Here is a 57,671-nt window from a genome sequence, read left to right as displayed (position 1 = left end):
GTCGGCGCTACGGGGCAGCCGGTCAGTGAGCGTCATGGCCGATCAATCGTGCCACGACGACGCCCAAATCCGCGATCTTGGACACCTGGCGGCATCCCGCGACCGGCACGACGCGCGCAATCACGACGCGCGCAATCACCGCGCGCGCAATCACCGCGCGCGCAATGTTGCACACATTGTTGCCTCCACGGCTCGGATAGCAGCAATATGTGACGCCTTGCGCGGATCTTGCGGATCTTGCGGATCTTTCAGCGGCGGGTGAAGATCAGGTCGAAGACGTCCCGACCGGCGTCCACCCCGCGCTGCTCGAACTTCGTCAGCGGCCGGTACCCCGGTCGGGGCGCATAGTCGTCGTAGGCGTTCCCCAGCTCCGGATCACCGCTCAGCGTCTCCAGCATCGCCGCCGCGTAGTCGGCCGAGTCGGTCGCGCAGTGCAGCGTGCCGCCCGGTACCAGCCGCGAACGCAGCAGCGCGACGTGCCGCGGCTGGATCAGCCGCCGCTTGTGGTGGCGCGCCTTCGGCCACGGGTCGGGGAAGAAGACGTGGATGGCGTCGACGGTCCGCGGCGCAAGCTGGTGGTCCACGACCTCCAGGGCATCACCGAGGGCGATCCGGACGTTGGTGAGCCCGCGCTCCTCGACGAGGGCGAGCAGGTTGGCGACGCCGGGGGTGTGTACGTCGACGGCGAGGTACCCACGCTCCGGGTCGGCGGCCGCCATGTCGGCGGTCGCCTCACCCATCCCCGACCCGATCTCCAGTACGACCGGCAGGCGGCGCCCGAAGAGGGCGTCGAGGTCGAGGGGCTGCCGAGTGACGGGCACCCCGTACACCGGCAGGAGCCGGTCCAGCGCGTCGCGGTGCCGGTCACCCATCCGACCGCGGCGGGGGTGGAAGGTGCGGATGTGCGGCAAGCGTTCACTGGTAGTCACAATGACAAGAGGGTACGTCGCGACTGACATCCGCCACGGCGCTGCCCGATTGCGCAGGCGGGCGGCGTGACCGTCGACCGCGCCGCGGACGCGCCGGTACCGTCGGGTTTCCGCCGGTGTTCGGAGGTGCCCCATGGCCCTGCCAAACGAAGCAGCCCTACCGCACGAGCCGATCCCGTATCCCTTCCCCTCGCCGCCGTCGCTGTACGACCCGGCGCCGGAGTACCTGCGCCTACTCGACAGCCAGCCGGTCGCGCCGGTGACGCTGCCCGACGGCGCTTCCGCGTGGCTGGTCACGCGGCACGCCGACGTCCGTCGGGTGCTCCGCGACCCCCGTTTCAGCCGCTCCGCCGCGGGCGGCCCCGATGCGCCGCGGGTCGGCCTCATGATCGCCGACGACTCGATCATCGGCATGGATCCGCCCGCCCACACCCGGCTGCGCAGGCTGGTGGCGAGCGCGTTCACCGTCCGGCGCGTCGAGGAGCTACGCCCCCGCGCGGCCGGGATCGTGGCCGCGCTGCTCGACCGGATGCAGGCCCTGCCACACCCGGTCGACCTGGTCGAGCACTTCTCGCTGCCGCTGCCGGTGCAGGTCATCTGCGAACTGCTCGGCGTGCCGGCCGACGATCGGCACCGGTTCCACTCCTGGTCGGACACGCTGATGGGCGACTGGCAGCAGGACCCGGTGGTGATGCAGGACGCGTTCGACGCCCTGTCGCGCTACATCGAGGACCTGATCACCGCCAAGCGCGCCGAGCCGGGCGACGACCTGATGACCGCGCTCATCGCGGCCCGGGACGACGAGGACCGGCTCTCCGAACGTGAGCTGGTCAACCTGTGCCTGGGCCTGCTGATCGCCGGCCACGAGACGACCGCCAATCAGATCAACATGTTCCTGCTCACCCTGCTGCGGGATCGCGTGGAGTGGGACCAGCTCCGCGCCGACCCCGACGCGATCCCGCGGGCGGTCGAGGAGCTGATGCGGTACGTCCAGCTCGGGGACGGCGGCGCGAGCCTTCCCCGCATCACCACCGAGGAGGTGGAGCTGGGCGGCGTACGGCTGCCGGCCGGCTCGGCGGTGCTGCCCGTCCTCGCGGCCGCCAACCGCGACCCGTCCGCGTTCGCCGACCCGAACCGGCTCGACCTGTCGCGTGCCGACAACCCACACCTCGGCTTCGGCGCGGGCGTGCACCACTGCCTGGGCGCCCAGCTGGCCCGGATGGAACTGCAGGAGGCGCTGCGGGGCCTGCTGCGCCGGCTACCCGACCTGCGCCTGGCGGTGCCCGAATCCGCGCTGCGGTTCAAGCCCGGCATGGTCGTGCGCAGCCTCGAGGCGCTGCCCGTCACCTGGTGAGACGTGCACCGCCGGCGCCGGGACGATCACGAGAAGGCGTGGATGTTCACGAGAAGGCGTGGATGTTCACCGGCCCGTACGTGGTGTACGTGCGGTTGCGGCCGGCCCGCTTCGCCACGTAGAGCGCCTGGTCGGCGGAGCGCATCAGCGCCTGGGGCGTGTCGCCGTCACGCGAGAGCATGGCCACGCCGACGGAGACGGTCACCCGTACCGACCCACCCTCACCGACCTCGACCCGGTCGTCGCTGATCACCGACCGCAACCGCTCGGCGACCAGCAGCGCCTCCCGGCCGTCGATCGCCGGCATGAGCACCATGAACCGGTCCGCGCTCTCCCGGGCCATCACGTCGCCGGGGCGCAGTACGCGGTGCAGCCGGGCCGCCACCTCGGCGAGCAGGATGTCGCCGGCCACGTTGCCGTACATCTCGTTGACGAGCAGGAAGTTGTCCACGTCGACGAGCAGGAAGGCCAGGTCGTTGCGGGCGTTGCGGGCCCGCATGAACTCTGTGCGGAACGTCTCGTCCAGGAACTGCCGGCTGTACGCGCCGGTCAGGCCGTCGTGGATCGCCAGCCGCTCGCGGACGTCGCCGAGACGACTCATCCGGACGACCATGAGCACGAAGAGCGCGCCGGTCACGAGGGAGACCTCGGGTATCCCGAGGCCGGACCCGCCACCCACGACGTAGCGGACCACGAGCAGCAGTAGCGGAAACAGGCCGGCCAGGGTGAGCACCACGAGCCGGGAGCGGCTGGCGCCCCGTACCACCACGGCGGCCCGCCGGTCCAGCGACGACATCGACGGGTGCAGCGCGGCGGCCCCGACCAGCACGTACGCCACCAGGAACGTCCAGTCCACCCAGGACGCGTAGCGGTCGTAGAGGTTCCGGGCCGTCAGCATGCCGTAGACCATGTCGCCCAGCAGCACCGTGACGAGGTTGCCGACCAGCAACCAGAAGGCCCTGGTCCGCGCTCCCACCCCGACAGCCAGCCGCAGCGCGACGGCGAGCAGGAGAATGTCCATGATCGGATAGGCCACCGAAACCGCCCGCTCAGCAACGCTGCCGTCACCCTGGGTCATCGGGCGAATCACGTACAGCCACCACACCAGCCCCAGGGGCAGCGCCAGCATGCTGGCGTCGACGAGCGCCGGAGAGTTCGAGTCGGGCGTACGCCGCCGGACGAACATCACCAACGACATCATTTGGAGCGGGTACGCGACCAGGTACGCGACGTCCCCGATACTCGGGTACGGGTCGGTATGGAACACGTTGCGGTAGATGGTGCCGATGAGGTCGCCGACGAGGTTCATGCCCTGCCCGGCGGCCAGCAGGTACCAGGGGGTCCGACCGGCCGGTCGGTGCATCCGGACGCCCACGACGATGGCGGCGGTCGCCGCGACCGGGAACAGCATGGATACCAGGTCCTGGACCAGTGACGACGCGCCGAAGGTCAGGAGCACGTAGTACCCGAGCAGGGCGCACGCCCCGCCGAGGAGGAACTGGGACCACCACTTCGGATGCTCGACGGACCGGGATGCCTCGATTGCCACCCGATCATCCTGCAACCCGTAACTTTTTGGCCTAACAATCGTTTGGGTCGAACTTCCATCCAAATAGGCGAAGCGATATGGACAGCCGCGCGACCTGACGGCGCGCGGCTGTTCATCGATCTCGTTGCCTGTCCGCCCGCGGGACCCCCTAGTGCTGGGCCGCGCTGCCCTTGACCCAGTCCGGCCAGCTGAAGGTCCAGTCCAGCAGGCCGTCGGTGGGCTGGAGCGGAAGCCCCGTGTTGCGCACGTCCACGACGTCGCCGGGACCGAAGTTCTGCACGAACCAGATCGCGTTGTCGGTGTTGACGTTGAGGCAGCCGTGCGAGGCGTCGCTGTTGCCCTGCTGGGCCTCGCTCCACGGCGCGGCGTGGATGTACTCACCCTCGTAGGAGATGTGGGTGGTCCACTCCACCATCGCGTCGTAGCCCATCGCTCCGGTCAGCCCGAAGCTCGCCGAGGTCATGCGGGTCTCCCGCTCGGTGCCGAGCACGACGTGCGGGCCGCTGCGGGTACGCAGGTCGATGTCGCCGATCTGCTCGTGCAGGCCCATCGCGGTCGGAACTTCCTTGACCAGCTTGCCGTCGATGAACACCTGGATCTGGTACGTCTTGTCGTCAGCGATGGCGATCTTGGACTGTCCGATGGTGAACGCGTAGGAGGTGTCCTTGTCCCCGTACACGCCACCGCCGAGGTTCTTGCCGTGGACGTTGGTGCTGACGGTCACTTTGGTGCCCGGCTTCCAGTACTCCGGCGGCCGCCAGTGCACCTCCTGGTCGTTGAACCAGTGCCAGGCGCCGTCGACGTGGGGCTCCGTGACGACCTGGAGTGCCTTCTCGGCCGCCGCCTTGTCGGTAACCGGCTCGCTGAAGTCGACGATGACCGGCTGACCCACCCCGTACGTCTGCTGCCCGCTCAGGTCCATGAACCTGTTGGCCTTCAGAGTCGGTGTGGCCAGCTTGCCCGGGTTCACCGTGGTGAACGTGCTGCTCTGCGTCAGGCGCCGCTTGTGCGGACCGACACCGGTGGCGGTGAGCTTGTACTGGCTGCCGTAATCGAGCGGAGCGGTGCTGTGCCAGGAGCGCTTGCCGGCGTCGAACGCTCCGGCCACCGCATTGTTCTGCGCGTCGGTCAGCGTGACCGTGTCCAGGACCGCGGACACGGTCGTCACGGTGACGACGTCGGCGGGAGCCGACGCGGCGTTGGCCGCCGTCGAGAGCACGATGGCGGGCGCCTGCTTCGCCTGCTGGCCGGCCTTGCCCTTAGCCGCCGCGTCCGTACTCACCGAAGACGCATCGGTGCAGGCGGCGGTCACCGCGAGGCTCAGTGTGACCGCCGCGAGACCGATGGTCCGCGCAGCCCGTGAGCCTCGGGCCGCGCCTCCGGAATGACACGGCTCACGACCCGGTGATCCTGTCATCCTGCTCCTTCCCCCATCTGTCGTCCCCCATTCGGCGGGGGTCGTATGCCTCCCCAGACTCGGTGGGGGTATGCGTCCGGTGCGCCATATGTCGGGGGAAGTCGGGCCGTTTTAGCGGTCGGGGGGAAACCCTCCACTGTGCGGGTTCGAACTGGTCGAATCCGGCAAGGTTGCGACCGGCGAGACCCGCGCGTACGAGATCCGGCCTGGGAGACGAGGGAGTTGGTGAGACATGTGGAGCTTCGGCGCGGTCGCCCTGGCCGAGCTAATCGGGCTGCTGGTGGGCTGGTTGATCTTCAAGATCACATCCCGCTGGTTCCCGCCGCTCCACCTTGTCGTCAAGTACATCGACCAGATGAGTCAGCACCACGCGGCCGTGGCAGGGCGGCGCTGATCCCTCACCGTGGGTGATGCGCGCCGGCCTCGTCCAGGATCTTGTCGAGCGCACGGAAGATCCCGGTCCGCCAGCCGTTGCCCATCCCCTGGAAGGCGAACGTCTGCGCCGCGTCATCGAGGTCGAAGCCCGCGTGCTCGACGAACAGCCGGGTGCCGCGACCTTCGGGTACGAGCGTCCAGGTGACCGTCGTGTCGAGGTTGCCGCCGACCCAGCTGATGCGCAGCATCCGCTCCGGTTCGACGGCGAGGACCTCACAGTGGACGATCCCGTCGAAGCCCACCTTCGGCATCGGCGTGGTGTGGAACGTGAACCGGTGGCCCACGTCCGGCTTGAAGTCGTTGGGCATGAGCCAGCTGGCCATCAGCTGCGGGTCGGTGAGCGCCCGCCAGACGCGCGCCGGGGAATGGGCCAGGTACTGGTCGGCCCGGATCGACTGCCGGTCGGTCACGACGGCTCCTCCTCATCGAGCAGGTCGCGCAGGTTGGCGAGCTTCTCCCGCCAGAAGCGCTCGTACGGTGTGAGCCAGTCCCGCACCCGGCGCAGCGGCGCCGCCTCGAGCCGGTAGTGCCGCTCGCGCCCGCTCCTGTGCTCGCTGATCAGACCGGCGTCCCGCAGCACCTTGAGATGCTCGGACACGCTCGGCCGGGCCATGTCGAAATGGGACGCGAGCCGCTGCACCGGCTGCGGCCCCTCCTCGAGCAGCAGCCGTAGCAGCTCGCGGCGGGTCGGGTTGGCCAGTGCGGCGAACACGTCGGTCGCGGCGCTGCCGGCCGCAGCGTTCCTGGTCACACCAGCAGAATAGGTAGGAGATTTCCTACCAGTCAAGTCCGTGCGGCGCGCCGCGCACACGGGTACGCCCCGCCTGACCGGACCGCAGGCGGACCGGAGAGGCGGGGCGTACCCGTTGGACGCGTCAGAAGCGACGGGCGTCGGCGACGAGACCGTCGCGCAGCACGCTCATCGCGTGCGCGAGCAGTCGCGACACGTGCATCTGGGAGATCCCCATCTCCGCGGCGATCTGCGACTGCGTCATGTTGCCGAAGAACCGCATCACGATGATGCGCTGCTCGCGCTGCGGGAGCTTGGCGATCAGCGGACGCAGCGCCTCGCGGTTCTCCACGTTCTCCATGTCGGGGTCGACGTCGCCGAGCATGTCGGCCAGCTCGGTGCCGGACTCGTCGCCGGCCACCGGCGCGTGCAGGGACAGCGCCCGGTAGGCGTGACCCGACTCCATCGCCTCGATGATGTCGTCCTCACCGACGCTGAGGTGCTCGGCGAGCTCCGCGACGGTCGGCGAGTGGCCCAGCCGCTGGGCCAGGTCCCCGCTCGCCTTGCCGATGTCGAGGCGCAGCTCCTGGAGCCGACGCGGCACCCGGACATTCCAGCCCTTGTCACGGAAGTGGCGCTTGAGCTCACCGAGGATCATCGGGATCGCGTAGCTGGTGAACGCGGCGCCCCGGGAGTGGTCGTAGCCGTCCACGGACTTCACCAGCGCCAGGCACGCCACCTGCACCAGGTCGTCGAGCGGCTCGCCACGGTTGCGGAAACGGCGGGCGAGGTGCTCGGCGAGCGGGAGGTACGCCTCGATCAACCGCTGCCGGACGCGCGGACGGTCGGGGCTGTCAGCGGGAAGGTCGGCGAGAGCCGCGATGAGGGCCTTGGCGGCGACGTCGGCTTGCTTGGCCGCCCGGGTCGGCGTGGCGGCGGGCTCGGACTCGGTGGTGACGGTCACCGGGGTGTCGACCTCGGCGGTGGCGAGATCGTCGTCAAGACGGGTGCTGTGGTCCAGGGAGGTAGTCATCAGCGTCATCCTTCTCATGTCAGGTCGCGGCCGGCGCTGCGCACGAAGACACGTGCGGGCAGCACCCGACCAGGGAGCTAACGTCGCTCGACACCCGTTGCTTGAGTGCCGGGCGCAAGATGGTTTCGCTGGTGACGACCGCCGCTTCTTGACGACGTACACCGAACATCTCGGCCCGTATCCACCGTTCGGTGGATGCGTTGTCGTCAGGTTAGCCGACTCTGCGGCGAAGTCAAAGTCCCCCTTCCCCGTGATCCGGGTAACGCGGCGGAGTCCGCCCGGTACCGCCGGGCGGACTCCGGCACTGCCCGGGCGGACTCCGCCGCCACTACTCGACGCCGAGCGCCTCGACCACCGGGCGTCGTACCGCGCGCCTGGCCGGCAGCACCGACGCGGCGAGCGCCGCCACGGCCGCGACACCGAGGATGAGGCCCAGCCGCCCCCAGGGCACGGCGACGGTGAACTCGCCGCCCATGCCGTTGAGGAAGTTCATCGCCGCGGCGCTCACCGCGGTACCGAGGCCGACCCCGAGCACCGCGCCGACCAGCGCCATCAACACCGCCTCGACGGCGAGCATCGCGCGCATCCGCCCGGCGGTCATACCGACCGCCCGCAGCACCCCGTTCTCCCGGGTGCGCTCCACCACCGACAGCGTCAGGGTGTTGGCCACCCCGACCAGGGCGATGACCACCGCGAGGCCCAGCAGCGCCGTGACGAAGGCGAGCAGCATGTCCACCGTTCCGGTCAGCATCTTCTTGTAGGCGGCGCGGTCCATCACGTTCGCGGTCGGGTACTTCGCGACGATCGAGTCGAGGGCGTCCTGGGCCCGCTGCCGGGACACCCCGGCCGCCGGGTTCACCGCCGCGGTCACGGCCGGCACGTCCGGGAACGCCGCCGAGAAATCGGCGTCCGACAGCGCGATCCGGTACCCGGGCGGCACGTTCTCGATCGGGTCGGTCGGCCCGGTCGTGCCCTCCACGACGGCGACGACGCGGAACGCCCGGCCGGCCACCGTCGCCGTCGAGCCGACGTGCAGCCCCCTGGCGCGCGCCAGCGGCCCGTACACCAGCGCCGTGCCGGCGCCCAGCGCGCGCACGTCACCCTCGACCACCCGCTTGAGGTCGCCGCCGACCAGCGCCGGGTGCGCCGAGGTGACCTCGACACCGTCGGTGACCGTCTGCCGCGGCAGGTACACCAGGCCGAACTCGCGGCGGTGCCGCAGGTCGTCCACCAGCGGCGCGGGCAACGCCGTACCGACCCCGACCACCAGGTAGTCCGCGCCGACCTTCCGGTCGACGCTGCGCTCGATGCCGGCCTTCGCGCTCTGCGCGCTGACCACGAACGACGACACCAGACCGATCCCGATGACCAGCGCGGTGGCGGTGGCCGCGATCCGCCGCGGGTTGCGCACGGCGTTGGAGACGGCGATGGCCGCCGTCGCGCCGAGTACCCGCCGCAGCGGCCAGCCGAGCACCCGTACCAGCGCCGGGACCAGCACCGGTCCGAACAGCACGACGCCGGTGAACGTGAACACCGCACCCGCGCCGACGACCGCGATGCTGGTGGCCTTGCCGGCGTACCCGATCGCCGCCGCACCCGCCGCCAGGCTCACCGCGCCGGCGCCCAGTCGCACCCGAGCAGGAGGCCGGGCCATCTCCACGGCCGCGTCGGACAGCGCGGCAACGGGCGGCACGCGGGTGCCGCGCCAGGCGGGAACGACCGCGGCGCCGACCGTGACGACCGTGCCGATTCCGACCGACAGCACCACGGTGGAAAGGGTGAGCACGGGCCCGCCCTCCATCGGCTGCCCCATCGTGCGCAGCAGCGCCTGCATGCCCATCGCGGTGGCCGCGCCCACCGCCACGCCGGCGAGCGAGGCGAACAGCCCCACCGCGACCGACTCCAGCAGCACCGACCGGAACGCCTGCCCGCGCGTCGCGCCGACCAGACGCAGCAGCGCGGTCTCGCGGGCCCGCTGGGCCAGCACGATGGTGAAGGTGTTCGCGATGACGAACGCGGCGACGAGGACCGAGATCGCGGCGAACATGAGCAGCACCGTGTTGAACTGTGCGACGTTGCGTACCGCGTCCTTGAGGTTGGCGTCGAGCACCTGCTGGTGGGTCTTGACGGTCAGGCCCGCTCCGACCGCCACCGCGACCCGCTTCGCGAGGGCGTCCCGGGAGACGCCGGGGCTGCCGGCGACGACGATCCGGTCGTACCCCTTCGCACCGGTCACGCCGAGCGCGTCGGCGGCGACGAGGCCGATGAACGGGCCACCGACGTCCTTTGACGTCCCTGCCACGTCGACCACGCCGACCAGCGTGTACCCGGCGGCCGGGCGGTCACCGCCGCCGATCCGGACGGCCGATCCGAGCGTGAAATGCTGCTTGTCGACGGTACGGGTGTCGAGCACCGCCTCGCCGGCCCGCATCGGCAGCCGGCCCCGGGCCACCCGGTACGACTGGAGGGCCGGGTCGACCGGGATGCTCTCGACCACGGCGTAGCCGAGAACCGGCCGGCCGTTGCTGCCGAGTACGCCACCGGAGCCGCTGACCTCACCCTCGGCGGCCCGTACCCCATTGGTGGCGCGTACGCGGGAGAGCGTCGCCTCGTCCATGACCGATTGGCCGGCGGGGTAGACGGCGGCGTCGGTGTGGCGGTCGAACGTGCCGGCCTTGGCGTACGAGGCGGCCCGCATGCCGTCGGTCACCATGAGGGTGCCGGCGATGAACGCGACGCCGAGCACGATGGCCAGCGACGACAGCACCAGGCGCAGCGCGTGCGCCCGCAGCGACGCGAGCGTCAGCTTCAGCATCCGAAGTCACCGACCCGAGACCGCGGCAGCGGGAACGTCGAGGCCGGCCATGACGTCGAGCACCGTCTCGGCGGTCGGCTCGAAGAGGTCGCGGACCACCCGGCCGTCGGCGAGGAACACCACCCGGTCGGCCCGGGCCGCGGCCACCGGATCGTGCGTCACCATGATCACCGTTTGGCCGAGGCCGTCGACCGCGTCGCGCAACAGCCGCAGCACCTCCGTGCTGGAGCGCGAGTCGAGGTTGCCGGTCGGCTCGTCGGCGAACACCACCCACGGCCGGGTCACCAGCGCCCGCGCGAGCGCCACCCGCTGCTGCTGGCCGCCGGAGAGCTGGCTCGGCTTGTGGGACAGCCGGTCGCGCAGGCCGACGGCCGTGACGATCTGCTGGTACCACGCCGGGTCCGGCTTTCGCCCGGCGATCGCCAGCGGCAGCAGGATGTTCTCAGCCGCCGACAGCGCCGGCAGCAGGTTGAACCGCTGGAACACGAAGCCGACGTGATCGCGGCGCAGCAGCGCCAGGCGCTTGTCGTCGAGCCTGGTGACGTCGGCGTCACCGATGTGTACCGAGCCGGCGTCCGCCCGGTCCAGGCCGGCCAGGCAGTGCATCAACGTGGACTTGCCGGAGCCCGACGGGCCCATGATCGCGGTGAACCGACCGGCGGCGAAGTCGGCGTCCACCGCGTCCAGCGCGGTCACGGCGGCATCCCCGTGACCGTAGACCTTGGTGAGGCCGCGGGCGGCGACGGCGGTGCTGGTGCGGACGTGCGGCGGCGAGACGGCGGACACGGGTACTCCCTGCTCAATAGCGGTTGCTGACAGGTACCGACGCTACGGCGCAGTCGTGCCTGTCGATCTCCACCGCAGCTCTCGACCTGTCTCGCCCGCAGGTCGCACGCCTAGGGAGCTACCCCTACGACCCAGGTCGTAGAAGGTCGGCGGTGCCCGGGGTCACCAGGCCCGTCTCGTACGCGAGGACCACCGCCTGTACCCGGTCACGCAGCCCCAGCTTCCCCAGGATCTTGCCGATGTGGGTCTTGACGGTCGCCTCGGCGACGTGGAGCCGGGCACCGATCTCCGCGTTGGACAGTCCCTGCGCGACAAGCAGCAGCACGTCCCGCTCCCGCTCGGTGAGCTGGTCGAGCCGGGGGTCGGTACGGGGCCCGCCCGACAGCTGGCCGGCGAACCGGTCGAGCAGCCGGCGGGTGATGCCCGGCGCGACCACGGCGTCGCCGCTGGCGACCACCCGGATGGCGGCCAGCAGCTCCTCGGGCGGCACGTTCTTGAGCAGAAACCCGCTGGCCCCCGCCTGGAGCGCGGCGAACGCGTCGGCCTCGGTGTCGAACGTGGTCAGCACGAGTACCCGCGGGCACCGGCCACCGGCCGCCTGACACAGCCGCCGGGTCGCCTCCACGCCGTCCATCGTGGGCATCCGGATGTCCATGACGACGACGTCGGCCTCGGTACGGGCGAGCACGCGCAGCGCGTCCGCGCCGTCGATCGCCTCGCCGACGACCTCCATGTCGTCCTGCGAGCCGAGCACCATCTTGAACCCGGCCCGCACCAACGCCTGGTCGTCCACGATCACCACGCGGATCGTCATGCCGTCACCTCCTGGGGCGCCGGCCGCCTCGACGGCAGCGGCAGCCGCACCGCCACCTCCCACCCCCCGGCCAACCGCGGGCCGGCGTGGAAGCAGCCACCGTACACGGCCACGCGCTCACGCATGCCGACCAGCCCGTGCCCGCCGGAGGGCGGCGGGGTGCCGGCGGCCCCGTCGCCGCCGTCGTCGACGATCCGCACCCCGATCTCGCCGTCCCTGGAGTAGTCGAGGACGAGGTCCACCCGGGCGCCGGGTCCGGCGTACTTGAGCGCGTTGGTCAGCGACTCCTGCACGATCCGGTACACCGTCAGGTCCAGGCCGGCCGGCAGCTCGGTCGGCCGGCCGTGCACCGCGTCCCGGACCACCAGGCCGGCGACCCGGGACCGGTCGAGCAGCGCGTTCAGCTCACCCAGCGCGGGGCGCCGCAGCTGGGCGTCCGTGCCGATGCCGTCCGCGACACCCGGGCCGACGTCGATGATCGTGGCTCCGTTGACGCCGTCCGGGGCCGTGGGCGGCGCGGCCTCCCGCAGGATGCCGACGAGCCGGCGCATCTCCTGGAGGGCCTCGCGGCCGGTGCCTGCGACGACCTCGATCGCCCCGCGGGCCGCCGTCGGGTCCCGGTCGATGGTGTACGCCGCGCCGTCGGCCTGGGCGATCATCACCGCAAGGCTGTGCGCGACGACGTCGTGCAGCTCACGGGCGATCCGGGTGCGCTCCTCGGCGACCGCCGCGCGGGCGAGGGCGTCGCGCTCCCGCTCGAGGGTGGCGGCCCGCTCCTCCAGGCTGACCACGTACAGCCGGCGGGTGCGCAGGTTGAGCGCGACCAACCAGAACGCGCCGCTCACCAGCGTCTCGAACACGACCGTGGCCCACCGGGATCCGGACGCGAACCGCGCGTCGAGCACGATCCCGGCCAGCATGACGGCGGCGGCGACGAGGCCGTGGCGCAGCCGGTCGGCGTACTTGACGACGCTGTACATGGCGACCAGCACGGCGACGTCGAACGCCTGCGCCTTCGCGCCGAACAGCGTCTGGAGCAGGGCGAGCACCGCCACCGCGACGCCGGCGGCGGTGGGTCGGGTACGTCGGAACAGCACGGCGACCGCCATCGCGAGGCCGATCAGGGCCAGCCCCCAGCTGCCGTGCTGCGCCATGACCGTAAGGAACGCGAACACGAGGACGCCGAACGCGATGGCGACGTCGAAGACGACGCTCCGCAGCGGGCGGCCGAATGCCGTACGTGCCATGGGTACCGAGCCTAGAAGATCAACAGGTTCGGCGGGCCTACCCGGCACGAATACGTGAGCGCCGTCCTATGCGACGAGCCGGGCCGGATCGGATGCGCTCGACCGGTCGGACCGGGAATCCGCAGGCGAGGCGTACAGCCGACCCAGCGCGAAGATCAGGAATGCCTGGATGACCGTGCCGAAGTGGCCGCCGATCTCGTGTAGGGCCGTCACCCGGTGCTCGCCGATGTCCAGGCCGCTGGTGGCGGTCAGGCAGATGGCGAGCACCACCGCGATCGGCGTGTAGGCCCGCGCGAGCCGCGGCTGGAAGGCGGCGAGCAGGAAGGCCGCCGCGACCGCCGCCGCGAAGGCACCGGCCTCGTGGCTGGCGTGCCCGTTCGCGCCGATGCCCAGCATGATCGGCATGACCTCCAGCAGTTGCATGGCGGCAACCGCGGCGATGCCGGCCTGGAGCACGCGGGCCAGCGCCGGCCGCCGGGGACCCGCCACGGCGCGCGGCCGGGCCCCGGCGCGCGGCGCGGGCCGGGCGGTGGCCTGCTCCGCCCGCTCGGCCCGATCGGTCACGATCGCGGCGAGGATCGCGTCGGTGAGATCCGGCACCCGGGCCGGCTGCACGCGCACCAGGCGGGTCACCTGCTCCGCCCGGCTGAGCCACTCGCCGCAGGCGCGGCAGACATCGAGGTGCGAGCCCAGGTGGTCGGCCGGTACGCCGAGCGGTTCGCCGTCGAGTCGTGCGGACAGGGCCAGGCGGGCCTGGTCACAGCTGAGGGCGGAATGGGCTGCCATGACGGGGTAGTCGCCTGCGCGAATCGGAAAGTTCCCGCGCGGGGCTGCTGAGCAGGGGTGGATCCACGTACAGTCGGTCGGCGTGAGCGCCACGCAAGCCACCGAGACAGGCGGGTACCTCGACCCCGCCACCCGGTCGTTGCTGGCTGCTCGCGATGGCGACGACGCGGCCGCGGGCGCGTTCGTGCGCACGACCCAGGCGGAGATCTGGCGGTTCGTCGCCGCACTGGTCGACCGGGAGGCCGCCGACGACCTGACGCAGGAAACCTATCTGCGGGCGTTCCGGGCGCTTCCGGACTTCGAAGGGCGTTCCACCGCGCGTACCTGGCTGCTGGGGATCGCGCGCCGGGCCTGCGCCGACCACATCCGCTCCCTGACGCGGCTCCGACGCCTCGACGACCGGCTCGCCGCCCAGCCCCACCCGACCCACGTCCCCGACCAGGCCGGCGCGCTCGCCGCCGGCGACCTGCTCCGGTCGCTGCCCGACGACCGGCGCAGCGCGTTCGTGCTCACCCAGGTGATCGGCCTGTCCTACGAGGAGACCGCCGACATCGAGCAGGTGCCGGTGGGCACGATCCGCTCCCGGGTCGCGCGGGCGCGTACCCAGCTCATCGAAGCCGTTCTGGCCGCGCGCGCCGGCTGAGCCGCGCCCGACCCGACCGGTCAGCCGCGACCGGCCAGCACCTCGGCCGCCGCCATGCCGTTGGCCCGGCTCGCGCCGTAGGTGGCGAGGTAGACCTGACCGGAGCGGACCGCCGGCACGCCCATCTCCACCACGACCGCGTCGGGCCGGGCGGCGAGCAGGGTCCGCAGCGCCCGCGCCATCCAGTCGTGGCGGTGGGCGTCGCGCACGACGAGGACCAGTGGCCGGCCAACAGCCGGATCGAGGGCCACCCGGCGCAGGCTTCCCGGGTCGGCGAGGTCGCCGGCCGTGACCCGGACCACGGTCGTGCCCGGTAACAGGCTGCCGAGCGGTTCGGCCACGCCCCAGGGCGTGTCCGGACCGATCGCCAGGTTGCCGACGGGGGCGAACTCCACCACGTGCGGCGGTCCGGCCAAGGGCAGCCGGTGGTCGGCGCCGTCGACGGTGACCCGCACCGCCCGGCGGGCGGCCGCGAGCCCGACGGACACGCCGCGCCCGTTGCCGTTTCCGTTGTCAGTGCCAGTGCCGTTGCCGTTGCCGGTGGCAGTGCCGTTGCCGTTGCTGTCCGGCCGAACCTGCCCGGCCCGGATCCAGCCGGCGACCCGGCGCACCCGGTCGGCCGCGTCGACCAGGCGCTGCTCGGGCAGCGCGCCGGAGGTCACGGCGTCGACGATCGCGTCGCGCAGCGCGATGGCGGTCTCCTCGTCGGCCATCTCGCCACCCACGCAGATCGCGTCCGCGCCGGCGGCCAGCGCGCGTACGGTGGCCCCGGTCAGCCCGTACGCCAGCCGGACGGCACCCATCTCGATGCCGTCGGTGACGATCAGGCCCTCGAAGCCCAGCTCGCCGCGGAGCAGGTCGGTCAGCAGCCGGCGGCTCAGCGTCGCCGGCGCGTCGGGGTCGATCGCGGGGACCAGCAGGTGAGCGCTCATGATCGCCTGGACACCGGCGGCGACGGCGGCCCGGAAGGGCACCAGCTCACAGGAGAACAGCTCGTCGCGGGTCGCGCCGATCACCGGCGCGGCGTAATGGGAGTCGACGGTGGTGTTGCCGTGGCCCGGAAAGTGCTTGGCGCAGGCGGCGACCCCCGCCGACTGCAGGCCGCGCACCCAGGCCGCGGTGTGCCGGGCGACCAGGTCGGGCTCCGAGCCGAAGGCGCGCGCCCCGATCACCGGGTTGTCGGCGTTGGAGTTGACGTCGGCGTCCGGGGCGTAGTTGAGGGTGATCCCGGTGGCGGCCAGCTCCTGCCCGAGCTCGCGGGCGACCGCCTCGGTCAGCCGGACGTCGTCGACGGCTCCGAGCGCCAGGTTGCCGGGCCGCGTGCTGCCGGTACGCGACTCCAGGCGGGTGACGTCGCCGGCCTCCTCGTCGACCGCGACGATGACGTCCGGGTTCTCCGCCCGCAGGGCAGCGGTCAGCGCCGCGACCTGGGCCGGCTCCACGATGTTGCGGCTGAACAGGACGACTCCGCCCAGGCCGGCGGCCAGCCGGCGGCGCAGCCAGGTGGGCGGCGTGGTCCCGACGAAGCCCGGCTGCAGCACGGCGTCGGCGAGCCTGAGCAGATGGTCGCTGCGCTGACCAGGCATGGCTGGCGTACCCCCGAGATCCGGTGGGAGCACTCGCGGCGCTCCGCGTTCCTGGAAATGCTCACATCACCGGACCCGAATAGTCAACAAACTTTCCAGTCAGTGGTAGCACGAAGCGCTTCACCGGTTACCGGCCGGGGCCGGCGCCGACTCCGCGCGATAGGCCGCGAACAGCTCCAGCACCTCGGCCTCCACCTCGACGGCCGGGATGTCGGCGACGAACGACGGGGTGTGCCGGCAGCCCGCGCCGCCGGCACGCGCCGGGTAGATGTCGCGCGTACAGTCCTCGCCGCACTCGGGACAGTGGATCGTCCACGAGATCAGGGCGCGGTGCCGGGACCGCTCGGGCAGCGCTGCGTTGATCATGTTGCCGATCCAGAACAGCCCCACGGAACGGGTGCCGACCGCCGCGGCCAGGTGCAGCGGACCGGTGTCGTTGGAGACCAGCAGCGCCGACTCGGCCAGCAGCCCGGCGAGGCCCGGGATCGTCAACTCGTCCACGACCGGGCGGGCGTCACGGCTCATCCGGGCGCACACCTCGTCCACGGTCGCGCGCTCCGCGCCGACCCCCGTCACGAGCACCTCGGCGCCGGCTGCGGCCAGCGCGTCCCCGACGGCCGCGAACCGCTCAGCCGGCCACCGCCGACGCGGATCGGTCGCGCCGGGATGCAGCACGACCCTGGGCCGGTCGGGCACCCCCAGTACGGCGCGGTACTCCGCGCGGTCGGAATCGGTCAGCTCGAAGACCGGGGTGTGCGTCACCGGGGTGGCGCCGACCAGGCCCACCACCTCGAGCATCCGGAACACCTCGGGCTGGTAGTACACGTACGGGATCCAGCGGTCCAGCGGCGGCGCGTCGGGGGCCCGCAGCCCCGCCGTGACGCGCGCGCCGAGCTGGCCGACGAGCGGGTTGCTGTTCCTGCCCCCGCCGTGCATCTGTAGAGCGAGGTCGAACCCCTCCCCCGCCGCCCAGCGCCGGAAGGCGTCGAGCTCACCCGGTGGGCTGTCGCCGTCGCGTACGCCCGGCACGGCGGGAACGACGGCCACGTGGTCGATCGGCCCCGGGCGTCCGGATAGGACCCGGGTGTGCCACGGAGCACCCAGCAGGGTCACCTCGGCGTCGGGATACGCGGCCTTCAACGAGTACAGGGCGGGCAGGGTGAAGATGTAGTCGCCGAGGGCGTTGGCGCGCAGCACCACTATCTTGCGGACGTCGGGGACGAGATCGAGGCTGGTCGAGGCTGGCACGGCGCGTGCGTTACCCAGGCTCCCGGCCCGGTAAACCGCCCTCCGGCGACTTTTCGATCATGGACCGCGCCGATCGTTTCGCGTTCTTTCTCCCGGGTAGCCCGCAACCATGAACCTGGAAGCGTTCCTCGATCACATGTACCACGGGCAGGAGCGGCTGTCCCGTGACGAGATCCACCGAGGTGCCGTCACCGCCGACCTACCCGCTGACCAGCTCGCCGTCATCGACGGTCTTCCCGAGGGCGAGTACACCCAGGACGAGGCCGCCGAGGCGCTGCGCCAGGTACCGGAGCTGCTGAACCCCGGCGACGCCGGCCCGGCCGCCGGTACCGCCCGCGCCTGACCGGCCCCGTGGACGCGACCCCCCGCCTCCGCGCGTCGCGCCGCGGTCAGTCCTGCGGCCGGAAGATCACGCGCAGGCAACCGTCGGCCCGGCGCCGGAACAGGTCGTAGCCCCGTGGCCCCTCCGACAGCGGCATCGAGTGGGTGGTCAGGTAGTCGGCCCGGATGTCCCCCCGCGCCATCTGGTCGAGCACGACCGGAAGGTACTTCTGCGCGTGCTGCTGGCCGGACCGCAGCGTGAGGCCCTTGTGCATGAGAGCGCCGAGCGGAAACCCGTCGGCCAGCCCGGCGAACGCGCCGGACAGCGCCACCGTGCCGCCCTTGCGGCAGGCCAGGATCGCTTCCCGTACCGCCGTCGGCCGCTCGGGGCGCACGCCCAGCAGGCGACCGGCCCAGCCGTGTCCGTCCGGGCCGACGCCGTCGTCGGCCTCCATGCCGACCGCCTCGATACACGCGTCCGGCCCGCGACCGGCGGTCAGCTCGAGCAGCGCCTCCTGGACGTCGACGCCGGTGTAGTCGAGGGTGTCGACTCCCACGTTGTCGCGGGCGGTGGCGAGGCGGTCGGTGACCCGGTCGATCACGACTACCCGTTCGGCGCCCAGCACCGCGGCCGCCCGCGCCGCCAGCTGGCCGACCGCGCCCGCTCCCCACACCGCGACGATGTCGCCGCCGTGGATGTCGCACATCTCCGCCGCCATCCAGCCGGTCGGCGCGGCGTCGGAGGCGTAGATCGCGGACTCCGGCGTGAGGTCGAGCGGTATCCGGTAGGCCCCGTAGTCGGCGAACGGCACCCGGACGTACTCGGCATGGCTGCCCGCCAACCCGCCCGCCACCTGTGACGAGCCCAGCGCGGCCGCCGGTGACTGTCCCCACAGCCGCTCCGGCAGCGTCGGGTCCGGGTTGGTGTTGTCGCACAGCGCCCACTGGTCGGTATCGCAGAACCAGCAGCCGCCGCAGCCGATGGTGGGCCCGACGACGACCTGTTCGCCGACCTGGAGGGTGCGCACCTCCGGGCCGGTCTCGACCACCTCCCCCACGAACTCGTGGCCGAGCACGTCGCCCACCCGCATCCCGGGCACGTACCCGTCGATGAGGTGCAGATCGGAGCCGCACACACTGCTCGCCGTCACCCGGACGATGGCGTCGCGATCGTTCTCGATGCGGGGGTCGGGCACGGTGCGCACCGCGACCCTGCCCACCCCCTCCCAGCACAGCGCCTTCACGCCCGGCCTCCCGTCGCCGCGGGCACCCGCGCCGGCAGGTCCCGGCGGCCGACCGCAAGGACCTCACCACCCTCCAGCGTCTGCTTGACCCGCCGCAGCTCGCCGTACAGCAGATCCTCGATCCGGCCGCCGGGCGGGCCCGCCACGTGCAACCGGACCTCGGTGCCGCGGTTCCCGGGCGCCCGCGTGAACTCCACCCGCCCCTGATGCGCCAGCAGCTCGTCGCCGGCGCGCCACTCGATGAGCCGGGGCGGCTCGTCCCGGACGATCTCCAGGGTGAACTCGACCCGGGCCGGACCGATCCCCTCCAGAACCCACCGGGAGCGCCGGTCGTCGACCTCGTCGACGCGCGTCACGTGCCCGAGGGTGCGGGCGAGATTGGGCAGGTCGCGCCAGAACGCGTACACCTCGGTCGGCGGCCGGTGGATCGTGACAGCGGGTGGGCGGCGGCGGACGCCGATCTCCGCGCCCGCGCGCACCGCCGCCATCAGGCGCACGGCCCGTACGCCGAGATAGCCGACGGCTGCGCCGGCCACCCCCATCGCCATCCGACGCCCAAGATGCAGGTTCACCGGTGCACCACCCCCGGTCAGGAGATCCGTCGCCGGTAGGCCCGACGCTGCCGGCGTCGGGCCTACCCACCGGCGCCCGCCCTAACCGGGGGTCGTCGTGCCATTGCGTCCACATTGGACCTGATCGGGATTCTGGCGAGGTCTGCGTCACGGAGGTCTCAGCGGCCGGGAGACCTCGGTAACGCAGACCCGAGGCCGATCATGCCGGGTGCCCGGCCGGCGTCAGCCCTCCTCGGACGGCGCCGACGCCACCGGGCGCACCTCGATCGGCATGTTCAGCGGCGCGCCGCCGGGGCCGGGTGCGGCCGAGACCCGCGCGGCGATCTCGACCGCCCGCTCGGGGCCGGCACAGTCGACGATCCAGTAGCCGGCCAGAAACTCCTTGGTCTCGGCGAAGGGACCGTCGGTGACCACCGGCGCGCCGTCACGGCCGGCGCGTACGATCCGCGCCTGGTCCGGCATCGCCAGCCCCTGGGCGTCGACCAGCTCACCCGACGCGGCGAGCGTGGCGTTCACCTCCTGCATGAACGCGATGTGCGCCCCCAACTCCTCCGGTGTCCAGCTGTCGATACCCGGGAAGTCGGCGTTGGCGGCGCTGAACTGCATCAGCAGCATGTACTTCACGTCCGGATCCTCACTCTCCACGAGCGCCCTTGTCGGCGCTTTCCGCATACAGGTCGGAGCAGGCACCGGCGCTCTCGACATCATCGACGAGAATTAGGGTCGTGGTGTGGCAACACACATGACCCCCGACGAGTTCCGCCGCTACGGGTACGAGGTGGTGGACTGGATCGCCAACTACTGGGCGAACCTGGAAACCGTGCCGGTCAGCCCCGACCTGCGCCCCGGCGAGATCGCGGCGCGGATGCCCGACCGGGCGCCGGAGACCGGCGACGACTTCGCCGCGATCCTGGGCGACCTCGACCGGGTGGTCACCCCCGGCCTGACCCACTGGCAGCACCCGGCGTTCTTCGGGTACTTCCCCGCCAACACCTCCGGCCCGTCGGTCCTCGGCGATCTGGTCTGCGCCGGGCTGGGCGTACAGGGGATGCTGTGGTTGTCGAGCCCGGCCGCGACCGAGGTCGAGACGGTGGTGCTGGACTGGCTGGCCGACCTGCTCGACCTGCCGCCGGCGTTCCGCTCGCGGGCCGGCGGTGGCGGGGTCATCCAGGACTCGGCCTCGTCCGCGGCGCTCGTGGCGACCCTGGCCGCCCTGCACCGCGCGAGCGGCGGCGAGTGGCGGCGCGCGGGCATCCGGCAGCGGTACACGGTCTACACCTCCACGCAGGGGCACTCCTCGATCGAGAAGGCCGCCCGGATCGCCGGCGCCGGCGACGCGAACGTCCGCGCGGTCGAGGTCGACGACGAGTACCGGATGCGGCCGGACGCCCTGCGCGCGGCCCTCGACGCCGACCGCGCGGCGGGCTGCACCCCGGCGCTCGTGGTCGCCACGATCGGCACCACCTCGACCACGGCGGTCGACCCACTGCCGGAGATCGGGGCGATCTGTTGCGAGTACGGCGTCTGGCTGCACGTCGACGCCGCGTACGCCGGGGCGGCTGCCGTCTGCCCTGAGCTGCGCTGGAGCCACGCCGGCGTCGAGTACGCGGACTCGTACTGCTTCGACCCGCACAAGTGGCTGCTCACCGGCTTCGACTGCGACGCGTTCTGGCTCGCCGACCGGGCCGAGCTGGTGCGCGCCCTCACCGTGCTGCCGGAGTTCCTGCGCAACGCCGCCACCGAGTCGGGCGAGGTCATCGACTACCGCGACTGGCAGGTGCCGCTGGGCCGGCGGTTCCGCGCGCTGAAGCTGTGGTTCGTGCTGCGCTGGTACGGCGCCGAGGGGCTGCGCGCGCACATCCGCTCGAGCGTGACGGTCGCGCAGCGCTTCGCCGAGTGGGTACGCGCCGACGGGCGCTTCGAGATCGTCGCACCGCACCCGTTCTCGCTGGTCTGCTTCCGGCTGCGCGGCGCGGACGCGCCGAACGAGGAACTGCTGCGGGCGGTGAACGCGACCGGCCAGGCGTACCTGACGCACACGAAGGTCGGCGGCCGGTACGTGCTGCGCCTGGCGGTCGGGGCGCCGGCCACCGAGGAGCGGCACGCCGCGGCGACCTGGAAGCTGATCCAGGCCGCCGCGGACGGGCGCGTCACCGGTTCTCGGTGATCCCCCAGCGGGTACGGACGGCGCGGTCGGCCGCACCGAACACGGCGTCGACGAGCAGGCCGATGACCAGAATCACGATCATGTCGGCCATCATCTCGGGGTACTCGGACAGGCCCCGGTGCTGCTCCAGGCTGGTGCCGACGGCCGGCCGGCCGGGGATGATCACCAGCAGCTCGCCGGCCATCAGGCTGCGCCAGCAGAAGGCCCAGCCCTGCTTGAGCCCGGAGACGATGTGGGGCAGCGACGCCGGGCCGATGACGTAGCGGTACAGCCGCCAGCCCCGGGCCCCGATGTTGCGCCCGGCGCGCAGCAGCAGCGGGGGCACGTAGTCGACGCCGGCGATGACCCCGTTGGCGATCGACGGCGCGGCGCCCAGAACGACCACGAACAGAATCGCCTGCTCGCTGAGCTGGAACAGCACGATGGCCAGCGGGAACCAGGCGATCGACGGCATGGTCTGCAACGCGGTGATCATCGAGCCGATCGCGGCCCGCAGCACCCGGATCCGCGCGACCGCGACGCCGAGCACCAGCCCGATCGCGATAGCGATCGAGTACCCGGACAGCGCGCGGCCGGCGGTGTTCACCACACTGCTCCAGAACCCGCCGGTGCGGACCAGGTCGACCAGCGCCGCCGCGACGGTGGCCGGCGCGGGCAGGATGTACTCCGGCCGCCAGCCCGACCAGACCACGACCTGCCACAGCCCGACGGCGAGCCCGAGCGCGAGCACTTTGGGCCAGGCTGCCGCCCAGACCCGGGCGCCGCGCGGCGTGGCGGTGCGGTCGGCGAGGTCCAGCGCGTCCAGGCCGGTGATGGTGCGCTCGGCCGTACCCAGGTCAGTGGCCATGGCGACCGACCTCCCGCCGCAGCCGGTCGGTCACCTCGGCGGCGACCTCGGCGATCTCCGGGGAGTCGATCCGGCGCGGCCGCGGCACGTCCACCCGGCGCTCCCAGACGACCCGCCCCGGCCGGCTGGACAGCAGGATGATCCGGTCGCCCAGCCGCGCGGCCTCCCGTACGTTGTGCGTCACGAACAGCACCGTCAGGCCGCGCTCCTGCCAGATCCGCTCGATCTCGTCGTGGAGGATGTCGCGGGTCATCGCGTCGAGCGCGCCGAACGGCTCGTCCATGAGCAGGACGGGAGTGTCGAGCGCGAGGGTACGGGCCAGCGCGACCCGCTGCCGCATGCCACCGGAGAGCTGGTGCGGGCGGCGCCGGGCGAACTCCTCCAGATGTACCGAGCGCAGCAGCTCGGCGACCCGCTCGGCGCGCCGCGGGCGGGGCACACCGCGCAGCCGGAGCGGCAGGGTGACGTTGCCCGCGACGGTCAGCCACGGAAAGAGCGCGGGCTCCTGGAACATGAGCGCCGGGCGGGCCCCGTCGACGATCGCGACGCTGCCGGAGTCCTGCGTGTCGAGTCCCGCCACCAGGGACAGCAGGGTGCTCTTACCGCAGCCGGAGGCGCCGACGAGGCAGACGAACTCGCCCGGGGCGATGTCGAGCGACACGCTGTCGAGGGCGTGCACGGCGGCCGGACCCCGACCGTACACCTTGGAGACCCCGGACAGGGTGACCGCCGTGCGGGCGGTGGTCACGAGCGCACCTCGGGCTGCCCCTGGGCTTTGAGCACCTCGTTGAGCAGGCTCAGGTCGTACAGTCCGGTCAGGTCGACGGGCTCGAGCAGCCCCACCTCCTCGGCGTGCTTGGCGCCGTCGCGCAGCGAGGAGGCCACCGGGTCGTTGAGGAACGTGGTGGACTTCCAGGCGGTGGCGACCTGCTTGAGGTCCAACGGCTTGCCGCTGAGCTTGCCGATCTGGTCCGCCACCAGCTTCTGCGCGTCCTCCGGGTGGTCGTTGATGAACTGGTTGGCCGCCACCTGACCGGCGATCAGGTTCTTGACCACGTCGCGGTGTTCGGTGAGGAACTTCGTGCTGACGATCAGGTTGGTGATGACGAACTTCCCGCCGGGCCACAGGTCGCGCTCGTCGACGAGGATCCGGCCGCCGGCGGCGACGAGCTTGGACGCGTACGGTTCGGGGATCCACGCACCGTCGATGGCCCCCGTCTGGAAAGCGGTCACAGCCGTGGCGTTGTCCTGCGGCAGGACGGAGACGTCGCCGCCACCCTCCTTGGTGGCGGTGAGGCCGTGCTGCTTGAGCCAGTAGCGCAGTGCGACGTCCTGGGTGTTGCCGAGCTGGGGCGTGGCGATCTTCTTGCCTTTGAGCTGCTCGGGCGACGTGATGGTCGGCTTGGTCACGAAGAAGACCCCGCCCGAGGCCGCGCCGGCGACCACCTTGATGGCCTTGCCCTTGGACTTCTGCCAGGCGTTGACGGTCGGGTTGGGCCCGACGTACGCCGCGTCGATCGCGCCCGAGAAGAGCGCCTCGACCGCGGCGGGGCCGGCGTTGAACTGCTTGGTCTCGAGGGTGACGTTGCTGCCCAGCTTCTCCTTGTACAACCCCTTGGCATCGCCGACGATCGCCGTCGCGTGGGTGATGTTCGGGAAGTACCCGAGCCGTAGCGTCACCGGCCCGTTCGACGTGGCCTTGGCCGACGAACCGCCGCAGGCGGTCACTCCGGTCAGGACCGTCGCCAGGGCTAACGCGCCCGCCACCGTCCGCATGATCGCTCTTGTCATCCCGTCCCCCCAAGATTTATTTCCCACTTGTTCGCTAGGGATAATGGGGTTAGTGAATACGGAATGTCAACGGTCGATCCAGGGGATGGGACGACGACGCCCCCGGTCCCTGACGATGACCGGGGGCGGAGGGGAGCGGTTACACCCAGGCGCTCGGGTCGGCGGCGAGCTCCCGGACGCGCTCGGGAAGCTCCCGGCTGACGACGTCGGCGATCGTGACGAGCTCGAGGATCTCCCGCTCGCTGGCGCGCAGCGCGATCCACACGTCCTGCAGGGCCTCGGCGGGGCCCTTGTAGTCGACGTTCTCGGGCCGCTGCCCGCGCACGTTGGCCAGCGGCCCGTCGATGACCCGGATCACCTCGGCCAGCGAAATGTCCTCAGCGGGGCGGGCCAGCCGGTATCCGCCCTCGGGGCCGCGCTGCGCGGTGACGACACCGCCGCGGCGCAGCTGCAGCAGGATGCTCTCCAGGAACTTCGGCGGGATCTGCTGCGCGTGCGCCAGCCGCTCGGAGGTCACTGGGCGGTCCTCACCGCCGGATCCGCTCGTAGCCGCGGCAAGCTCCACCACCGCGCGCAGCGCGTAATCAACCCGGGCCGACAGTCGCATGGGACGAATTATCGCCTTTCGCGACCGACCGGTCGCAGCAGCCCCTCCTGTACGGCGCTCGCCACGTGCCGGCCGTCCACGGTGAACATCCGCCCGCTGGCCAGCCCCCGGGCCCCCGACGCCGACGGGCTCCAGCAGTCGTAGAGGAACCACTCGTCGGCCCGGAACGCCCGGTGGAGCCACAGCGCGTGGTCGAGGCTCGCGCCCTCGAAGCCGCCGGGCCCCCACACCGCCCCGTGCATCGACAGCACGGAGTCCAGCAGCGTCAGGTCGGACGCGTACGTGAGTGCGCAGGCGTGCAGCAGCGGGTCGTCGGGTAGCTTGCCGTCGAACCGCATCCACACCCGCTGGTGCGGCTCGGACGGCCGGTCGCCCGGGGGCACCCAGCCGGGCTCCCCCACGTACCGGACGTCGATCGGGCGCGGGATGAGCTCCCAGATGCTGCGGCGCTCCGGGTACGGCGCCAGCCGCTCGGCCATGGTCGGCACGTCCTCTGGCTGCGGCACGTCCAGGGGGAACCGCCCCTGGTGGTCGAGGCCCTCCTGCTCCAACTGGAACGACGCCGACATGAAGAAGATCGGCTGGTCGTGCTGGAGCGCCACCGACCGGCGGACCGAGAACGAACTCCCGTCGCGGATGTTCTCCACCTCGTACCGGATCGGCACGGTCGGGTCACCCGGGCGCACGAAGTACCCGTGCAGCGAGTGCACGTGACGCTCGGGGTCGACGGTGCGGCCGGCCGCGACGAGCGCCTGCCCGGCGACCTGGCCGCCGAACACCCGCTGCAGGCCGACTTTCGGGCTGACCCCTTCGAACGTGGTGTCCCCGAGCTTGCGCAGATCGAGTAGCTCGAGCAGCTCGTCGACCGCCTTCTGGCCGGCGATCACCTCGCTCACTCCGCGTCCGCCAGGTCGCCGAGCCGGTGCACCCGGAGAGTGTTCGTCGAGCCCGGCGTGCCGGGCGGGCTGCCCGCCACGATCACCACATAGTCGCCCTTGCTGGCGAAGTCCATGCCGAGCAGCGCCTGGTCGACCTGGCGGAACATGTCGTCGGTGTGCTCCACGAAGGGCGACAGGAAGGACTGCACCCCCCACGACAGCGCGAGCTGGTTGCGCACGGTCGGCTCGGGCGTGAACGCCAGCAGCGGCAGGTAGCAGTGCAGGCGGGCCAGCCGGCGGACGGTGTCTCCGGTCACGGTGAACGCGACCATGGCCTTGGCCCCGATCGACGACGCGATGCGGGCGGCCGCCGCCGTGATGGCGCCGCCGTGGGTGCGCGGGTCGTGCTGGAGCCGGGGCACGTCGAGGGCGCCGGCCTCGGTCGTCGAGATGATCCGCGCCATGGTCGAGACCGTCAGCACCGGGTAACGGCCGACGCTCGTCTCACCGGACAGCATGACCGCGTCCGCGCCGTCGAGTACGGCGTTGGCGACGTCGGACGCCTCCGCGCGGGTCGGCCGCGAATTCTCGATCATCGAGTCGAGCATCTGGGTCGCCACGATGACCGGCTTGGCGTCTTCGCGGCACAGCTGCACGGCGCGCTTCTGGACCAGCGGCACCTCTTCGAGCGGCAGCTCCACGCCCAGGTCGCCGCGCGCCACCATGATGCCGTCGAACGCGGCGACGATCGCCTCGAGCTGGGCGACCGCCTCCGGCTTCTCGATCTTGGCGAGCACCGGGCGGCGGACGCCGACCTCGTCCATGATCTCGTGAACGAGCTTGATGTCGTCGGGCGAGCGCACGAACGACAGGGCGATCAGGTCGACGCCCAGTCGGAGCGCGAAACGCAGGTCCTCGGCGTCCTTTTCGGACAGGGCCGGCACGCTCACCGCCACGTTGGGCAGGGACACGCCCTTGTTGTTGGAGACCTGGCCACCCTCGACGACTAGGACGCGGATGTCGGTGCCCACGACCTCGATGACCTCGACGGCCACCTTGCCGTCGTCGATGAGAAGCCGATCGCCGATCTTCACCTCAGCGGGCAGCTTGCGGTAGGTGACCGACACCCGGTCGTGGGTGCCCTCGACCTCCTCGCCGGTGATCACCACCGTCTCGCCGGTGCGCCACTCGACCGGGCCGTCCTTGAACCGGCCCAGCCGGATCTTCGGGCCCTGCAGGTCGGCGAGGGTGCCCACCGACCGACCGCAGGCCTCGGCGGCCTCCCGTACGAGGTGGTAGACCTTCTCGTGATCTGCGTGGCTCCCGTGGCTGAAGTTGAGCCGGGCGATGTCCATGCCGGCGTCCACGAGACCGCGCAGGCGCTCCGGGCTGGAAGTGGCGGGGCCGATCGTACAGACGATCTTCGCGCGACGTATCACACACATGAGGCTAACCGTTGCCCGGTCAGTCCGGGCGCCGGGCCCGCAGGTTGAGCGCGTCGGCTGCGCCGGAGCCGCCCGTGACCCACCTCCGACCTGCGCTGATCGCCAGATCTTGGTAGACCTGGGACCGTACCCCCGCTCCGGCGACCTGACGGGAGGAGCCACGACCAGCACAGAATGTACGGCGCAGGCGCGCGGCCGGATCCGGCGCGCCTACCGACGGGAGGTCGCCCGGGCCGGCGGCTCCTGGCACGCGCTGGTGACCCTGGCCGACCCGGACGGTACGCACCGGGTCGCCGTCGAAGACGCCGCCGACGAGGTCGTACCCGCCGCGAGCGTGAACAAGGCGGCCATCGCCTGCGCCGTCCTGGACAAGGTGGACCGCGGGGCGCTGCGACTCGACCGCACGCTCGAACTGACCGCCGACACCGTCCTGTACGGAGACGGCATCTACCACCTGCAGACGGTCTGGGGCGACCGGCTCACGCTCGCGAACGTCCTCACGGCAATGCTGATGCTGTCGGACAACACCGCGGTCCGCCTGTGCGGCCAGGTGTGCGCCGGCCCGGAGATCAACGAGTACCTGGCCGGCAAGGGGTTCACGCACACCCGGGTGGAGCCGTTGCCGGACGACCCGCGGCGGATGTTCCTGGGCACCACCACGGCCCGCGAGACGCACCGGCTGCTGCACAAGCTCGTGGACGGGTCCATGGTCTCCCCCGCGGCGACCCGGTTCGTCCTCAGCCTCCTGCACGGCTTCACCGACGGCGTGCGCCGCGAGATGTCGTCCGCCGAGCGGCTCCGCACGGTCAGCAAGTACGGAGCCCTCGACGACGGCCGGCACGAGGCCGGCGCCATGTTCGACGCCGACCGGACGCCGAGGCTCATCTTCTCGTTCTTCGCCGACCTACCCGGACACGGCCACAACCACGGCGCGACCCATCCCCTCGTGGCCGCGCACGCCCGGCTGGGCCGGCGCATGCGCGACGAGGTCGGGGCGCTCTGGCCCACGGCATCCACTGTGGAGGCCGCCAACCCGGATCACGTGCGGCCGCCGACCGTGGGCCCCGCCCATCGTCCCTGACCCGGCTCACCACCGTCCCGCTGTCGACAGAGCCAGGAGACGTCATCACACTCAATGATCGAACACATGTACGAATATTATCGACGACCACCGACAATTCGCGGCGCCGCGCGTGACGAGGCACACCACACGGAAAAGTACTTGACGTGTCAACTAAATCCGTTAGGCTGCTAGTTGAGCGTTCAACTAGATCGCCGCAACTCGGATTGGGGGACAGCAATGCACCGGATGCCGGCGCTCTACCTCGGACACGGCGCTCCGCCGCTGGTGGACGACCCGACCTGGACACACGAGCTGGCCGCCTGGGCCGGCAAGCTCCCCCGACCGACCGCGATACTCATCGTCTCCGCGCACTGGGAGTCCGCACCGCTCACGATCGGCGCCACAGCCACCGGCGTGCCTCTCGTCTACGACTTCGGCGGGTTCCCCGCTCGCTACTACCGCACGCAGTACCGCACCCCCGGCGCGCCCGCGCTCGCCGCGAAGGTCAAGGCGCTGATGGCCGACACCGAGCCGGTGGCCGAGCAGCCCGACCGGGGCCTCGACCACGGGGCGTACGTGCCGCTGACCGTCATGTACCCGGCCGCCGACATCCCCGTGCTCCAGATCTCCATGCCGACGCTCGACCCCGAACGACTGCTCGACCTGGGCCGGCGGCTCAAGCCGCTCCGCGACGAAGGCGTCCTCATCATCGGCAGCGGATTCCTCACCCACGGCCTGCCGTTCCTGCGGGAATGGCGGGTCGACGCCACGCCGCCGGGGTGGTCGGCCGAGTTCGACGCGTGGGCCGCCGAGGCTCTCGCTCGCGGCGCGGTCGACGAACTGATCGACTTCCGCCACCACGCGCCCGGCATGCCGTACGCGCACCCCACGGTGGAGCACTTCGCCCCGCTGTTCGTCACCCTGGGTGCCGCCGACGACCCCGAGGCGCCGCCGCGCCAGGAGATCGACGGTTTCTGGCTGGGGCTGGCCAAGCGGTCATTCGAGGTGATCTGACGATCTTGGACACTTGGCGGGCCTATGGCACCGCCAAGTGTCCAAGATCGGCGGGAACTAGGAGACCCCGATCGGCGCCGACGCCGGGCTCACCGGCGCGGGCAGCTGGCCGCCACCGTCCAGGTACGCGTGGATCGCGGCCGCCGCGGACCGCCCCTCGGCGATCGCCCACACGATCAGCGACGCCCCCTTGTGCATGTCACCGGCGACGAAGACCCCCGGCGTGGAGGTCTGCCAGTCCGGCCCGCAGTCGATCGCGCCGCGCCCGTTGCGGCTGAGCCCCGCCTGCTCCAGCAGCGGGCCCTCCTCGGTGCCCTCGAACCCGATGGCCAGCAGCACCAGGTCTGCCGGCAGGTCACGGGTCGTACCCGGCACCTCGGCCACGATCCGGCGGCCGTCCACCTTGGTGACGGTCACCTCGCTGATGCGGATCGCCTCGACCCGGTCGGTACCCACGAACTCGCGGACCGCGACCGCGAAGAGCCGCTCGCCGCCCTCCTCGTGGGCCGGGTAGTTGCGCAGGACCCACGGCCACGTCGGCCACGGGTCGCGCGTCGGGTCACGGGACTCGGGCGGCTCGGGGTAGATGTCGAGCTGGGTCACGCTCGCCGCGCCCTGCCGATGCGCCACGCCCAGGCAGTCGGCGGCGGTGTCACCACCGCCGATGATGATGACGTGCTTGCCGGCCGCGCTCACCGAAGGCGCGTCGATCAACCCCGCGACGTGCCGGTTCGACTCGACCAGGTGCTCCATCGCCAGGTGCACGCCGGGCAGCGCACGCCCCGGCGTCTCCGGGGCGTCCCGACCCTGCAGCGCGCCGCAGGCCAGCAGCACCGCGTCGTGGCGGTCGCGAAGCTCGTCCACGGTCACGTCCACGCCGACGTTCACGCCGGTCACGAACCGCACGCCCTCCGCGGAGAGCTGGGAAAGGCGCCGGTCGATGTGCGCCTTCTCCAGCTTGAAGTCCGGGATGCCGTACCGCAGGAGGCCACCGATCCGGTCGTCCCGCTCGTACACGGTGACGGCGTGCCCGGCGCGGGCCAACTGCTGCGCGGCGGCCAGACCGGCCGGCCCGGACCCGACGACGGCCACGCTGCGGCCGGTCGGTACCGGTACCTGCTGCGGCGTCACGTACCCGCGGTCGAACGCCCGGTTGGCGATCTCGACCTCGACCTGCTTGATGGTCACCGGGTCGTCGGCGATGCCGAGGACGCAGGCGGCCTCGCACGGCGCCGGGCACAACCGCCCGGTGAACTCCGGGAAGTTGTTCGTGGCGTGCAGCGCCTCGCTGGCGAACTGCCACGAGTCGGTGCGGACCAGGTCGTTCCAGTCCGGGATGCGGTTGCCCAGCGGGCAGCCCTCGTGGCAGAACGGGATGCCGCAGTCCATGCAGCGGGTCGCCTGCTCGCGGATCAGCTCGTCGGACGCGGACGGGTACACCTCCCGCCAGTCCATGATCCGCACCGGTACCGGCCGGCGGGCCGGCAGCTTGCGCCCGTGGCGCAGGAAACCGCTCGGGTCAGGCACGAGCCACCTCCGTCTTGTCTTCAGGGGTCGGCGCCGGCGGCGCGGGCTTCGAGGACCCGGTCGCGGCCGACATCACCGCCTCGTCGACGTCACGGCCGGCAGCCTCGGCGGCCTTGATCGTTTCCATTACCCGCTTGTAGTCGCGCGGGACGACCGCGGTGAACTCGACGACGGCCTCGTCCCACCGTTGCAGAAGGGAAGACGCCACTGTCGATCCGGTCTCGTCGGCGTGCCGCGCGACCAGTGACCGCAACAGCTCCGGATCGGCCACCGGCTCCAGGTCGACCAGCTCCGGGTTGACCCGGGACCGGTCGAGGTTCCACACGTACGCCACGCCGCCGGACATGCCGGCGCCGAAGTTGCGCCCGGTGCTGCCCAGCACCACGACCGTACCCCCGGTCATGTACTCGCAGCCGTGGTCGCCGATGCCCTCGACGACCGCCGTCGCCCCCGAGTTGCGCACGGCGAACCGCTCGCCGACCCGGCCGCGCAGGTAGACCTCACCGCTGGTGGCGCCGTACAGGACGGTGTTGCCGCCGATGATGTGGTCTTCGGCGCCGCCGTACGGCGAACCGGGCGCGACGAACGGCGCCGACTCGTCCGGCCGCACGATCAGGCGGCCGCCGGACAGGCCCTTGCCGATGTAGTCGTTGGCGTCGCCGAACAGCCGCAGGGTGATCCCGCGCGGCACGAACGCGCCGAACGACTGCCCGGCCGTGCCGCGCAGCGTCACGTCGATCGTGTCGTCCGGCAGGCCCGCGCTGATCCGGCGGGTCACCTCGCCGCCGAGCATCGCGCCCACGCTGCGGTTCTCGTTGCGTACCGGCATCTCGATCTTCACCGGGGTGCCGTCGTTGAGCGCCGCCGAGGCGGCCGCGATCAGCTTGTTGTCGAGCGCCTCTTCCAGCTTGTGGTCCTGCTTGACGCTCTGCCGCCGCGGCGCGTCCGCCGGCAGGTCGGGCACGTGCAGCACCGGCGAAAGGTCCAGCCCGTACGCCTTCCAGTGCTCCACGGCCGGCTGCACGTCGAGCAGCTCGGCGTGCCCGATCGCCTCGTCGAGCGTCCGGAAGCCCAGCTCGGCCAGGTACTCGCGGACCTCCTCGGCGAGGAACAGGAAGAAGTTCTCCACGAACTCGGGCTTGCCGGTGTACCGCTTGCGCAGCTCCGGGTTCTGGGTGGCGATGCCGACCGGACAGGTGTCGAGGTGGCAGACGCGCATCATGACGCAGCCCTCGACGATCAGCGGCGCGGTCGCGAACCCGAACTCCTCGGCACCCAGCAGCGCCGCGACGACGACGTCCCGGCCGGTCTTGAGCTGCCCGTCGACCTGCACCGTCACCCGGTCCCGCAGCCCCTGCAGCAACAGGGTCTGCTGGGTCTCGGCCAGCCCCAGCTCCCAGGGCGTACCCGCGTGCTTGAGCGAGTTGAGCGGGGACGCACCGGTGCCGCCGTCGTGCCCGGAGATGAGGATGACGTCGGCCTTCGTCTTCGCCACCCCGGACGCGACCGTGCCCACGCCGACCTCGGAGACGAGCTTGACGTGGATCCGGGCGCTGGGGTTGACGTTCTTGAGGTCGTAGACGAGCTGCGCCAGGTCCTCGATGGAGTAGATGTCGTGGTGCGGCGGCGGCGAGATGAGGCCGACGCCGGGCGTCGCGTGCCGGGTCTTGGCGATCCACGGCCATACCTTGTTGCCGGGCAGCTGACCGCCTTCGCCCGGCTTGGCGCCCTGCGCCATCTTGATCTGCAGGTCGTCGGCGTTGACCAGGTACTCGCTGGTGACGCCGAAGCGGCCGCTGGCGATCTGCTTGACCGCCGACCGCCGGAGCGGGTCGTGCAGCCGCTCGACGTCCTCGCCGCCCTCGCCGGTGTTGGACTTGGCGCCGAGGCGGTTCATCGCGATGGCGAGGTCGGTGTGCGCCTCGGCCGAGATGGAGCCGTAGCTCATCGCGCCGGTGGCGAACCGCTTGACGATCTCGCTGGCCGGCTCGACCTCGTCGATCGGTATGGCCGGGCGCACGCCCGCCTTGAACCGGAACAGGCCGCGCAGCACGGCCGCCTGCTCGGCGAGGCTGTCGACCTTCGACGTGTACTTCTTGAAGATCTCGTACTGGCGGGACCGGGTGGCGTGCTGGAGCAGGAAGACCGTCTGTGGGTTGAACAGGTGCAGCTCGCCCTCGCGGCGCCACTGGTACTCGCCGCCGACCTCCAGCCGCCGGTGGGTGCGCTCGGCCGGGTTGGCCGGGTAGGCCTTGGCGTGCCGGGCGGCGACCTCGGCGTGGATCTCCGCCAGCCCGATGCCACCGATCTTGCTGCTGGTCCCGGTGAAGTACCGCTCGACCAGGTCGGGCGCGAGGCCGACCGCTTCGAAGACCTGGGCGCCGCAGTACGACGAGGCCGTCGAGATGCCCATCTTCGACATGATCTTCAGGACGCCCTTGTTGAGCGCCTTGACGTAGTTCTTGATCGCCTTCTCGGAGCTGACGCCCGGCAGCGCGCCGGTGGCGATCAGGTCGTCGACGCTCTCGAACGCCAGGTACGGGTTGACCGCGGCGGCGCCGTAACCGGCCAGGACGGCGACGTGGTGCACCTCGCGGCAGTCGCCGGACTCCACGATCAGCGCCACCTGGGTGCGGGTCTGCTCGCGCACGAGGTGCTGGTGCACCGCGGCGGTGAGCAGGAGCGACGGGATGGGCGCGAGGTCGGCGTTGGAGTCGCGGTCGGAGAGCACGAGGACCCGTACGCCGTCCTCGATCGCCTCGGACACGCCGCGCATGATCTCGACCAGCCGCCCCTTGAGGCCGACCGCGCCGTCGCGGACCGGGTACAGCCCGGAGACGCGTACGGCCTGGAAGCCCGGCATGTCGCCGTCTTCGTCGATCGAAAGGATCTTGGCCAGCTCGTCGTTGTCGATGACCGGCCCGGGCAGCACGATCTGCCGACAGCTCGCCGGCGTCGGCTCGAGCAGGTTGCCCTCCGGCCCGATCGTGCCGGACAGGCTGGTGACCAACTCCTCGCGGATCGCGTCCAGCGGCGGGTTGGTCACCTGCGCGAACAGCTGGGTGAAGTAGTCGTAGAGCAGCCGCGGGCGCGTCGACAGCGGCGCGACCGGGGTGTCGGTGCCCATCGAGCCGATCGGCTCGGCACCGGCGCGGGCCATCGGGCCGATGAGGATCTTCAGCTCCTCCTCGGTGTAGCCGAAGGTCTGCTGACGGCGCAGAACCGAGTCGTGGGTGTAGACCACGTGCTCGCGCTCCGGCAGCGACTCGAGCTGGATCAGCCCGGCGTGCAGCCACTCGTCGTACGGCTCCTGCGCCGCCAGCTCGGCCTTGATCTCGTCGTCGGCGACGATGCGGCCGGCCGCCGTGTCGACCAGGAACATCCGGCCGGGCTGGAGCCGCCCCTTGGCCACGACGGTGGCCGGGTCGAGGTCGAGCACGCCCGCCTCGCTGGCGAGCACCACCAGGCCGTCGGCGGTGTGCCACCACCGCCCCGGCCGCAGGCCGTTGCGGTCGAGGACGGCGCCGATCACCGTACCGTCGGTGAACGCGACCGCCGCCGGGCCGTCCCACGGCTCCATCAGGCTCGCGTGGAACTGGTAGAACGCGCGCCGGGCCGGGTCCATCCCGGGGTCGTTCTCCCACGCCTCCGGGATCATCATCAGGACGGCGTGCGGCAGGCTGCGTCCGGCCAGGTGCAGCAGTTCGAGGACCTCGTCGAAGTTGGCCGAGTCCGACGCGCCGGGCGTGCAGATCGGGAACAGCCGGCGCAGGTTGCCGGGGATCTCCGGGCTGGCGAGCAGCGCCTCGCGAGCGGCCATCCAGTTGCGGTTGCCCCGGATCGTGTTGATCTCGCCGTTGTGGGCGATGTACCGGTACGGGTGCGCCAGCGGCCACGACGGGAAGGTGTTGGTCGAGAAGCGGCTGTGCACGAGCGCGATCGCGCTCTCCACGCGCGGGTCGGAAAGCTCCCGGTACACCAGCGGCAGCTGGTCGGGGGCGAGCATGCCCTTCCAGGTCATGGTGCGGCTCGACAGCGACGGGAAGTGCGTGCCGATGCCCCGCTCGCGGGTCTCGCGCTCGGTCTGCCTGCGCACGCAGAACGCGACGCGGTCGAGTTCGAGGCCGCTCAACGGCTCGCCGGCCGGGCCCGCCGGCGACTCGGTGAGCCGGTCAGCGGCGATGAAGACCTGTGCGATGCGCGGCATGGCGGCGACGGCGCTGGCTCCGAGGTCGCTGGCGTCGACCGGCACGTCGCGCCAGGCCAGTACCCGCGCACCCTCGACCAGGGCGTACTTGTCGAACACGGCCATGGCGCGCTCGGCGTCCGCCTGGTCGGTCGGCAGGAACGCCAGCCCGGTGGCGTACTGGCCGGCCGGTGGAAGCTCCACGCCGGCCACGGCGCGGCAGAACGCGTCCGGAACCTGGATCATGATGCCGGCACCGTCACCGGTGTTGGGTTCGGCGCCGCGCGCGCCGCGGTGATCCATCCGCAGCAGGGCCTGCAGGCCCCGCTGCACGATCTCGTGTGAGCGCCGGCCGGCCACGTCCGCCACGAAGGCAACACCGCAGGCGTCGTGCTCGTTTGCGGGGTCGTAGAGACCCTGCGCCTGAGGCGTCGGGGGGAGCTGTGGCGAAGCCATCGGGCCTCCTCGCGTCGTCGGGACAGCAGATAGGGACGACGTCGGCCCAGGTAGTCGCGTCGAGTGTACGCGAGACCAACCCTCGGACGAGAGGGTAGAACTGATCACAGTCATCCGACCGTGACAGCGGGTCCCCAAGCTTCGAGACCGCGCCTGCCCCGACGTGGACAAACCCCATTGTGACGCGGCGTCACACGCCGTCGGCATGCGCGTAAGGCGTGCCCCGCCTCACAATGAAGGCTCGACGCCGCATGACGGATGCGCCGTTGCTCCCACCATCCGGCAGCCGATCCCACGATCCGAAACGATGCTCGCGCACCAAATAGAAGTTACTCCACGGTAACTCATTCGCGGCGCCGGCGCAGCCGTCGCGAGCGGTGGCCGCACCTCCAACCGGGCAACCAGCGTGGTCACGCGGTTCGGGTATCCGTAGACTCGCTACGCGTGAAGGCCGATGCGCTGCGCGGGCACCTGGACGCACTCCTGCTCGCGGTACTCGACGACGGGCCGCGCCACGGGTACGCGATCATCGAAGCGCTCCAGGCCCGCAGCGGTGGCGCGCTCTCCCTGCCCACCGGCACCGTCTATCCGGCGCTGCGCCGGCTGGAGCGGGCCGGGTACGTGGAGAGCACGTGGAGCACCGTGGGCGGCCGGGAGCGCCGCACGTACCAGCTCACGACGGCCGGCCGGAAGACGCTCGCCGCGGAGCGGTCCAGTTGGGCGGAGTTCACCGCGACGATCGGCGCCTTCCTGACGCCCCGGCCGGTCAACCCGTGAGGACGGCCCCCGCGCGCAGGCAGCGCAGGCCGGAGCGGCCGACCGCGAGCAGACACAGTGGAATGAGCGCCACGCCGACCAGCAGCGGCGGCCAGCCGGCCGACACCGGCCAGGTGTGCACGCTCCACGCGTAGATCACGACAGCGATCACGATCTCGGTGAGTGCGAAGACCAGTACGCCGACCCCCATGAGCCGGGCCAGCACGACGGGCGCCGGTATCCGCGCTGCGGGCAGGAACCTGCTCCCCCAGCCGTACCCGAGCAGGGTCAGCAGCGCCATTATCGCGGCGGTTACCTGCAGGACGTCGAGCGAGTGCGCCACGAGCAGGTACGGAGCGGCGGGTGGCGGACCGGAGTCCACCCATGGGCTGTTCATCCACATCAGCCGCGACAGCAGGGCCATGGCCGGCATCACGATCGCCACCAGCGCCGCGGTACGCCGCCCCTGCGCGGCCGCCAGCTCGGCCTGGTAGTCGGCCGCTACCTGAGCGTGACCGCCGAAGTCGGCGAGCGCCCGCGCCACCGCCTCGGACAAGGGCAGACCGGCGTCGAGGTAGGCCTCCGCGGCGTCGACCAGCCCGTCCCTGGCCTCGCCGAGCAGATCCGCCTTGACCCGGCGCGGCCCGATCAGGCAGCGGGACAGGCCGGCCACATACTCATCGATGAGGTGCCCGTCCACCGCGGGCAGCCGTGACGCTGTTGCGGACACGCCGTCAAGGGTCGCACAAGACGCGCCCCGACGATGTCCGGGGATCCCCCGGATCTCCTACCGGCATCGCGCGTCCGGCCGGCGCCGGAACAGCCACCAGTTCGCCACCTGCAGCGCGACCAGTACCGGCAGCACGGGGCCGGCGAGCCAGGCGAGCAGGCGCAGCGTCGGCGCGCCGGCCGCGGCGTCCGTCACGGTCCGGCTCGCGGCCGGGTCCGCCGTCGAGACCAGGACGTGCGGGAACAGCGCGGCGGCGACGAGCACCACGGGCAGTGCGACGGCTACGCCGGTCGCCATGACCGCGAGGGCCGGCCGGTCCGCGCGCAGCGCGAGCCGGGCCAGGAGCGCCGCGACCGCCACCGCCCCGGCGAGGGCCACCGCCGCCACCGGGTGCGCGACCGCCGAGCGCACCCGTACGTCGGCCGCCGCGACCCAGGCCGCCACCGCGACCAGCGCGGCGGCTGCCGGCGCCGCGGCGGCCCCGATCCGGCGCGCCGTGGCGGCGATGGACGCGCCATCGACGACCGCCGGGTCGGCGCTGACCCGCCAGGACAGGTAGGCGGCCCCGTGCGCCAGGGCGAGGGCGCCGCCCGCCAGGCCGGCGGCGAGCGGGAAGCCGCCGATCAGCGCCGAGACCGGCGCGTGGCCGCCACCGGTCCGCAGCGGCAATCCGGTGAGCAGGGCCGCGAGGAGTGCGCCGGCGCCGACGGCCAGTACCAGCGCGGAGCCGGTGATCAGGGCGTCGAAGCCACGGCCCGTCTTCGCGGCGGCCGTGCGCCAGCGCAGCTGTACCCCGGCGCCGAGCCCGACCAGGGCGAGCACCAGCGCGGCCACCAGCGGGTACGCCGCGGTGAACAGCTCACCCTCGACGCGGGGGAAGGCGGCGAACAACACCCCGCCCGCGGCGACGATCCAGACCTGGTTGCCGAGGAAGAACGGGGCGGTCGCGCCGAGCGCGGCGCGGCGCTGCCCGTCGCCCCGCAGGGCAGGCAGCACCAGGCCGACGCCGATGTCGAGCCCACCGAGCCCGACGTACGCGGCCAGGAACAGCCCGAGGATCGCGTACCAGAAGTGCGCCATCACGCCTCCGCCGCCGAGAAGGCCACCGGGTCGGCGCCGACCGGCCCCGGGTCGGGGAGGAACTCGTCGCCGGGGCCACGTCGGGCGTACCTGGCCAGCAGCCACCAGTCGGTGACGGCGAGGCCGGCCACCAGCGCCCCGAACACCGCCAGCGACGCGGCCAGCGCGCCCGCGCTCATCGGGGAGGCGGCGTCGGAGGTCCGCAGGAGGCCGTACACGACCCAGGGCTGGCGCCCGACCTCCCGGAAGAGCCAGCCGCAGACGGCCGCGACGAACGGCAGCGGCATCGCCCAGACGAGCGCGCGCAGCAGCGCCCGGCTGCCGGGCCGGTCGAGGGCGCGGCGGCGCAGCACCAGCGCGGCGACGACCGCGAGCGCGAAGAGCAGCAGCCAGAGCTCCATCATCAGGTCGCGAGCGTGCTGGATCCAGGCCGGCGGCGCGTAGTCTCCCGGACCGAACCGGGCGGCCAGGTCGGCCTGCAGGTTCGCCAGCCGCGCCCCGGTGGCGAGCTTCGCCGGCTGCAGGGCGTCTATCACCGCGTATTGCGGCCCGCCGAACGCCACCACGAACAGGCCACCGCCCACCGCGGTGCGCAGGCCGTACCGCAGGGACCGACGAAACAGCGGGTCGTCCGGGCGGCGGCGCAGGTGCCAGGCGCTCACCCCGGCGACGAACACGCCGCCGGTCAGCAGCCCGGCCGTGACCACGTGCCCGAGCGCCAGGCCCAGCGTGGGGTTGCCCAGCAGCGCGGCGAACGAGGTGAGCCGCGCGACTCCGTCGGGTCCGACCGCGTACCCGACCGGGTGCTGCAGGAACGCGTTGGAGACCAGGACCCAGCCGGCCGACAGGTACGCGGTGAGCGCGACTCCCCAGATCAGGGCGGTGTGGAGGCGGCGGCCGAGGTGCCCCCAGCCGAAGATCCACATTCCGAGCAGCGTCGACTCGGCGACGAACGCGACGATGGTCTCCATGGCCAGCGGCGCGCCGAACACGTCGCCGAAGGCGCCGCCCAGGTTCCGCCAGTTGAGTCCGAACTGGAACTCCATCACCAGCCCGGTGGCGATGCCGACAGCGTAGTTGATCACGTACAGCAGGCCCCAGAACCGGGTCATGCGGCCCAGCTCGGCGTCGCCGGTGCGGGCGTACCGCGTCTGCATGATCGCGACGAGCGTGACCAGACCGAGCGTGAGCAGCACGAACAGGAAGTGGACCGAGGCGGTGAGCGCGAACTCCAGCCGCGCGGGGCCAGCCGCGCCCATCAGACGACAATCACCGGGTAGCGTGGCAACATGTTGCCATACTACATATGAATGTCCGTCTGGGGGGCGACGGTCAGGCGTAGGCGGTGGCGGCCACCGCGACCTGCACGAGCGCCTGCGCCCGGGCGTACTCGGCCGGGGTGAAGGCGGGCTCGTCCCGGCGCGCCACCAGCAGGCCGCCGTCCGGATCCGCGACGACCAGCACGCCGGGCGTGAGCCCGGGCCGGTCGTCCGCGCCGCCACGGGTGACCTCGCAGCCACCGAGCAGCGCGCTGAGCGCCGACTCCAGCCCCGCCGGGTCGATCGCCACGGTCGCCGCGAGACCCAGCACCCGGGTCGGCTCATCGACCAGCACCCGCGCGTTCGCGCGGCACACCCACGGGTCCCGGCCCCGCCCCCGTCGGATCGCCTCGACGAGCGCCTCCGCGGTCAGCGACTCCGGCGCCTCGACGAGGAAGTCGTCGACGGCACCCGCCTCGGTCGAGTGCACCTGGACGGCGACGATGTTGACCGACTTCAGCGCCAGGCTCGCGGCGAGCACCGCGAGATAGCCCGGCCGGTCGTCCACGGTCGCCCGGACCCGCCACAGTGCCATGCTTGTCTCCCCTTTTCTGCCTTTCGTTAGCTCAGGCCGCGAGGCCCTGCGTGGCCAGCCGGTCGCCGAGCACGGCGGCGACCGCCTCGACGAGCTGAGCGAGCCGATCCACCTCGCCCCGGTGAAACGGCGGCGGGCACAGGCCGGGCTCCCCGCCGCCGCGGCCCCGCGCCACCGCGAGGACCAGACCGCCCCGCTGGAACGGCGCCACCGCGAGGTGCTCGCCCCCGGACGTGCTCATCGCACGCGGGCGCAGCGGCGCGATGTCCGGGATGCGCGGCACCTGCGGCGCCCGCCAACTGGCGCACAGCACGTCCGGCGCCGGACCGGCGCCCGAGGCCCAGTCCCGGGGTACGGACAGCACCGCCGCCCAGTCTGCGGCGCACACCCCCGGCGCCGCGTCCACGAGCGTGGACAGCCCGTACCCCGGGTTGGCGGCGACCTGCCCGACGATCGCGACCTCGCGGCCGGACGGATCCGGCAGCTCGGTGGCCCGCCACGCACCGTCGACGCGTACGCCCGGAACCGCCGCCAGGCCGGCCACCACCCGGTCCACCGGGGCGGCGGCCGGCCAGACCACCGTGAAGTCGTCGACGGCCCGGCCCGCCACCCGCTCGAGCACGACCACCTGGACGATGTCCGCGCCGACGACGCCCAAGATCCGTGCCACCTGCCCCAGCGAGCCGGGCCGGTCCGGCAGGTTCACCCGTAGTCGCAGCAACACCCGTCCTCCGCTCGTCGTCTTCACGGCTTGCGTACGAGAGTGCTCAAGGCACGTTTCCGGGTCGTTGCGTGACGGTATCGACCCCGGGAAACCTGACAGCCGTGACAGGCGCGACTTTCCCGAAAGCCGGCCGTTCAACCGCGCCGACGCGGCTTCAGGTGAGGCGGCGCAGCAGGGTGGTGACCCGGTCGGCGTGGAACTCCGCCGGGTCGTACGGGCGCCCGATCCAGTCCCACATCGCGATGTGCCGGGGATGCGCCGGATCGCCGATGGCGGTCATGAACTCCGCGTACCCCTCAGGGCCCCCGACGTCCTCGGGCGGGCAGGCCCGCTCCCCCGCCACGCAGACCGGGTACCGCGTGAGCGGATCGGCGGCCCGCACGTCCTCGACCGCCACCTCGTGTTCCCACCAGGCGCCGAAGTCGTACACGTAGCACATCCGGGCGCCCGGCCCGGCCACCTCGTCGAGGCGGTAGTCCAGTTCGTCGAGCAGCGGGAGCCCCTCGTCCGGGTCGGGCTCGCCGTACTGCACGCCGTCGATCTCGAACGAGTGCAGGTGGCAGTCCTCCCAGCCCATGGCGAGCTGGATCACCCGGTGCACCCGGTCGAGGGTGTAGGCGGCCGGCACCAGAACCTGGCGCCAGACCAGGGGCGCCACGTCATCGAGGGTCACGCGCAGCTGGAACACTCGCCGGGCCATCGTGCCGCCCATTGTTGACCCCGACCCGCCCCTGACGCACGCTGGGGAGGTGATCTGCCACGCCTGTCGCGACCAGCGCCACGACGAGTGTCGTGGTGGCTCGTGGTGCGACTGCCAGCACCGCCCTCCCGCACCCAAGCCGCCGGTCACCGGCCCGGCCGGGGAGTAGCGTGCACCGGATCTTTCCCGAGCCCGACCCCACCCCGCTCGACGACGCGACCCTGGTCGACCTGTACGCCCCGGCGGACCGGTCCCGGCGCTGCCTGCGGGTCAACTTCGTCACCAGCCTCGACGGCGCGGTCACCCTGGCGGGGTACTCCGAAGGGCTCTCCAGCCCCGCCGACAAGCGCGTGTTCGACCTGCTCCGGATGGTGTGCGACGCGCTGATCGTGGCGGCCGGCACGCTGCGTCACGAGGGGTACGGCGCGATCGTCCTGGACGAGCGGGCGCGGGCCTGGCGGCGCGACCACGGGCTCGCCGAGCACATGCCGCTGGTGGCCGTGTCCCGCTCGCTCGGCCTCGGGCCGGCGCTCCCGGCGCTGACCGAGGCCCCCACCCGGCCGTACGTGGTCACCTGCGAGGCGTCGCCGCCGTCGGTACGCAAGTCGCTGGCGGAGGTGGCGGAGGTCATCGTCTGCGGGGACGGGGACGTCGACCTGGCGGCGGCCCGCGCGGCGCTGCACGAGCGGGGGCTGACGCAGCTGCTGTGCGAGGGCGGCCCGCAGCTGCTCGGCGGCCTCACCGCGGCCGACCTGGTCGACGACTTCTGCCTGACGGTGTCTCCGCTGCTCGCCGGTGCCGGGCCGGGCCGGATCACCGCCGGGTTGGCGAGCCCGGCGCCGCGCCGGCTGGGGCTGCGCCACATCCTCGCCGAGGATGACATGCTCCTCCTGCGATACGCCCGCTGAGGGCCGTCCGGTCGGGGACCGCTAACCTTCCGGTGAGCCGGCCCCCTATTTCCGTACAGGTATCTTTTGACCCGATTCGATCCCGTGACTCGTCACCGGATCGGGCGTGGTGTACGAACATGCGTGCCATCCGTGGGGCAGGATGCCCAGAGGTAGGGCGGCAGAGAGGGGTCGGCGTGAGCGAACGCACGGAGCGGAGTGACCCGGTCGGTCGGGTGCTGGGCACCGCCGACGCCACTCCACTGACCTTCTGGGTCGCCGTCGCCCCCGGCGCGTACCTCCAGCTCGACGACGTCGTGGTGACCAGCCGGGAAATGCCCGACGGCTCGACGGTCACCATCGCCGGCGTGGTGACCGCGGTACGGGCCCGCCACGAGGGCGCCCAGTTCGACTCCGACGTCTTCGCCATCGCCGACGGCACGCTGCCCGCCCAGGTCCAGGAGGCGGCCGAGATCACCACGACCCGGGTGACGCCCGAGGTGTACGTGCCGCCGTCGCCCGGCGCGATCGTGCACCGCGCCGAGGGCGACGCCCGCGCGAACGCGCTGTACTTCGACCGGATGCAGCGCCAGGTGCCGATGGGCTTCGGCCGCGACGGCGCGCCGGTGTTCCTCAACGCTGAGTTCCTCGACGGCAGCCGGGGCGCGCACGTGTCCATCTCCGGCATCTCCGGCGTGGCCACCAAGACCAGCTTCGCGACGTTCCTGCTGTACTCGGTGTTCCGCTGCGGCGCGCTCGGCGGCGCCGGCGAATCGGCCAACTCGCGGGCGCTGATCTTCAACGTCAAGGGCGAGGACCTGCTCTTCCTCGACCACCCCAACACCAGGCTCGACGAGTCGACCGTCGAGCAGTACAACAAGCTGGGTCTGACCGCCGGCCCGTTCCCGGACGTACGCGTCTACGCCCCGCCGCGCGCCGGCGACTCGTCCGGCACGCCGGACGTGAGCAGCCGCCACACCGGCGTCGACAGCTTCTACTGGACCCTCGCCGAGTTCTGCGAGAACCGACTGCTGCCGTTCGTGTTCGCCGACGCCGACGACGAGCGCCAGCAGTACACGATGGTCGTGCACGCGGTGACCGCCCACCTGGCCCGCATCGCCGTGCCCGCCGACGGCGGCATCAGCCTGGACGGCGTGCGGATCGGGTCGTACAGCGACCTGGTCGACCACGTCGTCAACCAGCTCAATGACGACGCCACCCGTGGCGTGTGGACCGGCAGCGCGGTCGGGCTCGGTACGGTCAACGCGTTCGCCCGGCGGCTGATCGGCAGCAAGAAGGACCTGGACCGGCTGATCCGGGGCGACCTCGCGGCGCGCCGCCCGCACTCCATCAACACCGCCGAGAGCGCCCAGGTGACCGTGGTCGACCTGCACAACCTCCCCGACCGGGCGCAGCGGTTCGTGGTCGGCGTGACGCTCAAGAGCGAGTTCGAGCGCAAGGAGAAGGCCGGCACCGCCAAGCCCCTGCTGTTCGTCGTGCTCGACGAGCTCAACAAGTACGCGCCGCGGGAGGGGTCGAGCCCGATCAAGGAGGTGCTGCTCGACATCGCCGAGCGGGGCCGCTCGCTCGGCGTGGTGCTCATCGGCGCGCAGCAGACCGCGAGCGAGGTGGAGCGGCGCATCGTCTCCAACTCGGCGATCCGGGTCGTCGGCCGGCTCGATCCCGCCGAGGCCTCCCGGCCGGAGTACGGCTTCCTGCCGCCGGCGCAGCGGCAGCGCGCCCTGCTGGCCAAGCCGGGCACGATGTTCGTCGCGCAGCCGGAGATCCCGGTGCCGCTGTGCGTGGAGTTCCCGTTCCCGTCCTGGGCGACCCGGCCGGCGGAGGCGGGCCCGCCGCCGAACGCCACGCTGCGCTCGATCGTGCAGGCGGCGGACCCGTTCGCGGTCGTGGGCGCGTCCACCAAAGGCCTAGAAGACGACGACATCCCGTTCTAAAGAGGTCGACCGGTGAAGATCCTGCACACCTCCGACTGGCACGTCGGGAAGGTCCTCAAGGGACAGTCCCGCCTCGACGACCAGCTCAAGGCGCTCACGAAGGTGGTGGAGGTCGCCCAGGCGGAGCGCCCCGACCTGGTGCTCGTCGCCGGCGACCTGTACGACACCGCCACGCCCACCGCCGACGCGACCCGGATCGTCACGCGCGCGCTGACCGCGCTGCGGCGTACCGGCGCCGAAGTGGTCGCGATCGGCGGCAACCACGACAACGGCCCGGCCCTGGACGCGCTGCGCAGCTGGGCCGAGGCCGCCGGCATCACGCTGCGCGGGGCGGTCCGGGGGCCGGCCGACCACTTCGTCACCGGACATACCCGCGACGGCGAGGAGTGGCGGCTGGTCGCGCTGCCGTTCCTGTCCCAGCGGTACGCCGTCCGCGCGGGCGAACTGTTCGAGCTGACCGCCGCCGAGGCGACCCAGACGTACGCCGACCACGTGGCGCGCCTGATCGCCCGGCTCGCCGAGGGGTTCGGCGCGGACACCGTCAACCTCATCACCTCCCACCTCACCGTCGTCGGGGCGACGATGGGCGGCGGTGAGCGCGAGGCCCACACGATCATGGGGTACGCCGTACCGTCGACGGTCTTCCCCTCGAGCGCGCACTACGTGGCCCTCGGCCACCTGCACCGCGCCCAGCAGGTCCCCGGCCCGGCGCCGGTGCGCTACTGCGGCAGCCCGCTCGCCATCGACTTCGGCGAGGAGGAGAACGTCTCCTCGGTGTCGATCGTCGACGTGACCGCCACGACCACGGCGAAGGTTCGCGAGGTGGTCATCGAGGGGCCGACTCCGCTGCGGACCGTACGCGGCACGCTGGAGCAGTTGTCGACGCTCGACCCCGGCGACGCGTGGCTGCGGGTGTACGTCTCCGAGCCGCCGCGCGCCGGCCTGCGCGAAGAGGTGCAGGCGCTGCTCCCCCGCGCGCTCGAGGTCCGTATCGATCCGAAACTGCTGCCGGAGGCCGGCGCCGCCCGGCCCCGGATCCAGCGCTCCGGCCGCTCGCCCGGCGAGCTGTTCGCCGACTACCTTGCCCAGAAGGGGCACGTCGACGAACCGACGGTGGCACTGTTCCACCGGTTGCACGAAGAGGTGGTCAAGTAATGCGTCCGCTACGGCTCGACCTCGCCGGGTTCACCGTCTTCCGGGAGCCCACCACGGTCGACTTCACCGACGCGGACTTCTTCGCCCTGGTCGGCCCGACCGGCTCCGGCAAGTCGACGATCCTCGACGCGATCTGCTTCGCCCTCTACGGCACCGTGCCGCGCTGGGGTGACCGGCGCGCCATCGCCAACGCGCTCGCCCCGTCGTGCACCGAGGCGCGGGTACGGCTGGTCTTCGAGTCGGCGGGCCGGCGCTTCGTCCTGACCCGGGTGATCCGCCGCGACGGCAAGGGCAACGTCGCCACCAAGGGCGCGGCGATGGAGCAACTGCCGGCCGGCTTCGACCTGACCCGCTTCGACAGCGGCCTGTCGGCCGAGGACCTGGGCGACGTGGTCGCCGGTAACCCGTCCGAAGTGGACGACGCGGTACAGGAGATCATCGGACTGCCGTACGAGCAGTTCACCAAGTGCGTCGTTCTGCCGCAGGGCGACTTCGCCGCGTTCCTGCACGCCAAACCGGCCGAGCGGCAGAAGATCCTGGTCAACCTGCTCGGGCTGGACGTGTACGGCCAGATCCGGGAGCGGGCGAACGCCGAAGCGGCGGCAGCCGAGGCGCAGATCAAGGCCTGCGACGGGCTGCTGGCCGGGCTCACCGACGCCGACGACGCCGCGCTGCACGCCGCCGAGGCCCGCGTCGGGGTGCTGCGTACCCTCGCGTCCGACGTCGACGCCCTGATGCCGGAGCTGGACCGGGCGCGCCGCGACGCGCTCGCCGCGCGGGAGACCCTCACCGCGCTGGACGCCGAGATCGACAAGCTCGCCCGGGTGCGGATCCCGGCGGGCATCGCGAGCGTCGCCGACGCGGCCACGGCCGCCCGCGCGGCGGTGACCGGGGCCGCCGAGGCGGTCACCGCCGCCGAGGAGCGCGAGGAGAAGCTGCGCGGCGAGCTCGCCGCCGCCGGCGACGAGGCGGCGCTGCGACGCCTGCTGGACGCGCACGCCGAGCGGGCGCGGCTGGGACGCGAGGCCGAACGGCTCGCCGGCGCGGTCGCGGGCGCGCAGGCCGAGCACGACCGGGCGGTCACCGCCCTGGAGGAGGCGCGCCGGCAGGCGGCCGAGGCGCAGGCGGCGCTGGACGCGGCGTTCGAAGCGTACGAGGCGGCGCAGACCGCCGACGCCGCCGCCGCGCTGCGGCCGCACCTGCGCGTCGGTGACGCCTGCCCGGTCTGCGAGCAGAACGTCGCGAAGCTGCCGAAGATCGCCGGTGCGGGTTCGGCGGTCGACGCGGCGAAGGCCGCCGGTCAGAAGGCCCGCAAGGCCAAGAACGACGCCGACGAGCGGGTCAAGAAGTGCGACAGCGCCGTCCGCGACCTAGACCGTACCCTCACGGCCGCCCGCGCCCAGGCCGAGCAGCTCGCCGGCCGCCTGGCCGACCTCGACGGCCGGCTCGCCGACGCCCCGGAGCCCGCCGCGATCGAACGGGACCTGGCCGGCATCGCCGCCGCCGCCCGCAACCTCGACGAGGCCACCGCCGCGGTACGGGCCGCCCGCGAGGAGCACCGCGCCGCGGTCGCCGCCGCCGGGCGGGCCGAGGAGAAGGTGCGCGCGGGCTGGCGCGACTTCGACCGGGTACGCGACGACCTGGCCCGGCTGGGCCCGCCCCCGGCCGACCGCGACGACCTGGCCGGCGCGTGGACCGCGCTGGCCGACTGGACCGCCGCCGAGCTGCTGACCCGGCGCGGTACCCGCGAGGAGGTCGCCGCGTCGGTGGCCGACGCCTCAGGCGCGGCGGACGCCGTCCGGGACCGGATCGCGGCCCTCTTCACGGCGGCCGGCTCCGGCACGCCCGGCGACGACCCGGCCCGGTCGGCCGCCGTGGCCCTGGAACGGGCGCAGGCGGAACTGCGTCGGGTCGAGGAGCGGCGCGCCCAGGCCGACCGGCTGCGCGAGCAGCGCGCCACGCACGAACGAGAGGCGCAGGTCGCCAAGGCCCTCGCCACCCACCTGCGAGCCAACAACTTCGAGCGCTGGCTGCTCGAGGAGGCCCTCGACTCGCTGGTCACCGGGGCCTCCCAGATCCTGCGGGAGCTGTCGGCCGGACAGTACGACCTGGGCCACGACAAGGGCGAGTTCTTCGTCGTCGACCACCACGACGCCGGGCTGCGCCGCGCGGTCCGGACACTGAGCGGCGGCGAGACGTTCCAGGCCTCGCTGGCGTTGGCGCTCGCGCTGTCCGAGCAGCTCGCCGGCCTGTCGACCGCGTCGGCGAGCCTGGAGTCGATCGTGCTCGACGAGGGCTTCGGCACGCTCGACGCCGCGACCCTCGACACGGTCACCGCGACCCTGGAGAACCTCGCCGCCCGCGGCGAGCGCATGGTCGGCGTGGTCACCCACGTCACCGCCCTCGCCGAGCGGATCCCCGTGCGGTTCGAGGTGCGCAAGGACGCCCGTACCGCGCATGTGGAAAGGGTCGGCCTGTGAGGTTGTACGTCGACGGGTGGGACCCCGGCTACGGCACGTCGTTCGACAACAGCGGCGACGGCCCGGCGTCGGCCAGCTCCGCGCAGGTCGCCCCCGACGTCGAGCTGCCCGCGCCGGACTGGCGGCCGATCGGACCGCGCGGCGACGTGCCGATGCCGCCGACCGTCCTGCTCGTCGACGGGGTGCGCCGCATCGACGCCGGGATGTGGGTGGCCGACGACGACGGAGTGCCGCACCGGGGGCTGGCCGCCTCGTACGCCGCCGGGGTGGTCCGCTGCGACCTGGAGCGCGGCGTCGCCGGGGTGGCCGGGGCGCAGGTGCGGCGCGGGCTGTTCACCTCCAGCCCGACCGCGACCGACGTACGGGTCGGCACGGTCACCTACACCGCGCACCAGATGGGCCGCGACGACCAGGCCACGCTCACCGGCGGCGTCCAGGCCCAGCTCGCGGCCCTCGAAGCCGCCGTGTCCGGCGAGAGCCGCAGCGACGACGATCTGCTGGTCGTGGACGGCCCGCTGCGCGGCCGCCAGCACCTGCCCCGGGCGGTGGGCTACATCAAGACCCACCGGGTGGAGTATCTGCCGGCCGAGCTGGCCGGCGTGGTCACCAGGCTGGAAGCCGGCGAGCGCACCCCGGTCTTCCGGCTCGGCACGACCTGGGACCGGTACGCGTGGTACCTGCGGCTGCCCACCGCGTCGCGCGCGCCGTGGGCCGGCGTGGTGCGGGTCGAGTGCTCGGCTGAGCTGGCCGGTGACGAGGCCGTGGCGCTGGCCTACCGGTCCGCGGCGACACTGCCCCGGTTCGCCTCCAGCGCGTACAAGGATCCCCGGGCGCCGCAGAACCTCGTACCCATCGCCGGGCTGGAACGGCGGCTACGGTCGATGCTGGGCGACGCCCGGCTGCTGTACCGCACGCTGATCCTCGCCGCGCGTACGGTCATCGGGTGACCGCGGTTCTGCCGGCGCGGCTTCTCGCCCTGCCTGAGCATTACGACCTGGCCGGGACCATGGCCGGGCTGGCGGTGATCCGCAACGACCCGACCGTACGTGTGTCGGCACGCGAGGCGTGGTGGGTGACGCGTACCCCGGACGGGCCGGGGACGCTGCGGTTGTGCCGCGAGGGTTCGACGCTTGTCGCGCAGGCGTACGGTGCCGGCGCGGCGTGGCTGCTCGACCGGGCGGACGCGATCGCCGGGCTGCGCGACGACCTGTCCTCCTTTGCCGACGTCGCCGGGCGCCACTCGCTGGTACACCGGCTGGCGCATGTGTACCGGGGCCGCCGGATGCCCGCCAGCGGCGTGATCTTCCCCCACCTTCTGCCGGCGATCCTCGGGCAGAAGGTCACCTACCAGGAGGCGTACCGGGCGTACCGGGCGATCCTGCGCCACTTCGGCGAGCCGGCGCCCGGGCTGCCGGACATGCCTGTCCCACCTGCGGCGGAGGCGATCGCCGCCACGCCCTACTACGTGTTCCATCCGTTCGGGGTCGAGCAGCGCCGCGCGGACACGCTGCGCCGGGCCGCCGACCGGGCCACCGCGCTGGAGCGGGCGACCTCCTCCGCTGACGCCACTCGGCGGTTGGTGTCGCTGCCCGGCATCGGCCCCTGGACGGCCGCCGAGGTCGTACGGGCGTCGCACGGCGACCCGGACGCCGTCAGCGTCGGCGACTACCACCTACCCAACTTCGTCGCCTGGGCGCTGGCCGGGGAGCCGCGCGCCGACGACCGGCGGATGCTGGAGCTGCTGGAGCCGTTCCGGGGGCACCGTGGACGGGTGTGCCGGCTGATCGTGGCGGCCGGGATCGGTGCGCCGAAGTACGGGCCGCGCGCGCAGATCCGGTCGTTCGCCCGGTTCTGAGGAATCTGAGCACGCTCGGCGGGCCTTGAGCCGCGCTTTGTCGGTTTCGTAATGGTTCGCACATTGACCTCGCCGAGTTTGCCCATCGCGAGGACGAGGTCACATGGGAGACTGGGCAGTGTCTGCCCAGGGAGGTGAAGTCCGGCATGAGTGTGGCGATTCTGGAGCACGTAGGCCCGTGGAGTGAGGCGGACTACCTCGCGCTGGGGGAGACCACCGATCGGATCGAGTTGTTGGACGGGAGCCTGCTGGTGAGCCCTGCGCCGAGCAAGCGGCATCAGCATCTGTCCCGCCGGTTGGCCAACGCCGTGGAGGTGGCGGCGTCGGCCGCTGGCCTTCTGGTCTTCGAAGCGGTGAACGTCCGGCTCCGTGCCGATCGCATCGTCATCCCCGACCTGGTCGTGGCTGACACTGACGACGAGGGAGCCGTGATCGACGCGCTGGAGGTCCACCTCGTCGCTGAGATCGTTTCACCGGGCAACGCCGCCGCGGACCGTTTGGTGAAGATGCAGCTCTACGCCGCCGCGCGCATCGGCTGGTACCTACTGGTCGAGTCGGAACCAGCCGGTGAGCTGGTGTTGCGCCTCTATCGTCTGGACGGCGCCCATTACGTCGAGCAATCGGTGGTCAAGGGCGGTGAGCCGCTGGAGACCGCCGAACCGTTCGCGCTCCGCATCGATACCGGTTCCCTGCTCGCACGGTAGTCACAGGGGACTTCGGCGTCGGTCGCTGGCTACGGGCGCTCGGTGCCCAGAGCTGAAGGCACACCGCCCCAAGATGGACGACCAGGCCCGCTTGGATCGAAAAGACCTGGTGCGGGACGCACCCTCTGAGGTGGTACTGCCCCTGTCTACGCCCACCTGGCCGTCCCAGACGGCGAACTGGAGATCGCCTGACGACAGCAGCACCTCGTTCGCCGCCCCGTACGCCCACCGGTTCGCTTCCTGGAACGGCAACGCAGACACGTGGAGTACCCGGTTGGCCAGATCTTCACGATCGATGGCTACCAGGCCGCTTTTCGCGTATCGGCTGCTCCGGTGAGGCTGGTTCCACCGCTCGCCCCGAGCGGCGGAGCGAAACGGAGTGATGATGACAGGGTTGATGCGTGCGATCAACCAGGAGGCCGCAGGCGGCCCGGAGGCGCTGAAACTGGTGGAGGTGGAGCGACCCGAAACGGCCCCGGTGGAGATTCTGGTGCGGGTCCACGCGGCCGGGGTCAATCCGGCGGATTGGAAGACGCGGGCGCGGGGCGCCATGCTCGATGGCACCACAGTGGACGGTGCTGCCCCGTTCATCCTCGGCTGGGACGTGTCCGGAGTGGTGGAGGCTGTGGGGCCAGGGGTGACACTTTTCCGGCCGGGTGACGAGGTATTCGGCATGCCGCGCTTCCCGCACCCGGCCGGTGCCTACGCGGAGTACGTCGCTGCGCCACCACGCCACTTCACCCGCAAGCCGGCCGGAATTGACCATGTGACGGCGGCGGCTCTGCCGCTGGCCGCATTGACCGCTTGGCAGGCACTGGTGGACACCGCAGACGTACAGTCGGGCCAGCGGGTGCTCATCCATGCGGCAGCAGGCGGTGTCGGCCACCTGGCCGTGCAGATCGCCAAGTCCCGCGGAGCGTATGTGGTGGGGACTTCTCGCCAGGCCAAGCACGATTTCGTGCGCAGCCTCGGTGCAGACGAGGTCGTCGACTACACCCGAGCCGACTTCGCCGAGGCGCTCGGTGACCTCGACGTCGTGCTCGACACGATCGGCGGAGACTACGGCCTCCGCTCGCTGCGTACCCTCCGTCGGGGCGGCACCCTGGTTTCCATTGTTCCGCCGCTCGAAGAGAACCTTTTGAAGGACGCGGCCGAACGTGGTGTCCGGGCCGGTTTCATGCTCGTCGAGCCCGACCATGCCGGTATGAACGCGATCGCCGCTCTGGTCGAGTCAGGGGACCTGCGCGTGGCGATAGACACGGTGGTACCGCTGGACCAGGTTGGCAAGGCACACGAACGAGGCGAGAGCGGCCGTACCCAGGGCAAGATCGTTCTCAGGGTCGTCGAGTAGCCGACGCCGGACGGAGTAGTCGCCCGGTCGTTCAATGCTCATTGACGCGGAACGTCTGGCGGTAGGCGGTGGGCGCCACACCGATGGTGGCGGTCAGGTGGTGGCGTAGCGAGGCCGCCGTTCCGAAGCCGGCATGTTCGGCGATGCGGTCCACCGCCAGATCAGTCGTTTCCAGTAGCCGGAGCGCATACGCAACGCGTTGCTGGGTCAGCCACCGACCGGGCGTCATCCCCACCTCGTCACGGAATCGGCGTGAGAACGTGCGTACGCTCATCCGTGCGTGGCCGGCCAGTTCCGCCAGCGGTATCGGGCGGTGCAGTTGGGTGAGTGCCCATTCGCGGGTAGCGGACGTGGTGGCCGCCGCCGGTTCGGGCACGGGGCGCTCGATGAACTGGGCTTGGCCGCCGTCACGCCACGGTGGGATGACACAGCGACGGGCAACCCGATTGGCAACCTCGCTGCCGTGGTCGAGTCGCACCAGGTACATGCACAGGTCGACGCCGGCGGCGACGCCGGCCGAGGTGAGCACGTCACCGGCGTCGACGAACAGCACGTCCGGGTCGACCTTCACCTGAGGGAACATCCGCTGGAACCGTTCGGCCTCGGCCCAATGCGTGGTTGCTGGGCGGCCGTCGAGCAGCCCCGCGGCGGCGAGAACGTAGGAGGCCGTGCAGATCGAGACGATCCGGGTCCCGGGCTGTCGGCGTGCGAACGCTCCGGCCAGCGGTTCGGGCAGTCGAGCACGGTCTGCCGCGGATCCGCCCGCGAACGGCGGGATCACGATGGTGTCAGCCAGTCCGATGGCTGCGAGCCCGTGCTGCACGACGATGTCGAAGTCGGCGCTGGTCCGAACGGGGTGACCGTCCACGCTGCAGGTGGTCACCTCGTACAAGGGCTGACCGTCCCGTCCTGTCGCGGTGCCGAACACTCGAGCCGGGATGCTCAGCTCAAAGGGGTGAACGCCGTCGAGAGCCAGCACGACGACTCGATGCATGGCCGGATCTTTTCACATGAGAGCGAACCGGCCAGATCGACGATGTCCGAGCCGAGGGCGCCGTCTCTGGCGATCGGAGCCGCAGGCGTGGCCCTAGCTAGGCGCGGGCCGCCCCCTCAGGCCAGATGACCTGTACCGGAAGCCCTCGCTCGTGCGCCAGCTTCACAACTGACGCGGTGCTGCCCCTGTCAACGCCATCCTGGCCGTCCCAGACGGCGAACAGAAGATCGCCTGACGACAGCAGTACCTCGTTTGCGGCCTCGTACGCCTGCCGGTTCGCTTCCTGATACGGCAACGTGGACACCTTGGCTGCTCGGCTGCTCAGAGCGTCAAACACCGGTGCGTGATCGGGCTTGACCTTCTGCTCACGGTAGTTCGCGCAGGGCAGTACCACTTCGAGCCTGCCGCCCAGGTCGAGAACGGCTTGGGCGAAGACCGAGTCAGCACCACGAGCAATGCAGCTCACGCCCACCAGGTCATCGCCGATGTAGGACGTCAGCGCCTGCTTGATCGCCTCGTACACCAGCGGCTCGCTGTCTGGCGTCAGGTTCATGTGGCCGGTTACGGCAATCCGTGGCACTGTCTCTCCCCGCGTTGTCGGTCGGGCACTCAGGCAGGCTGCGGCGTGGACTCTGGTAGCACTAATCCACATGCGGCACCCGGTTGGCCAGGTAGTCGTCGATCTGCCGGCGCATGGTCGGGTGGATGTCCAGCTCCCCCAGCCGGTCGGGGTGAACCCATGCCGCATCACTGGCCTCGTCGTTGGCCGCCGGGCTGCCGCTGACTGGACGAGCGAGCAGTGTCACCTCGTACTTCTGTCGAATCTCGCCGTCGGTGTACGCGACGATATGGCCGGGGTCGGAGTAGATCCCGACCAGGCCGGTGATCTCGACCAGGACGCCGGTCTCCTCAAGGGTCTCCCGGATCGCGCACTGGCTGGGCGTCTCGCCCAGCTCCTGCTTGCCCATCGGTAGCGCCCACTGCCCGGTGTCGCGGCGGCGTTGCAGCAGAATTCCGCCGCGCTCGTTGACCGCCAGGGTGCCACAGGCGGGAACGAGGGTGTTGGGCTTCGGCGCGTTCGGGTCGTTGAGGTACTCGGTGCGTCCCACGGTCGGATCTCCGTCCCAAGACGGCCGCTCAGCCGGGCTAAGCTGCCAATCCGAGCAGTTCACCCGCTCGCGCGTTGAATCGCTGGACTTGGTCCACGTCGGCGTAGGGCTTGAGCCGCCGTTGCAGGTCGCGGACGGTCTCGATGCACCGGGACGAGTTCACCGAGGCCGCCAGGTCAACAACCTCAAGGCTCTTGACCGCTGCCCCCTCCACATTCCTGCGCTCCAGGTCCCCGATCGCAAGCGCGGCATGGCTGAGCGCACCCCGTCGTGCGCGACCCTGCTTTCGAGCGCCCTCGACGGACTCCCCCGCGAACCGCTCGATCTGCGATGCCTGACCCAGGTCCCGGAAGCAGTGCGCGGCTTCGCCGAACAGGTACGAGACATCGATGAACCGCGCCCACACCGGCTCGTTCTCGTGAGCGACGCGGGCGAAGACCCGCTCGGCCTCAGCAACTGCCGCGGCTGCGGCCCTCGCCTCGCCGAGCGCGGCGAGCGCGCGACCTTCGAGGACGTGGAGGTCGGCGAGGCAGGCCGGTGAGTCGTTCTCCGTGATGCCACGTCGTCCAGCACGGGCGAGCATGAGCGCTTCGTGCGGGTGGCCCAACAGGTTTGCCTGGTCGGACATGCCGGCCAGGACGTGGGCGCCGAGGGCCGCGTTGTTGGACGCCTCGGCCAGACGGAGAGACTGGATCAGGTACCGCTGCGCGAGGCCGTGTTCGCCGTCGTCGTAGGCCATCCAGCCGACCAGGTACGCCTGTTCCGCCGCCGCTTCATAGAGGGCGCGCTGGACACGCTCCTCGTGATCGCGCTTCAGCAGTGGAAAGACATAGCTGTTCAGGTACTCGACGAGAGCGGTTCGGGCGTGGCCGCCGCCCCGCATCACGTCCATCTCCTGGAAGAGCGCGAACATGTCGCGGATGCCGGCCACCTGCTTCATGCCCACCTGCCGGGGTCCACGTTCGGTTGTGGTCCCGTCCAGCGTGGCGAGCAGCCAATCGCGACTCGGTGCACCAAGCGCCGCGAGCACAAACGGCGCTTTGATGATGCTTCGACGCTTCATGTCAGCTCTCCCGAGATCGATGATCGTGTCGATCGTCGTACGTGGGTTCTCCGGGTACTCCAATCCACGTGCCGCGAGGGTTTCTTCCGCTGTCATACCGAAATCTGTAGGGCTGATGCGGCGTCCGAGCTTCTCTGACAGGGCGTTGGCGATCAACGTGGGCACCGGGGACCGTGGCCGCTCCCCTCGCTTCACCCAGCGGTGGACGGACGTGTAGTCGTACCTCAGCGCGAACCCGTCGTTTGCGCCGAGGTCGTTCACTCGCCGCGCGAGCCCGGCCCACGAGAAGCCGGCTTGGAGGACCAGAGCAGCTAGCGTGTCGTTCGGCTCGTTCACGTTCCGCCTCCTCCCCATACCATCGCGCGAACGACGTTACCGGCGGCCCCATGCACGCGGGTACCTCCGCGGTGGCCCACGAACTTTCACATGGGGCTTCACATGGTCCCGGGTTCGCTGTTGGTGAGGTCTCCTCAGATCACGCGACCGGGAAGAGGTTTCGCGCCGCAGCTTCCCCGGTGCCGTTCTGACCGACAGGCGGCAGCCGGGTGACCGGGGCGGCGAGCTGAAGATCGGTACCGACCGGACCCACAGCGATGGCAGCTCGCCGCCCCTTCCAAAAACGTCATGACCGCAGAAGGGACGATCGTGCGCGCGGAGTTCGACCGGCAGAACCCTCCAGCCCAACCGCCCCGCGGCGCTGACCCGCTGCTGTGGCGCCTGAGCTACCAGGTCTGGACCGATCACCAGCCCGCCGTGGACCAGTTCTGCCAGGCGGGCGCCTGTCGGGACGCCTTCCGCCCGTGGCCGTGCCCGCCCCGCCGGCTCGCCATGGTCGGCCTCCTCGCCGCCGCCGGCAGCCGCGCCCCGTGGGCCAGCCTCAACCGCGCCGGCCATTTCCGGTGAGCCGGGTACCGCTGCCCCTACCGCGCGATACGGCGCTCTGCCTTACCTGCCCGTGGACGACCGTAGGTGACGACGTCCGTACCGACGCCCGGAGTCATACCAGCCAGACCCGCCATCCCACGATTTCCGCAAACCCACCGCGCCTTGAGTACAGTTCACGGGCGATCGGACGAGCAGGACGGCAGTGGGATGACAGTGCATGATCAGGTACAACAGGCTCCGGAGGGTATCGACCCGGAGCGGCTGGACGTCTGCCTCGCGGTCCTGGCCGAGCTGAACACCCTGCCGGTCGACCACCCGCACGTCGAGCGGGTACGCCGGGCGACGGCGCACCTGTACAAGACCGTCAAGCAGCGCAAGCGCCAGGAACGGCGGGCGGCGATCACCGCCCACGACGCGGCGGTGACCGAGGCCACCGCGACCGGGGCGTCCGGCCGCATCGACGACGAGACGCGTGGCATCCCGCTGAAGGTCAGCACGACCGCCGCGACGGTCGGCATGCTGCGCCGCCCGCGCTCCTGCTACATCTGCAAGGAGCGCTACACCGAGGTCGACGCGTTCTACCACCAGTTGTGCCCGCCCTGCGCGGCGTTCAACCGGGCCAAGCGCGACGCGCGTACCGACCTGACCGGCCGCCGCGCCCTGCTCACCGGCGGGCGGGCGAAGATCGGCATGTACATCGCGCTGCGACTGCTGCGCGACGGCGCGCACACGACGATCACCACCCGGTTCCCGAATGACGCGGTCCGCCGGTTCACCGCCGAGCCGGACAGCGCCGACTGGCTGCACCGGCTGAAAATCGTCGGTATCGACCTGCGCGACCCGGCACAGGTGATCGCGCTGGCCGATGCGGTCAGCGCCGACGGCCCACTGGACATTCTGATCAACAACGCCGCGCAGACGGTACGGCGCAGCCGCGGCGCGTACGGGCACCTGGTCGCCGCGGAGTCGGCGCCGCTGCCGGCAGGACCGCTGCCGGAGCTGTTGACCTTCGGCCACGCCTCGGCCTCCGCTCCGGTCGCGTCGCTGGTCGGGTCCGCGCCGGATGCGCCGTCGACCACCCCGTCGATCACCCCGGAGGCGCTGACCGCGCTCGCCCTGACCGGCCGGTCGGCCAGCCCGGACCGGATCGCGGCGGGCGGAGCGATCGACGCGGGCGGCCTGGTACCCGATCTCGCGCCCGAGAACAGCTGGAGCCAGCGGGTGCACGAGATCGACCCGATCGAGCTGCTCGAGGTCCAGCTTTGCAACTCGACCGCGCCGTTCATCCTGATCAGCCGGCTGCGCCCGGTGATGGCCGCGGCGGCCGCCCGGCGCAAGTACATCGTGAACGTGTCCGCGATGGAGGGCGTCTTCAGCCGCGGGTACAAGGGGGCCGGGCACCCGCACACCAACATGGCCAAGGCGGCGCTGAACATGCTGACCCGCACCAGCGCCCAGGAGATGCTGTCCGACGGCATCCTGATGACCAGTGTGGACACCGGCTGGATCACCGACGAGCGGCCGCACCCGACGAAGATGCGGCTGGCCGACGCCGGCTTCCACGCGCCGCTCGACCTGGTCGACGGGGCCGCCCGGGTCTACGACCCGATCGTGCGGGGCGAGCAGGGCGAGGACCTGTACGGCTGTTTCCTGAAAGATTACGCACGCGCGGCCTGGTGACAGCATCTAGCGTTACCCATGGGTAACGTGGGACCCTGGGCGGCAGGTGATCGATATGACGACGACTGCGCCTCCACCCGCCAGACCCACCGCGATCCCCGGTCCGCCCGGGCATCCACTGCTCGGAATGGCGAACGAGCTACGCCGTGACCTGCTCGGCACGATGCTCGACGGGTACCGTCAGTACGGCGACCTGGTCACGTACCGGATCGGGCCGGG

At 71.8% G+C, this 57,671-nt stretch carries 55 protein-coding genes (2 of these 55 cut by a window edge); 19 read left to right on the top strand and 36 right to left on the bottom strand.

Features of this window, described 5'->3' with window-relative positions; translation table 11 throughout:
* The 3 genes from HC031_RS01870 to trmB all read right to left on the bottom strand — a co-directional run.
* On the bottom strand, positions 1–36 hold the 5' end (the start) of the coding sequence (locus HC031_RS01870; protein WP_167923351.1) for a DEAD/DEAH box helicase. Its footprint begins 2,463 nt before the window's first position; the window shows 36 of its 2,499 coding nt (coding positions 1–36); its start codon is at positions 34–36; its stop codon lies off the left edge, out of view.
* Complete coding sequence (locus HC031_RS01865) at positions 23–175, bottom strand: hypothetical protein (RefSeq protein WP_167923350.1); 153 nt, start codon at positions 173–175, stop codon at positions 23–25. The genes HC031_RS01870 and HC031_RS01865 overlap by 14 nt, the downstream gene beginning before the upstream one ends.
* 73 nt (positions 176–248) lie before the next feature.
* Positions 249–959, bottom strand: a complete 711-nt coding sequence (gene trmB, locus HC031_RS01860) for a tRNA (guanosine(46)-N7)-methyltransferase TrmB (RefSeq protein ID WP_167923349.1) — start codon at positions 957–959, stop codon at positions 249–251.
* Between the two features lie 103 nt (positions 960–1,062).
* Between trmB and HC031_RS01855 the strand changes: the two genes are divergently transcribed.
* Positions 1,063–2,283, top strand: coding sequence for a cytochrome P450 (locus HC031_RS01855; protein ID WP_167923348.1), 1,221 nt, complete (start codon positions 1,063–1,065; stop codon positions 2,281–2,283).
* 46 nt (positions 2,284–2,329) lie between these two features.
* Here HC031_RS01855 and HC031_RS34210 read toward each other — a convergent pair whose 3' ends face one another.
* Together HC031_RS34210 and HC031_RS01845 are read right to left on the bottom strand one after the other, a co-directional pair.
* Entirely contained in the window at positions 2,330–3,832 is a 1,503-nt protein-coding gene (locus HC031_RS34210) for a diguanylate cyclase (RefSeq protein ID WP_167923347.1), read from the bottom strand.
* A 148-nt stretch (positions 3,833–3,980) separates the two neighbouring features.
* A complete protein-coding gene (locus HC031_RS01845; RefSeq protein WP_167923346.1) occupies positions 3,981–5,114 on the bottom strand; it encodes an Ig-like domain-containing protein in 1,134 nt (377 codons plus the stop codon).
* 367 nt (positions 5,115–5,481) lie between these two features.
* On the opposite strand from HC031_RS01845, the gene HC031_RS01840 reads away from it, so the two are divergent.
* A complete protein-coding gene (locus HC031_RS01840; protein ID WP_167923345.1) occupies positions 5,482–5,643 on the top strand; it encodes a hypothetical protein in 162 nt (53 codons plus the stop codon).
* A gap of 4 nt (positions 5,644–5,647) precedes the next feature.
* Here the strand turns inward: HC031_RS01840 and HC031_RS01835 are convergent, their stop codons facing one another.
* From HC031_RS01835 to HC031_RS01800, 8 genes are all read right to left on the bottom strand, one after another.
* Positions 5,648–6,094: an SRPBCC domain-containing protein gene (locus tag HC031_RS01835; protein WP_167923344.1), complete on the bottom strand. Its 447-nt coding sequence runs from the start codon at positions 6,092–6,094 to the stop codon at positions 5,648–5,650.
* A complete protein-coding gene (locus HC031_RS01830) occupies positions 6,091–6,435 on the bottom strand; it encodes a metalloregulator ArsR/SmtB family transcription factor (RefSeq protein WP_167923343.1) in 345 nt (114 codons plus the stop codon). Before HC031_RS01830 ends, HC031_RS01835 begins: the two co-directional genes overlap by 4 nt.
* 124 nt (positions 6,436–6,559) lie before the next feature.
* Complete coding sequence (locus tag HC031_RS01825; RefSeq protein WP_420813588.1) at positions 6,560–7,378, bottom strand: RNA polymerase sigma factor SigF; 819 nt, start codon at positions 7,376–7,378, stop codon at positions 6,560–6,562.
* 397 nt (positions 7,379–7,775) lie between these two features.
* Entirely contained in the window at positions 7,776–10,262 is a 2,487-nt protein-coding gene (locus HC031_RS01820) for an ABC transporter permease (protein WP_167923341.1), read from the bottom strand.
* Between the two features lie 6 nt (positions 10,263–10,268).
* Complete coding sequence (locus HC031_RS01815; RefSeq protein ID WP_167923340.1) at positions 10,269–11,048, bottom strand: ATP-binding cassette domain-containing protein; 780 nt, start codon at positions 11,046–11,048, stop codon at positions 10,269–10,271.
* A gap of 124 nt (positions 11,049–11,172) precedes the next feature.
* On the bottom strand, positions 11,173–11,862 hold the full coding sequence (locus HC031_RS01810; protein WP_167923339.1) for a response regulator: 690 nt from the start codon (positions 11,860–11,862) through the stop codon (positions 11,173–11,175).
* Positions 11,859–13,109: a sensor histidine kinase gene (locus HC031_RS01805; RefSeq protein WP_167923338.1), complete on the bottom strand. Its 1,251-nt coding sequence runs from the start codon at positions 13,107–13,109 to the stop codon at positions 11,859–11,861. Before HC031_RS01805 ends, HC031_RS01810 begins: the two co-directional genes overlap by 4 nt.
* Before the next feature lie 66 nt (positions 13,110–13,175).
* Positions 13,176–13,895 (bottom strand): zf-HC2 domain-containing protein, encoded by a 720-nt coding sequence (locus HC031_RS01800; protein WP_167923337.1) that lies wholly within the window; start codon positions 13,893–13,895, stop codon positions 13,176–13,178.
* An 82-nt stretch (positions 13,896–13,977) separates the two neighbouring features.
* Here HC031_RS01800 and HC031_RS01795 point away from each other — a divergent pair, with 82 nt between their 5' ends.
* Complete coding sequence (locus HC031_RS01795; protein WP_338090430.1) at positions 13,978–14,538, top strand: sigma-70 family RNA polymerase sigma factor; 561 nt, start codon at positions 13,978–13,980, stop codon at positions 14,536–14,538.
* Between the two features lie 20 nt (positions 14,539–14,558).
* Here the strand turns inward: HC031_RS01795 and HC031_RS01790 are convergent, their stop codons facing one another.
* Both HC031_RS01790 and HC031_RS01785 read right to left on the bottom strand, forming a co-directional pair.
* Entirely contained in the window at positions 14,559–16,124 is a 1,566-nt protein-coding gene (locus tag HC031_RS01790; protein ID WP_167923336.1) for a glycoside hydrolase family 3 protein, read from the bottom strand.
* Positions 16,125–16,244: 120 nt separating this feature from the next.
* Positions 16,245–17,372 (bottom strand): glycosyltransferase family 9 protein, encoded by a 1,128-nt coding sequence (locus HC031_RS01785; protein ID WP_167923335.1) that lies wholly within the window; start codon positions 17,370–17,372, stop codon positions 16,245–16,247.
* Positions 17,373–17,481: 109 nt separating this feature from the next.
* On the opposite strand from HC031_RS01785, the gene HC031_RS01780 reads away from it, so the two are divergent.
* Positions 17,482–17,715, top strand: a complete 234-nt coding sequence (locus HC031_RS01780) for a hypothetical protein (protein WP_167923334.1) — start codon at positions 17,482–17,484, stop codon at positions 17,713–17,715.
* A gap of 46 nt (positions 17,716–17,761) precedes the next feature.
* Here the strand turns inward: HC031_RS01780 and HC031_RS01775 are convergent, their stop codons facing one another.
* The 3 genes from HC031_RS01775 to HC031_RS01765 form a co-directional block, all read right to left on the bottom strand.
* On the bottom strand, positions 17,762–18,937 hold the full coding sequence (locus tag HC031_RS01775) for an alcohol dehydrogenase catalytic domain-containing protein (RefSeq protein WP_167923333.1): 1,176 nt from the start codon (positions 18,935–18,937) through the stop codon (positions 17,762–17,764).
* Complete coding sequence (locus tag HC031_RS01770; RefSeq protein ID WP_167923332.1) at positions 18,934–19,509, bottom strand: SRPBCC family protein; 576 nt, start codon at positions 19,507–19,509, stop codon at positions 18,934–18,936. Before HC031_RS01770 ends, HC031_RS01775 begins: the two co-directional genes overlap by 4 nt.
* Positions 19,510–19,731: 222 nt before the next feature.
* Entirely contained in the window at positions 19,732–20,124 is a 393-nt protein-coding gene (locus HC031_RS01765) for a YciI family protein (protein ID WP_205862184.1), read from the bottom strand.
* 115 nt (positions 20,125–20,239) lie between these two features.
* On the opposite strand from HC031_RS01765, the gene HC031_RS01760 reads away from it, so the two are divergent.
* Positions 20,240–21,676 (top strand): aminotransferase class V-fold PLP-dependent enzyme, encoded by a 1,437-nt coding sequence (locus HC031_RS01760; protein WP_338090429.1) that lies wholly within the window; start codon positions 20,240–20,242, stop codon positions 21,674–21,676.
* On the opposite strand, the gene HC031_RS01755 is transcribed toward HC031_RS01760, so the two are convergent.
* The 6 genes from HC031_RS01755 to pyk form a co-directional block, all read right to left on the bottom strand.
* Positions 21,660–22,523 (bottom strand): ABC transporter permease, encoded by an 864-nt coding sequence (locus HC031_RS01755; protein ID WP_167923330.1) that lies wholly within the window; start codon positions 22,521–22,523, stop codon positions 21,660–21,662. The two genes, HC031_RS01760 and HC031_RS01755, sit on opposite strands and share 17 nt — an antisense overlap.
* The gene (locus HC031_RS01750; RefSeq protein ID WP_167923329.1) at positions 22,513–23,271 is read right to left on the bottom strand and encodes an ATP-binding cassette domain-containing protein; all 759 of its coding nucleotides are present in this window, start codon (positions 23,269–23,271) and stop codon (positions 22,513–22,515) included. Before HC031_RS01750 ends, HC031_RS01755 begins: the two co-directional genes overlap by 11 nt.
* Positions 23,268–24,314: an ABC transporter substrate-binding protein gene (locus HC031_RS01745; protein WP_167923328.1), complete on the bottom strand. Its 1,047-nt coding sequence runs from the start codon at positions 24,312–24,314 to the stop codon at positions 23,268–23,270. Before HC031_RS01745 ends, HC031_RS01750 begins: the two co-directional genes overlap by 4 nt.
* Positions 24,315–24,453: 139 nt before the next feature.
* Positions 24,454–24,921: an RrF2 family transcriptional regulator gene (locus HC031_RS01740; protein WP_167923327.1), complete on the bottom strand. Its 468-nt coding sequence runs from the start codon at positions 24,919–24,921 to the stop codon at positions 24,454–24,456.
* Positions 24,922–24,929: 8 nt separating this feature from the next.
* Positions 24,930–25,808: an acyl-CoA thioesterase gene (locus HC031_RS01735; protein WP_167923542.1), complete on the bottom strand. Its 879-nt coding sequence runs from the start codon at positions 25,806–25,808 to the stop codon at positions 24,930–24,932.
* A gap of 5 nt (positions 25,809–25,813) precedes the next feature.
* Entirely contained in the window at positions 25,814–27,244 is a 1,431-nt protein-coding gene (gene pyk / locus HC031_RS01730) for a pyruvate kinase (RefSeq protein ID WP_167923326.1), read from the bottom strand.
* A 109-nt stretch (positions 27,245–27,353) separates the two neighbouring features.
* Between pyk and HC031_RS01725 the strand changes: the two genes are divergently transcribed.
* Together HC031_RS01725 and HC031_RS01720 are read left to right on the top strand one after the other, a co-directional pair.
* On the top strand, positions 27,354–28,325 hold the full coding sequence (locus tag HC031_RS01725) for a serine hydrolase (RefSeq protein ID WP_240941978.1): 972 nt from the start codon (positions 27,354–27,356) through the stop codon (positions 28,323–28,325).
* 228 nt (positions 28,326–28,553) lie between these two features.
* On the top strand, positions 28,554–29,321 hold the full coding sequence (locus HC031_RS01720; RefSeq protein WP_167923541.1) for a dioxygenase family protein: 768 nt from the start codon (positions 28,554–28,556) through the stop codon (positions 29,319–29,321).
* 57 nt (positions 29,322–29,378) lie between these two features.
* On the opposite strand, the gene HC031_RS01715 is transcribed toward HC031_RS01720, so the two are convergent.
* Together HC031_RS01715 and gltB are read right to left on the bottom strand one after the other, a co-directional pair.
* A complete protein-coding gene (locus tag HC031_RS01715; protein WP_167923324.1) occupies positions 29,379–30,848 on the bottom strand; it encodes a glutamate synthase small subunit in 1,470 nt (489 codons plus the stop codon).
* Positions 30,841–35,490 carry a glutamate synthase large subunit gene (gene gltB, locus HC031_RS01710; RefSeq protein WP_167923323.1) on the bottom strand — a complete coding sequence of 1,550 codons (4,650 nt, stop codon included), beginning with the start codon at positions 35,488–35,490 and terminating at the stop codon, positions 30,841–30,843. The genes HC031_RS01715 and gltB overlap by 8 nt, the downstream gene beginning before the upstream one ends.
* Before the next feature lie 444 nt (positions 35,491–35,934).
* On the opposite strand from gltB, the gene HC031_RS32780 reads away from it, so the two are divergent.
* Positions 35,935–36,267, top strand: coding sequence for a helix-turn-helix transcriptional regulator (locus HC031_RS32780; protein WP_167923322.1), 333 nt, complete (start codon positions 35,935–35,937; stop codon positions 36,265–36,267).
* On the opposite strand, the gene HC031_RS01700 is transcribed toward HC031_RS32780, so the two are convergent.
* The 6 genes from HC031_RS01700 to HC031_RS01675 all read right to left on the bottom strand — a co-directional run bounded on the left by HC031_RS01700 (position 36,257) and on the right by HC031_RS01675 (position 41,334).
* Positions 36,257–36,976 carry a permease prefix domain 1-containing protein gene (locus HC031_RS01700; protein WP_167923321.1) on the bottom strand — a complete coding sequence of 240 codons (720 nt, stop codon included), beginning with the start codon at positions 36,974–36,976 and terminating at the stop codon, positions 36,257–36,259. The two genes, HC031_RS32780 and HC031_RS01700, sit on opposite strands and share 11 nt — an antisense overlap.
* Positions 36,977–37,033: 57 nt before the next feature.
* A complete protein-coding gene (locus HC031_RS01695; protein ID WP_167923320.1) occupies positions 37,034–38,056 on the bottom strand; it encodes a cytochrome d ubiquinol oxidase subunit II in 1,023 nt (340 codons plus the stop codon).
* Positions 38,056–39,315, bottom strand: a complete 1,260-nt coding sequence (locus HC031_RS01690) for a cytochrome ubiquinol oxidase subunit I (RefSeq protein ID WP_167923319.1) — start codon at positions 39,313–39,315, stop codon at positions 38,056–38,058. Before HC031_RS01690 ends, HC031_RS01695 begins: the two co-directional genes overlap by 1 nt.
* Positions 39,316–39,388: 73 nt before the next feature.
* Entirely contained in the window at positions 39,389–39,910 is a 522-nt protein-coding gene (locus HC031_RS01685; RefSeq protein ID WP_167923318.1) for a hypothetical protein, read from the bottom strand.
* 31 nt (positions 39,911–39,941) lie between these two features.
* Positions 39,942–40,634, bottom strand: a complete 693-nt coding sequence (locus tag HC031_RS01680; protein WP_167923317.1) for an ACT domain-containing protein — start codon at positions 40,632–40,634, stop codon at positions 39,942–39,944.
* Positions 40,635–40,788: 154 nt separating this feature from the next.
* Positions 40,789–41,334, bottom strand: a complete 546-nt coding sequence (locus HC031_RS01675) for a plasmid pRiA4b ORF-3 family protein (protein ID WP_167923316.1) — start codon at positions 41,332–41,334, stop codon at positions 40,789–40,791.
* Positions 41,335–41,504: 170 nt separating this feature from the next.
* Here HC031_RS01675 and HC031_RS01670 point away from each other — a divergent pair, with 170 nt between their 5' ends.
* The 8 genes from HC031_RS01670 (at position 41,505) to HC031_RS01635 (ending at position 51,721) form a co-directional block, all read left to right on the top strand.
* Complete coding sequence (locus tag HC031_RS01670) at positions 41,505–42,242, top strand: dihydrofolate reductase family protein (RefSeq protein ID WP_167923315.1); 738 nt, start codon at positions 41,505–41,507, stop codon at positions 42,240–42,242.
* Between the two features lie 176 nt (positions 42,243–42,418).
* Positions 42,419–44,176, top strand: coding sequence for an ATP-binding protein (locus HC031_RS01665; RefSeq protein WP_167923314.1), 1,758 nt, complete (start codon positions 42,419–42,421; stop codon positions 44,174–44,176).
* 12 nt (positions 44,177–44,188) lie between these two features.
* Positions 44,189–45,331, top strand: a complete 1,143-nt coding sequence (locus HC031_RS01660; RefSeq protein ID WP_167923313.1) for an exonuclease SbcCD subunit D C-terminal domain-containing protein — start codon at positions 44,189–44,191, stop codon at positions 45,329–45,331.
* A complete protein-coding gene (locus HC031_RS01655) occupies positions 45,331–47,811 on the top strand; it encodes an AAA family ATPase (RefSeq protein ID WP_167923312.1) in 2,481 nt (826 codons plus the stop codon). Before HC031_RS01660 ends, HC031_RS01655 begins: the two co-directional genes overlap by 1 nt.
* The gene (locus HC031_RS01650; RefSeq protein WP_167923311.1) at positions 47,808–48,758 is read left to right on the top strand and encodes a hypothetical protein; all 951 of its coding nucleotides are present in this window, start codon (positions 47,808–47,810) and stop codon (positions 48,756–48,758) included. Before HC031_RS01655 ends, HC031_RS01650 begins: the two co-directional genes overlap by 4 nt.
* Positions 48,759–48,817: 59 nt before the next feature.
* Positions 48,818–49,666: a DNA-3-methyladenine glycosylase family protein gene (locus HC031_RS01645; RefSeq protein ID WP_240942035.1), complete on the top strand. Its 849-nt coding sequence runs from the start codon at positions 48,818–48,820 to the stop codon at positions 49,664–49,666.
* Positions 49,667–49,812: 146 nt separating this feature from the next.
* Positions 49,813–50,370 (top strand): Uma2 family endonuclease, encoded by a 558-nt coding sequence (locus tag HC031_RS01640; RefSeq protein ID WP_167923309.1) that lies wholly within the window; start codon positions 49,813–49,815, stop codon positions 50,368–50,370.
* Positions 50,371–50,755: 385 nt separating this feature from the next.
* Positions 50,756–51,721, top strand: coding sequence for an NADP-dependent oxidoreductase (locus HC031_RS01635; protein ID WP_167923308.1), 966 nt, complete (start codon positions 50,756–50,758; stop codon positions 51,719–51,721).
* A 31-nt stretch (positions 51,722–51,752) separates the two neighbouring features.
* Here HC031_RS01635 and HC031_RS01630 read toward each other — a convergent pair whose 3' ends face one another.
* The 4 genes from HC031_RS01630 to HC031_RS01615 all read right to left on the bottom strand — a co-directional run bounded on the left by HC031_RS01630 (position 51,753) and on the right by HC031_RS01615 (position 55,223).
* Positions 51,753–52,715: a GlxA family transcriptional regulator gene (locus HC031_RS01630; protein WP_167923307.1), complete on the bottom strand. Its 963-nt coding sequence runs from the start codon at positions 52,713–52,715 to the stop codon at positions 51,753–51,755.
* Between the two features lie 97 nt (positions 52,716–52,812).
* The gene (locus HC031_RS01625) at positions 52,813–53,295 is read right to left on the bottom strand and encodes a hypothetical protein (protein WP_338090427.1); all 483 of its coding nucleotides are present in this window, start codon (positions 53,293–53,295) and stop codon (positions 52,813–52,815) included.
* Positions 53,296–53,356: 61 nt separating this feature from the next.
* Positions 53,357–53,824 (bottom strand): NUDIX domain-containing protein, encoded by a 468-nt coding sequence (locus HC031_RS01620; RefSeq protein WP_167923306.1) that lies wholly within the window; start codon positions 53,822–53,824, stop codon positions 53,357–53,359.
* Positions 53,825–53,861: 37 nt separating this feature from the next.
* A complete protein-coding gene (locus tag HC031_RS01615) occupies positions 53,862–55,223 on the bottom strand; it encodes an NsdA family TPR-like regulatory protein (RefSeq protein WP_167923305.1) in 1,362 nt (453 codons plus the stop codon).
* A 288-nt stretch (positions 55,224–55,511) separates the two neighbouring features.
* Here HC031_RS01615 and HC031_RS01610 point away from each other — a divergent pair, with 288 nt between their 5' ends.
* The 3 genes from HC031_RS01610 to HC031_RS01600 all read left to right on the top strand — a co-directional run.
* A complete protein-coding gene (locus HC031_RS01610) occupies positions 55,512–55,790 on the top strand; it encodes a hypothetical protein (protein ID WP_167923304.1) in 279 nt (92 codons plus the stop codon).
* 189 nt (positions 55,791–55,979) lie between these two features.
* Positions 55,980–57,452, top strand: coding sequence for an SDR family NAD(P)-dependent oxidoreductase (locus tag HC031_RS01605; protein ID WP_167923303.1), 1,473 nt, complete (start codon positions 55,980–55,982; stop codon positions 57,450–57,452).
* A 55-nt stretch (positions 57,453–57,507) separates the two neighbouring features.
* A protein-coding gene (locus tag HC031_RS01600; RefSeq protein ID WP_167923302.1) for a cytochrome P450 crosses the window boundary here: on the top strand, positions 57,508–57,671 show its 5' portion. Its footprint extends 1,165 nt past the window's final position; 164 of the gene's 1,329 nt are visible here — the first part of the coding sequence; its start codon is at positions 57,508–57,510; its stop codon lies beyond the right edge, outside the window.

It is taken from the genome of Planosporangium thailandense (genome assembly GCF_011947195.1).
Classification (GTDB): Bacteria; Actinomycetota; Actinomycetes; order Mycobacteriales; family Micromonosporaceae; genus Planosporangium; species Planosporangium thailandense.
Note: the sequence above shows the minus strand (reverse complement) of the source record. Positions and strands in the feature narration are given on the sequence as shown.

Excerpts from the sequence above, each read along its gene's own strand:
- HC031_RS01755 (WP_167923330.1), bottom strand. The coding sequence starts at position 22,523 with ATGGCCACTGACCTGGGTACGGCCGAGCGCACCATCACCGGCCTGGAC.
- HC031_RS01630 (WP_167923307.1), bottom strand. The coding sequence starts at position 52,715 with ATGCATCGAGTCGTCGTGCTGGCTCTCGACGGCGTTCACCCCTTTGAG.
- HC031_RS01745 (WP_167923328.1), bottom strand. The coding sequence starts at position 24,314 with ATGACAAGAGCGATCATGCGGACGGTGGCGGGCGCGTTAGCCCTGGCG.
- HC031_RS01695 (WP_167923320.1), bottom strand. The coding sequence starts at position 38,056 with ATGGCGCACTTCTGGTACGCGATCCTCGGGCTGTTCCTGGCCGCGTAC.
- HC031_RS01765 (WP_205862184.1), bottom strand. The coding sequence starts at position 20,124 with ATGCTGCTGATGCAGTTCAGCGCCGCCAACGCCGACTTCCCGGGTATC.
- HC031_RS01790 (WP_167923336.1), bottom strand. The coding sequence starts at position 16,124 with ATGCCTGGTCAGCGCAGCGACCATCTGCTCAGGCTCGCCGACGCCGTG.
- HC031_RS01800 (WP_167923337.1), bottom strand. The coding sequence starts at position 13,895 with ATGGCAGCCCATTCCGCCCTCAGCTGTGACCAGGCCCGCCTGGCCCTG.
- HC031_RS01635 (WP_167923308.1), top strand. The coding sequence starts at position 50,756 with ATGACAGGGTTGATGCGTGCGATCAACCAGGAGGCCGCAGGCGGCCCG.
- HC031_RS01605 (WP_167923303.1), top strand. The coding sequence starts at position 55,980 with ATGACAGTGCATGATCAGGTACAACAGGCTCCGGAGGGTATCGACCCG.
- HC031_RS01740 (WP_167923327.1), bottom strand. The coding sequence starts at position 24,921 with ATGCGACTGTCGGCCCGGGTTGATTACGCGCTGCGCGCGGTGGTGGAG.
- HC031_RS01805 (WP_167923338.1), bottom strand. The coding sequence starts at position 13,109 with ATGGCACGTACGGCATTCGGCCGCCCGCTGCGGAGCGTCGTCTTCGAC.
- pyk (WP_167923326.1), bottom strand. The coding sequence starts at position 27,244 with ATGTGTGTGATACGTCGCGCGAAGATCGTCTGTACGATCGGCCCCGCC.
- HC031_RS01720 (WP_167923541.1), top strand. The coding sequence starts at position 28,554 with ATGCCGGCGCTCTACCTCGGACACGGCGCTCCGCCGCTGGTGGACGAC.
- HC031_RS01645 (WP_240942035.1), top strand. The coding sequence starts at position 48,818 with ATGGCCGGGCTGGCGGTGATCCGCAACGACCCGACCGTACGTGTGTCG.
- HC031_RS01675 (WP_167923316.1), bottom strand. The coding sequence starts at position 41,334 with ATGGCCCGGCGAGTGTTCCAGCTGCGCGTGACCCTCGATGACGTGGCG.
- HC031_RS01820 (WP_167923341.1), bottom strand. The coding sequence starts at position 10,262 with ATGCTGAAGCTGACGCTCGCGTCGCTGCGGGCGCACGCGCTGCGCCTG.
- HC031_RS01810 (WP_167923339.1), bottom strand. The coding sequence starts at position 11,862 with ATGACGATCCGCGTGGTGATCGTGGACGACCAGGCGTTGGTGCGGGCC.
- HC031_RS01655 (WP_167923312.1), top strand. The coding sequence starts at position 45,331 with ATGCGTCCGCTACGGCTCGACCTCGCCGGGTTCACCGTCTTCCGGGAG.
- gltB (WP_167923323.1), bottom strand. The coding sequence starts at position 35,490 with ATGGCTTCGCCACAGCTCCCCCCGACGCCTCAGGCGCAGGGTCTCTAC.
- HC031_RS01610 (WP_167923304.1), top strand. The coding sequence starts at position 55,512 with ATGACCGCAGAAGGGACGATCGTGCGCGCGGAGTTCGACCGGCAGAAC.
- HC031_RS01780 (WP_167923334.1), top strand. The coding sequence starts at position 17,482 with ATGAACCTGGAAGCGTTCCTCGATCACATGTACCACGGGCAGGAGCGG.
- HC031_RS01640 (WP_167923309.1), top strand. The coding sequence starts at position 49,813 with ATGAGTGTGGCGATTCTGGAGCACGTAGGCCCGTGGAGTGAGGCGGAC.
- trmB (WP_167923349.1), bottom strand. The coding sequence starts at position 959 with ATGTCAGTCGCGACGTACCCTCTTGTCATTGTGACTACCAGTGAACGC.
- HC031_RS01855 (WP_167923348.1), top strand. The coding sequence starts at position 1,063 with ATGGCCCTGCCAAACGAAGCAGCCCTACCGCACGAGCCGATCCCGTAT.
- HC031_RS01690 (WP_167923319.1), bottom strand. The coding sequence starts at position 39,315 with ATGGGCGCGGCTGGCCCCGCGCGGCTGGAGTTCGCGCTCACCGCCTCG.
- HC031_RS01685 (WP_167923318.1), bottom strand. The coding sequence starts at position 39,910 with ATGGCACTGTGGCGGGTCCGGGCGACCGTGGACGACCGGCCGGGCTAT.
- HC031_RS01840 (WP_167923345.1), top strand. The coding sequence starts at position 5,482 with ATGTGGAGCTTCGGCGCGGTCGCCCTGGCCGAGCTAATCGGGCTGCTG.